The sequence below is a fragment of the Actinokineospora auranticolor genome (assembly GCF_002934265.1).
Classification (GTDB): domain Bacteria; phylum Actinomycetota; class Actinomycetes; order Mycobacteriales; family Pseudonocardiaceae; genus Actinokineospora; species Actinokineospora auranticolor.
Genome location: NZ_PTIX01000002.1, coordinates 453,649 through 510,933 on the forward strand (window position 1 = coordinate 453,649; position 57,285 = coordinate 510,933).

Genomic DNA, 57,285 nt, shown 5'->3' on the forward strand with positions numbered 1-57,285 from the left:
CTGCGGTTCGGGGGCCTCGTCCCCGTCCGCGTCCTCGACCGGGGCGGCTACCGGCTCGGTGACCTGGGTCTCCTCGCCGGTGTGCGCGGGTTCGGGCTCGGTGTCCTCGTCGTCCAGCGTGTGGCCGTTGGTGACCGGCGGGGTGGACCCGGTGTCACCGGCCTCGAACCACTGGGAGAGCACGGCCTCGTAGATCGGCAGCCGCTCGGTCGGGGCGTCGACGCCCCGGTCGGGTCGCGGCTGCTCGTCGCGCGGGGTCACCGGGTTGTAGGTGCCCGCGTCGTCGTGGTCGGCGTCCGGCGCGGTCTCGGGCAGCGGGAGCCCGAACAGCGAGCCGGTGATCTGGTCGTCGACCAGGTGCCCGTTGAGCCGGGCGCTGATCTCCTCCGGGGACGCGGGCGGACCCCAGCCGCCGGTGTCCTCGGGGTTGCCGTTGGCGCCGAAGGCGGTCGGGTCGAAGGCCGGGTAGCCCGCGACCTGCTCGGCCGGGCGGTCGACCTGGGACTCCGCGAGCAGGCCCGCGCCCTCGGTGCGCGACCGCGGCGTGCCGCCGCTGAACGCGCCCGCGATGCCGCTGGCCTTGACCGCGGTGTCGCCCAGGCTCGGGGTCTGCGCCACGATGCTGGTCGGCTGGGCCGACCCGGAGGTCTGCACCAGGTTGGACGGGACGGTGATCCGGGCGATCAGACCGCCCTCGATGTCCTCGTTGTCGCGCAGCCGGACCTTGACCTCGTGCCGCTTGGCCAGCCGGGCGACCACGTACAGACCCATTCGCCTGGTCACCGAGACGTCGAGGTCGGGCGGGTCGGCCAGGCGCGCGTTGGCGGCCTCGATCTCGTCGTCGCTCATGCCGACGCCGGAGTCGGTGATCTGGATGGCCAGTTCCTTCTTGCGGGTCACGGCCATCCGCACGTAGACCTTCTTCTCCGGCTCGGAGAACGAGGTCGCGTTGTCCAGCAGCTCCGCGATCAGGTGGACCAGGTCGGAGACCGCGCGGCCCTGCACCGCCACCTCGGGGGCGGAGAGCACCTCGATGCGGGCGTACTGCTCGACCTCGGAGACCGCCGCGCCGACGACCTCGGCGGCGGGCACCGGCCGGGACAGCTGGCGGCTCAGGCCGGAGCCGGAGAGCACCAGCAGCGACTCGGAGTTGCGCCGCATGCGGGTCGCCAGGTGGTCGAGCTCGAAGAGGCTGGCCAGCTGGTCGGGGTCCTGCTCGTCCTGCTCCAGCCGGTCGATCAGCGACAGCTGGCGCTCGACCAGGGTCTGCGACCGGCGGGACAGGTTGACGAAGATCGAGTTGATGTTGTCGCGGAGCAGCGCCTGCTCGGTCGCCATCCGGACCGCCTGGTCGTGCACCGCGTCGAAGGAGCGGGCCAGCTGGCCGGTCTCCTCCCTGGTGAACACCGGCACCGGCTCCACGGCGTTCTTCGCCGCCTCCACCGGGTCGGGGTCGGCGAGGATCCGGCCGACCGTCTCCGGCAGCCGCCGGTTCGCCACGTCCAGCACGTCGCGGCGCAGCACGCGCAGCGGCACCAGCAGCGAGCGGGCGACGATGAAGGTGACGACCAGGGCGGCGAGGATCGCGAAGAACACGATCAGCGAGTCGCGCCAGGCGCTGGTCTTGGCGTCGTCGGCGGACTGCGCGGCCAGGTTGCGCAGCTTGGCCAGCAGCGTGACCTCGACCTTCTTCAGCGAGGCCGCGGTGGCGGTGGCGTCGGAGGAGAGCCGGGTGACCGGCACGTCCACGGTGGTGCCCTTGTCGGCGTGCACGAACGCGGTCTGCTTGAGCCGCTCGCGGTCGTCGACCTCGGCACCGGAGAAGGTGTCGGAGAAGAACTGGGCCTCGCTGTTGTCCGCGTTGGCGCGGAAGGTCGCGATGGAGGCGTTGTAGCTGGCCTCCGCGGCGCGGGCCTGGTTGAGCAGACCGGCCGGGAAGGCACCGCGCGCGGCGGCGATCATCAGGATGGCGTTCTGGCGGCCGAGGAACTCCTTGGCCTCCACGATCGCCAGCGAGGCGGCGGCCAGCCGGGAGATCTCGGGCTGGGCCAGCGACGCGGTGAACTCGGAGCCCGCGGCCAGCACGTTCTCCAGCAGCGCGGTGTAGGACTGGTAGACCGCGACGTCGGGGTACTGGCTGTTCTGCGCGGCGTCGCGGATGGCCTCGACCGCGCCGAGCCTGCTGCTCAGCGAGGTGAGCAGGTCGCCGTTGGTGGTCGAGGTCTTGGAGACGGTCTGGCTGAGCTTGGTCAGCGACGCGTTGGTCCGCTGGATCTGGCCCTGCACGTTGCCGGAGTCGCCCTTGCGGCCGCCCGCGACGTACAAGACCATCAGGTTGCGCTCGGTCTGCATCTCGTGCACCAGCGCGATGACGTCCAGGGTCGCGGTGACGCTGGCGGCGGCCTGCTCGAAGGTGTCGGCTCGCTTGAGGTCCTCGGTCGCGCGCAGCACACCCAGCGCGACCGCGGTGATGACGGGCACCATGAGGACGGCGACCAGCTTCGTGCGCAGGCGCCAGTTGCGGAGCTTCCAGCGCGAGCCGCCCTCCACGGTCTTGCGACCGGTGGGGCGGGCGTTCGCGATGACCGCCTCGCTGTCTACGTCTGCCACGGCGGCACCACCGTCTTTCCCTGGGCCTGAGACCACCCCAGTGGTGTGATCGGGCACTGCCAGCACACTCCCTGCATCCGAGCCAGTAGCCCGTCGCTCAGCAGGCCTGCTCCAACGGACAACTACCCCAGTGGAGGTACCGACCCTCGCGGGCCACTCGGGGCAGTAGCGGCCGCCGCAAGATGTCGGACCGGGACGGCCCAACGTTACTCGCGAGCACGACGACCGCTCCCCTCGCCACCACTAAGAGGTGAGTGCCTGCACTGTGGGCACAGAAGGTAGCGAACTCACGGTCACGATGTAACCCTTCCAGGGCATCATCACAGCCAGTGTCCGTTAGTTAGGCCCGACAACATTTTCTCGGCGTGATGTAGTGGTGGATTTCTCCATGCCTACCTTCGCCCATATGGATGACCAATCACTATCAGCCTAGACGCCCCACTACGGAACGTAACCCCTGGTCAGGGGCACGGCAAGGTTCGCCCGGTTGGGTCAACGGCGTTACCCGATTCAGTGAGAGAGTTCACCGCATGGCATCTTGCGCACACTCATTGTGACACGCACCCGACTGTCTCTAGAGTGCGTCCGGCGTGTGCCGCAGGGCTACAGCTAGCACCTCGACAAAACCCACCTCCTACGAGGAGAGTCAGCTAATGCTTCGAAGCGTTGCCACCAGACGGATCGCCCGGCTCCGTCTGCCGATCGCCCTGCTCACCGCGTCCCTGCTCGCCTCGCTGAGCGGATGCGGGCTGCTCGGCGGCGACGACGCGGGCTCCACCGGCACGCAGAACACCGGTGGCGCTGTGGAGAAGTCGAAGATCCGGGTCGGCGTCCTTCCGGTCGTCGATGTCGCACCGTTCTACTACGCCCTGGAGCAGGGCTACTTCGCCAAGGAGGGGCTCGAGGTCGAGCCCGTCGTGGTCGCCAGCGGCAAGGCGTCGATCGACGGCGCCACCGGCGGCGACATCGACATCGCGTTCGCCTCGTACCCGGCGCCGCTGCTCGCGCAGAGCACCAAGACCGTTGATTTCAAGATCGTCGCGGACGCGCTCACCGCGAAGCAGGGCCACATCGTCGTGGTCGCGCTGCCGGACTCGCCGCTGAAGAAGGCGACCGACGCGCCCGGCAAGAAGATCGCCATCACCCAGCGCAACACCATGACCGACCTCGCGCCGATGTCGATCCTCAAGACCGAGGGCGTGGACTACTCGCAGGTGCAGTTCGTGCCGATGAGCTTCCCCGACATGATCCCGGCGATGCAGAACCACACCGTCGACGGCGCCGTGGTCGTCGAGCCGTGGGTGACCACCGCGATGAAGAAGGTCGGCGCCGTGCCGGTCTTCGACGGCGCGTCCGGCCCCACCGCCGAGATGCCGATGTCGGGCTACGTCGCGGTGAGCAAGTTCACCAACGCCAACCCGAAGACCATCGCCGCCTTCCAGCGCGCGCTGACCAAGGCGCAGTCCGAGGCCACCGACCGGTCGAAGATCGAGCCCATGTTCGTCAAGTACGCCAAGGTCGACCAGGAGACCGCGAAGCTGGTCACCGTGGCCACCTACTCGACCTCGCTGGAGGCCAACCGCATCCAGCGCGTGGCGAACCTGATGCAGGAGTTCGACGTGATCAAGGGCAAGCTCGACGTGTCCGCCATGATCCTGAGCCCGGCCACCAACAAGTAGGTCTGGAGGCGGGCTCCCGGGGCCGCCCCGGGAGCCGTACAAGACTGTGAGCGCAGCTCCTCGACGAGCCGCGGTGAGCCTGATCGGTCTGGCCTGCTTCTTCGCCGTGTGGGAAGTCGCCAGCCGGACCGATCTGGTTCCGGGCTACTACCTGCGTCCACCGAGCGCCGTGCTGCCCAGGGTGGTCACCCTGCTCGGTGAGACCGGATTCCAACGGGCGCTGGTGGCCACCGTCCTGGCCACCCTGATCGCCCTCGGCATCGCGATCGCGGTCGCGGTGCCCGCCGGGCTGGTGCTCGGCAGCGTGCCGCCGGTGCGGCACGCGGTCATGACCCTGGTCGAGTTCCTCCGGCCGATCCCGTCGGTGGCGCTGATCCCGCTGGCCGTGGTGACCATCGGCACCGGCCCGGACACCAAGATCGTGCTGGCGGTGTTCGGCGCGCTGTGGCCGATCCTGTTCAACACCATGTACGCCCTCGACGAGATCGATCCGCTGCACACCGAGACCGCGCGGGCCTTCGGGACCGGCGGGTTCGGGGTGCTGCGGCGGGTGGCGCTGCCCAGCGCGGCGCCCTTCGTGTTCACCGGCGTGCGGCTCTCGTTCGCCATCGCGCTGGCGGTGGTGGTCAGCACGGAGCTGTTCTCCGGCGGCACCGTCGGCATCGGGCAGTTCGTGCTGGAGGCCAGCGCGGGCGGGCTCAACATGGACGACGTGCTCGCGGGCACGGTCATCGCGGGCCTGGTCGGCCTCGGTGCCAACTTCGGTCTGGAGTGGCTGCACCGCAGGCTGTTCGCCTGGAGCCTGCCGCGGGGTGGTGAGCGGTGAACCGCCTGCTGCGCTTCGCCCACCGGTGGATCGTCTTCGCCGTCGCGGTCGTGGTCTGGGAACTGCTGACCCGGGCCGCGGCGCACCCGTACTTCTCGCCGCCGTCGACCATCGCCGAGGCCGCGGTGCGGCTGTGGTCCTCCGACAGCCTCACCGAGGACATCGTCCCCGGGATCGGCAGGTTGCTGCTGGGCTGGGCGGTCGCGGCGGTGATCGGGGTCGTGCTGGGTGTCCTGCTCGGCCGGTCGAACACCGCCCGGCTGGCGCTGGGTCCGGTGTTCAACTTCCTGCGCTCGATCCCGCCGCCGCTGCTGGTGCCGTTCTTCGCCGCCACCGTGGGGATCACCCGGATGCAGCTGCCGGTGATCATCTTCGGCGCGGTGTGGCCGGTGCTGCTCAACACGGTCGACGGCGCGCGCGGGGTGGACTCGACCAAGGTGGACACCGCCCGGGTGTTCAAGCTGTCGCGGGCGCAGTGGCTCCTCGGGGTCGTGCTGCCGTCCGCGCTGCCCAAGGTGTTCGCGGGTCTGCGGCTGAGCCTGTCGATGTCGCTGATCCTGATGGTCATCTCCGAGCTGGTCGGCTCGCTCAACGGCATCGGCTACCAGCTCGCACTGGCCAAGGACAACTACGACGCACCCGGCATGTGGGCCTGGATCGTGCTGCTCGGCGTGCTGGGCTACCTGTTCAACTCCCTGCTCCTGCTGCTGGAGCGGCGTGCGCTGGCGTGGCAGCCGCGGCACTCGCTCGAGGCGCGGGCACTGGCCACCGGAGGCTAGCGATGAAGATGTTGGAGGTGCGCGGCCTCGGCCACACCTACCGCGGCAAGGACGGCACGCACACCGCGATCGACGGGCTCGAGTTCACCGTGGACCCGGGCGAGCTGGTGTGCGTAGTGGGACCGTCGGGCTGCGGTAAGTCGACGCTGCTGCGCACCATCTCGGGGCTCATCAAGCCCACCCGCGGGTCGGTGAGCCTGCACGGCAACCCGGTCGACGGGGTGCCGTCGGACCTGTCCGTGGTGTTCCAGGACTACAGCCGCTCGTTGTTCCCGTGGTTGTCGGTGACCAAGAACGTGGAGTTCCCGCTGCGGAAGCTGACGCGCAGAAACCGCACTACGCGTGCGGCGGAGGCGTTGGCGGCGGTGGGTCTCGACGGGGCGGGTCGCAAGTACCCGTGGCAGCTCTCGGGCGGTATGCAGCAGCGGGTGGCGATTGCGCGCGCGCTGGCCTACCGGCCGTCGCTGCTGCTGATGGACGAGCCGTTCGCGTCGGTGGACGCGCAGACCAGGTTCGAGTTGGAGGACCTGCTGCTGCGTGTGCGCCGTGAGCAGGACACGACGGTGCTGCTGGTCACCCACGACATCGACGAGAGCGTGTACCTGGGTGACCGGGTGCTCGTGCTGTCGAAGTCGCCCGCGACCGTAGTGGCGGACTTGGACGTCCCGTTGGGACAGCACCGGGACCAGATCACCACGCGGTCCAGCGACGCCTTCGTGGACCTGCGGGCCAGGGTGGCCGGTCTGCTGACGAGCGCACCCGCCCGCGTCCGATAAGGACGGAAATGTCCGATTGACACGTAGAGGAACGATCGAGGGGCCCACCGGAATCCGGTGGGCCCCTCGATCGTCAGATCACGCCTTGGCGTGGAAGCACATCGTCAAGGGGGGCTCGGAGAAGTTCTGCTCGGCCACCGCGTCGTCTTCGGGGAGGGTGGCGGCACAGGTGCCCGCCGCGCTCTTGCCCTGCACGACCTCGACGACCTCGGCCTCGTGGGCCGCGGTGCAGGCGACCTTGTGCGGCTTGGTCTTCAGGTCCGTCAAGCAGTCGCCCTTGGCGGCGTTGTAGTAGACGCAGACCTTGTAGCCGCTGCTGCCGGACTTGTAGAACTCGTCGTAGTCACCCTCGGGACACTTGGCACCGCTGCCATCGAGCTTCTTGCCGACCTTGTAGGAGGCATCCGGACTGCCGCAGTCGATCTTGTCGAGATCGACGTTGTTGGACGAGTCCATGCTCTTGAGCTGGATGCAGTCCCCGGCCTCCGCGGTGTCCACGTCGTCCATCGCGCGGTAGGCGGCGAAGCCGATACCCGCGAGGGCGACCACGATGGCGACGATGATGCGGACCAGCTTGCCGCCGCCGCGTTTGGCGGGCGGCGGGGGGACAGCGCCGGGGGCGGGCGGGAAACCCTGCGGCGGGGTGCCACCGGCCTGCGGCTGGTACGGCGGCGGCACCGGGGCGCCCTGCGGCGGGGGAAGGGGAGCGCCCTGCGGGCCACCCTGGGGCGCGTTGAACTGACCCGGCTGCTGCGGGTTGGACATGCTGACACCTCTTGCTGGTTCTTACCGGAAGTAGTGCGACACCGGCCCCCAGTGCGAACCTCGAGCGGTGTGGCGGACGCACAGTAGCGGTTCACTCGAACGGCGGACCAGCGTTTTGACCAGATAGTTCCCATCACGGTGTGTGAGAACTATGACCGAACCGGACTAGCGTCCGGCGATCGGAGTCGAGACGCACACCGCCGTCGGTGGCTCCGGGTAGCCGAGCCCGTTGCCCTCGGGGCAGACGGCGGAGGCATCGGAGGTGCCCTCGACAACCTTGACGATGCGGATGGCCAGGGCGTCCTCGCACCGACCGACCCGGAACGCCTGGTTCGGGTCGTCGGGCACGTAGCAGTTGCCCGCGACGAAGTTGGGCACCAGGCAGAGCAGCTCGTCGGGGCGGGGGATCTCCCGGTAGGCACCCTCGGGGCAGCCCGGGGTGTTCGCGGGCTTGCGGGTGGCGACCTGGAAGGTGGCGTTGTCGTCGTCGCAGTCGACGAACTCGACCTTGGCCGCGTCGCCCACCCCGGTGACCGACGCGCAGGCCTCGGAGGAGGAGCCGTTGAAGACGTACCGGAACAGCACGAACGAGCCCGCCACGATGAGCACCGCCGTCAGCGCGACGGCCCACAACGGCATCAGACCGCGCTTCTTGGGCTCCTCGGTGTCCACCGCCTGCACAGGGTCTTCGGCCTTACCGGTGGCCTCTACCGGCTCGGCGTCCACTACGGGAGTGGCCTCGGGTTCGTCTGGCTGGCTCATGCGCTACCCCGGGTCGACGGCTGGCGTGTGGGCCCGTGGACGGTAGCGGGCCGGTAGGCGCCGATGGCCGTCGGTTACCGAACTGTGCCCGCGCACGCCTCTTACCGAATTTGCGACAATTGCGAGTCAAGCCGAGCGCAGGAGCGAGGGACAAGTGACCGACGGCCCGCTGATCGTGCAGTCCGACAAGACCCTGTTGCTGGAGGTCGACCACCCCAGCTCGGCCGCCGCGCGCACCGCCATCGCGCCGTTCGCCGAGCTGGAGCGGGCCCCCGAGCACGTGCACACCTACCGGGTGACCCCGCTGGCGCTGTGGAACGCGCGGGCCGCCGGGCACGACGCCGAGCAGGTCGTGGACGCCCTGTCGACCTACTCGCGCTACCCGGTGCCGCAGCCGCTGCTGATCGACATCGTGGACACCATGGGCCGGTTCGGGCGGCTCACGCTGCAGAACCACCCGGCGCACGGCCTGGTGATGACCTCCATCGACCGCGCGGTGCTGGAGGAGGTGCTGCGGCACAAGAAGATCACCCCGATGCTGGGCGCGCGGATCGACGCCGACACCGTGGTGGTGCACCCGAGCGAGCGCGGGCGGCTCAAGCAGGTGCTGCTCAAGGTGGGCTGGCCCGCGGAGGACCTGGCGGGCTACGTCGACGGCGAGGCGCACCCGATCACCCTGGTCGAGGACGGCTGGCAGCTGCGCGACTACCAGCGGCTGGCCGCCGAGTCGTTCTGGGCGGGCGGCTCGGGGGTGGTCGTGCTGCCCTGCGGGGCGGGCAAGACCCTGGTCGGCGCGGCCGCGATGGCGCACGCGCAGGCCACGACGCTGATCCTGGTCACCAACACCGTGGCGGGCAGGCAGTGGAAGCGGGAGCTGATCGCCAGGACGTCGCTGACGGAGGAGGAGATCGGCGAGTACTCCGGTGAGCGCAAGGAGGTCCGCCCGGTCACCATCGCGACCTACCAGGTGATCACCCGCAAGTCCAAGGGCGAGTACCGGCACCTGGAGCTGTTCGACTCCCGCGACTGGGGCCTGGTGGTCTACGACGAGGTGCACCTGCTGCCCGCCCCGGTGTTCCGGATGACGGCCGACCTGCAGTCCCGCCGCAGGCTTGGCCTCACCGCGACCCTGGTGCGCGAGGACGGCCGGGAGGGCGACGTGTTCTCCCTGATCGGGCCGAAGCGCTACGACGTGCCGTGGCGCGACATCGAGCAGCAGGGCTGGATCGCGCCCGCGGAGTGCACCGAGGTGCGGGTGACGCTCACCGAGAACGAGCGGCTCCAGTACGCGACCGCCGAGGCGGACGTGCGCTACAAGCTGTGCTCCACCGCGCACACCAAGATCCCGGTGGTGCGGTCCATCCTCGACCGGCACCCGGACGAGCCCGCGCTGGTCATCGGCGCGTACCTGGACCAGTTGGAGGAGTTGGGCGCCGAGCTGGACGCGCCGGTCGTGCAGGGGTCGACGAAGAACAAGGAGCGCGAGGAGCTGTTCGACGCGTTCCGCCGGGGCGAGCTGCGCACGCTGGTGGTCTCGAAGGTCGCGAACTTCTCGATCGACCTGCCCGAGGCGTCGGTGGCGGTGCAGGTGTCGGGCACGTTCGGGTCGCGGCAGGAGGAGGCCCAGCGGCTCGGGCGGCTGCTGCGGCCGAAGGCGGACGGTCGGCAGGCGCATTTCTACTCGGTGGTCGCCCGCGACACACTGGACACGGAATACGCCGCGCACCGTCAGCGGTTTTTGGCCGAACAGGGGTACGCGTACCGCATCTGCGACGCCGATGACCTTTTGGGGCCACAAATCCCGGGTTGAGGTTTGATTCGGTCGCGGCGGGGGAAGGTACGCCGTCATGACACTACCGCTGCCGATTCCGGAACAGAAGTCGACTCAGGACGCGATGGCCCGCGTGCGTCAGGCGATCATCGAGGCGCGCAGAGCCGCTTACGAGTTCGAGCACTACCACTCAGAGGACATGTTCATACACCGTGCTGAACCGATAATCAGCGCACTGAACAGCTAGTACAGCGCCTCACCGGCCACCAGGGACACTCCAGTCCCTGGTGCCACTAAAATGCGCCTTGCTCACGTTTTAAAATCGACGAACAAGGGCGGAAACCCGCCCGAGTCGGGACAGCCAAAGATCCCGGGTGTCGTCGTCCGCTTCGCGCAAGGTGTCCGGCGCGGGCGCTTCGCGCAGAACGGGAATCCATCCGTCGATAGCGCGCAAAGGGCGCGAAACGGCATCGGAGGTCAACAGGGACAAAGTCGCCAAACCGCAGGCGTAATCCAATTCCGGCAGGGCGGCGGCCAATGCCACGCCCGCGGCCAAACCGACGCTGGTCTCCAGCGCCGACGACACCACGCACGGCAGCCCGCAGGCCTCCGCCACCGCCAGCGCCCGGCGCACCCCGCCCAGCGGCGCGACCTTCAGCACGGCGATGTCGGCGGCCCCGGCGACCGCGACCCGCATCGGGTCCTCGGCCCGCCGGATCGACTCGTCGGCGGCGATGGGCACGTCGACCCGCCTGCGCACGGCGGCGAGTTCCTCGATCGTGCGGCAGGGCTGCTCGACGTACTCCAGACCGTTCGCCGCCTTGTCGAGGTCGCGGATGGCCCGCACCGCGGTGTCGACGTCCCACGCGCCGTTCGCGTCGACCCGCACCTTGCCGCCGGGCCCGAGCGCGTCCCGCACGGCGGCCACCCGGTCGACGTCGTCGGCCAGGTCGGCCCCGGGATCGGCGACCTTGACCTTGGCCGTGGCGCACCCGGAGGCGGCCGCGATCTCCCCGGCGCGCCGCGGGTCGACGACGGGGATGGTGGCGTTCACCGGCACCCGGTCGCGCACCGGCTCGGGCCACCCGTGCTCAGCGGCCTCCCGCGCACTGGCCAACCACGGCACGGCCTCGGCATCGGAGTAGTCGTGGAACGGGCAGAACTCACCCCACCCGGCGTCCCCCCGGAGCAGCAGTCCCTCGCGGACGGTGATACCCCGGAACCGGGTGCGCATGGGGATCGCGTAGACCCGCGACTGCTCGGCGAACACACCGAGCATCGTGGCAGACCGACCCTCTCATAGGGTCGGGGCATGCAGGGTCTGGACTTGGTGGGGCGGTGGCCCGTCGACGCGGCGGCGGCCGCGGTGGTGACGGCGGACGGCGTGGTGGTGGGCAGCGTCGGCGACCAGGGGCGGGAGTTCCCCTTGGCGTCGGTGACGAAGCTGCTGACGGCCTACGCGGTGCTGGTGGCGGTGGAGGAGGGGGCGGTGGAGTGGGACCAGCAGGCCGGTCCCGCGACCGTCCGGCACCTCATCGCCCACACCGCGGGCCTCGCCTTCGACACGCGGACCCAGCAGGCGGAGCCGGGTACCCGTCGGATCTACTCGAACGCGGGTTTCGAGGTCCTGGCCGAGACGATCACCGAGGCCACGTCCATCCCGTTCGCCACGTACCTGACCGAAGCCGTCTTCGACCCGCTCGGCATGGTCACGTCGTCCCTACCGGGCTCAGCAGGCGCGGGCGGCGTCTCCACCTGCGCCGACCTGACCCGCTTCGCCGCGGAGTTGCAGCGCCCGACCCTGGTGTCCCCGGAGACGCTGGCGGCGGCGACCACCGTCGCCTTCCCGGGCCTCAACGGCGTGCTGCCGGGCTACGGCATGCAGAAACCGAACGACTGGGGCCTGGGCTTCGAGATCCGCGACCACAAGAGTCCACACTGGACAGGAAAAACCAGCTCGCCGGAAACCTACGGCCACTTCGGCCAATCAGGCACCTTCCTCTGGGTGGACCCGACCGCAAAAGCCGCCTGCGTCACCCTGACAACCCGCCCCTTCGGCGACTGGGCGATAGCGGCGTGGCCCCCCTTCACAGACGCGATCCTGCACGACCTCGCCACGCGCTGATCGAGGCCCGGCCGGCTATCCACATAGCCGCTACCTGTCCACAGACCACCAGCCCGCTGAGGCGCGATCCCAGTGCACCGCAAGCGTATTGGCGCACCGCGTCCCTGGCCGGTTATCCACATGACCCCGACTTGTCCACCAACAAACACCAAGGTATTCCCCGCTGACCAACGAGGAAGGTAGCGTTGAAATCGGGGGATCCTCCGACCTGTCCCGATCACTAGACGCTTGTCTCGTCGAGTTGTCCACATGCGCCCGAGTTGTCCACAGCGCGCCGCCAACGGTTCCTCTTGCTTGACGGCGGGCGGTAGCGTTGACAACGGGGGACCCTTGACCTCAAGAGGTCGTCGCGCCACCGTGTTTGACCAGCAGTTCGTTCAGCTTCTCGACGGGTTTGTACCCAATCCAGGGCCTGTCGAGGGCGACCGTTGAACTCGCGATCCGGTCCGCGGACCGGTCGTGCGGGACCCGGAACAGCATCACGAACCGCGTCAGCCGTTCCACCAGGGTCAGGATCTGGGATTCGCAAGCGGATCCAAGGACGAGGTCGCCCTCCCAGAAGCCAGGCACGGCACGGTCGCCGGCCTCTTTCAGGCGCTCGCCGATGTTGACCACGCCCACGATCAGGTCGCGCCTGGGCCGCTTCGCCGACGGAGACACCTATTTCGCCCGGCCCGACCGCAGGGCCTTGCACATCATGGCCCGCAGCGCAACCACACGATCTCCGATCACTCATCCACGAAGATCATCCCATGCCCGGCGCATCGACCCCTTGAGGTCAAGCCCTTCCGGCTTTTCCCGGTCACCGGACGCTCGTCTCGTCGAGTTGTCCACATGCGCCCGAGCCATCCACAGCGCGCCGCCAAGGGATTCTCTTGGTTGGTGGCGCGCGGTAGCGTTGAAAACGGGGGATTCCGGCGGGGTTGATCTTGTTCGGCTTAGGTGGGGCGGGTCAGGCCTGCTTCGCCTGCCTTGCGGCTGAGGACGACGTCGTCGGTTCGTTCGAGGGCGGCTGCTTTTCGGATGGGGTCGACGGTTGTGTCGTGGGTCAGGTCGCGGAGGCGGATGGGTGGGCCGAGGTCCACGAGGGTGGGGAGGTACTCGGCGCGGTCGACGGTCCAGCCGGCGGGGGACTTGGTGAACCGGAAGCGGGCCAGGGCGCCTTCCTCGGTGTCGCCCTTGGGTTCTTCGTGCCGGGCGACGAGGTTCCCGAGGCCGTAGGTGACCCACTTGCCGTTGATCTTCTCGAAGGGCTGCACGACGTGCGCGTGGTGGCCGATGATCAGGTCGATCGACGGGTCGTTCAGCAGCTGCTTGGCGATGCGCTGCTGGTCGGTGCTGGGGTTGTGCTGGCCCTCGATGCCCCAGTGCAGGCTCGCGACGACGACTTCCGCGCCCGCCTGCTTCGCCTTGCGCGCCGCCGCGAGCACGGCGTCGGGGGCGAGGAGGTTGGCCAGCCACGGGGTGGCGGCCGGGCGGGTGGTGCCCTGGTTGAAGCCGAAGCTGTAGGACAGGAAACCGACCTTGACCCCGGCCACGTCGCGGATCAGGGGCGTGGCGGCCTCCTGCTGGCTGCGCGCCGAGCCGGTGTGGGTGATCTTCGCGGCGTCGAGTGCGTCGAGGGTGTTGGTGACGCCGGTCGGCCCCTGGTCGAGGGTGTGGTTGGAGGCGGTGGAGCAGGTGTCGAACCCGGTCGTGGCCAGCGCGGGCGCCAGCTCCGGCGGCGCGCTGAACTGCGGGTACCCCTTGAACGGCCCGCTCTTGTCGGCGATCGGCACCTCGAGGTGGCAGACGGCCACGTCGACGGCGTCCAGCGCGGGCTTGATCCCGGCGAGCAGCGGGCCGTAGTCCCGCGAACCGCCGCCGTCCTTGGTGGCCTGTTCGGTGAGGGCGGGGTGGATGAGGACGTCGCCGCCCGCGATGAGGGTGAATGTACCGGGCTTGGCGGTAGGCGTCGACGGCTGCACCGAACCGCCGGTGGCGGCTGTGGTGCCGGTCGGCTCGTCGGGCACCTGCCCGACGGTGGGGTCCCCGGTGCAGGCGGAGAGGAACGCGGCGGCGGTCGCGAGGCAGGCGGCGAACCGCGCGGCCGGTCGAACAGCGGCGATCTCAGTGGCGGGCTTGGTCATTGGGCATCGAAGAGCGCGCTGACGGATTCGCCGTTGTGGATGCGGCGGACGGCTTCGGCCAGTGCGGGGGCGATGGAGAGGACGGTGAGCTTGTCGGAGCGCTCGTGCAGGGGGACCGTGTTGGTGCAGACGATCTCCAGGACCTCCGGGTGCGCGCCGATGCGGGTGAGGGCCCCGGCGGCGAAGAGGCCGTGCGTGCACGCGACGCGGACGGAGCGGACGTTGTGTTCGCGCAGGCGGGCCAAGAGTTCGATGACGGTGCTGCCCTTGGCGATCTCGTCGTCGAGGACGATGATGTCGCGGCCGTCGATCTCGCCGATCACCGACGAGATGGCGACCCGGTCGTCGGCGTAGCGCTGCTTGGCCCCGGCCGCGACGGGGACGCCGAGCAGGCGGGCGAAGCGGGCGGCTTCCTTGACGTTGCCGAGGTCGGGCGAGACGACGGTGGTGTTGGACAGGTCGAGCTTGCGGAAGTGCCCGGCCAGCTCGCTCAGCGCGTGCAGGTGGTCGACGGGCACGCTGAAGAACCCGTGCACCTGCGGCGAGTGCAGGGTCATCGCCAGCACCCGGTTCGCACCGGCGGCGACCATCAGGTCGGCCACCAGCCGGGCCCCGATGGAGATCCGCGGCGCGTCCTTCTTGTCCGACCGCGCGTAGGCGTAGTGGGGCAGCACGACCGTCGTCCGGGCCGCCGAGGCGCCGCGGGCGGCGTCGAGCATCAGCAGCAGCTCGACCAGGTTCTCCTGCACCGGCTGCACCAGCGGCTGGATGAGGAAGACGTCGCGCTCGCGGCAGTTCGCCTGCAACTGCACCTCGATGCAGTCGTTGGCGAACCGCTCCACCTTCACCGGGCGCAGCGGCACCCCCAGCTGCGCCGAGATCTCCGCGGCGAGCTCCGGGTGGGCACTACCGCCGAACAACGCGATCTCGCGCACGAGCACTCCCTGATTCGAACCGAACTCCGGGCCGTGACATCGCAGCATCGCTGCGACCCAACCCTAGTGGCCAGCCGAATCAGGGCTTCACCGACCGTGTGACCTCACCTCCGCCGACGCCAGAAGAGGACGAGGAGCGCCACAGCGACGGCGACCACCACCGGCAGCAACCGCCGACCGACCGGGGCACCCGCGTATTCAAGGAGGTCGATGGGTTCGGCCTCCGGGGTGACCGCGCGCAGCGGTGGCGCCTTGGTGGCGGACTCCCCCGTGGCCTGACCGGGCTGCCCGGCAGCCGGGGTGCTGTCGTCCGCCGCACTCGGCTGTGGCTGATCGTCGGCAGAAGCCGGCGGCCCCTCGGTCTCCGCCGCGGGGTGGTCGGGCTCGGCAGCGGCCGGGGTGTGCTCGTCCCGTTCGCCCGCGGGCGGTGGGCCGTCGCCCGGGGTGGAGCTGGTCGGTATGTCCTCCTTGTCGTTGGCTGGGGCTTCGGGTTGCTGATCGGGTAAGGGAGTGGCAGCCGGTTCCGGGGTGGTGAGGGTGTCGGCGAGGTTGGTGGCGAAGGTGTCGAGGAGTCGGGCGCCGACCTCGGAGATCAGTCCCCTGCCGAGTTGGGCGGGTTTGCCGGTGATGGTGAGGTCCGTGGCGACGTTTCCCGTGGTGGAGTCCGGGCCGTCGGCGGTGAGGGTCAGGGTGACGGTGGCGGCGGCGGTGCCGTTGCCCTTGGCGTCCTTTCCGGATGCCTTGATCACCAGGCGGTAGCTGCCGTCGTCGCGGTCGGTGAACTCGCCGGTGCCGCGGTAGAGGAGGGAGATCGGGCCCAGTTTGACCTTGACGGTGCCGGTGAACCTGGGGCCGTCGACGCCGGTGAGGGTGGTGCCCGGCAGGCAGGGGGCGACGCGTTCGGGGTCGAGGAGTGCGGTCCAGACGGTGTCGATGTCGGCGGGGACGGCGAAGCGGTGTTCGAGTTCCACGGTTCCCCCTACGCGCCGACGGCGGCGGTCAGGGCGCGCGAGGTGAGGACGCGGGCCAGGTGTTGGCGGTAGGTGCTGTCGGCGTTGGTGTCGCTGGTCGGGCGGGTTCCCTCGGCGGCGTGGGCGGCGGCGGAGGTGATGGCCCCGGGGCTGGCCGGGCCGCCGATCAGGGCGGCTTCGACGGCGTGGGCGCGGACCGGGATCGAGGACATGTTGGTCAGCGCGACGCGGGCGTCGGTGATGACGCCGTTCTCCGCGCGGACGGTCGCGGCGACGGCAACGATCGACCAGGCCTGGGCGACGCGGTTGAACTTCTCGTAGTGGGCGCCCCAGCCGGTGTGCTTGGGGATGCGCACCTCGACCAGGATCTCCTCCGGGCGCAGGGCGGTGGTGAAGTAGTCGACGAAGAAGTCCTTGGCGGCCACCGACCGGCGACCGTCCATGCCGCACACCACCAGTTCCGCGTCGAGCGCCAGGACCGGGGCGAGCAGGTCGCCCGCCGGATCGGCGTGGACGACGGCGCCACCGAGCGTGCCCTGGTGCCGCACCTGCGGATCGGCAACGGTGTCGGTGGCGAGTCGTAGTAGCGAGGCGTGATCGTGCACGAGGGGATCTCGCTGGACGTCGTAGTGGGTCGTCATCGCGCCGATGACGATGGCGTCGCCGTCGTCGCGGATGCCGCGCAACTCCGGGATGCGGCCCAGGTCGATGAGCTTGCCCGGGTCGGCCAGCCGCAGCCGCAGCACCGGGATCAGGCTCTGCCCACCCGCGATGATCTTGGCCTCCTCGCCCGCGTCGGCCAGCAGCCGGACCGCTTCGTCCACAGTGGAGGGTACGAGGTAGTCGAACGCCGCGGGGATCACGCCGCACCTCCGGTGGATTCGATGGTGTGACGGGAGCCAAGCCCTCCCCATGGGAGCGATGCGCTCGCGACCGCGTCGAGCACAGCGCCACCGGCGGCCAGCAGTGGGAGTTCGGCCGGGGCGATGGAGAGGGTGGGGTGGACGAACGCCGAGGGGATCGTGCCCAAGCGGGAGGTGACGGCGAGCGGTGGGAGTTCGGTTGGGACGTTGGACGGGGTGAGCCGGGCGAGCGCTGTGGGGGTCATGCCGTACCTCCGGTGGGCTCGGTCGGGGTGACGGAACCCAGGCCGCCGCCGGGGGCCGGTGTGGTGGATGGGGTGCTTGGGTTGGCGCCGTTGATGGCGGCCCAGACTCGGTATGGGGTGCAAGGCATTTCCACGTCGTTGACGCCCAGGTGGCGGACCGCGTCGACGATCGCGTTGACCACGGCTGGGGTGGAGGCGATCGTGCCTGCTTCGCCGACGCCCTTGGCGCCCAGTTGGTTTGTGGTGGAGGGGGTTTCGGTGCGGTCGGTGTCGAAGTGCGGGAGGTCGGCGGCGGAGGGGACCAGGTAGTCGGCCAGGGTTCCCGTGGTCAGGGTTCCGCTTTCGTCGTGGATGGCTTCCTCGTACAGCGCTTGGGCGATGCCCTGCGCCAGGCCACCGTGGACCTGGCCCTCGACGATGATCGGGTTGACCACCTTGCCCACGTCGTCGACGCAGGCGTACTTGCGGATTCGGGTGAAGCCGGTCTCCGTGTCGACCTCGACCGCGCACAGGTGGGTGCCGTGCGGGAAGGAGAAGTTGTCCGGGTCGAAGGTGGCCTCGGAGTCGAGGGTGGGTTCGACGCCGTCCGGCAGGTCGTGGGCGGCGAACACGGCCAGCGCCACGTCGGTGATGCCGGTCGACCGCTCGGTGCCCCGGACGGTGAACCGCCCGCCCGCGAACTCCAGGTCGTCCTCGGCGCACTCCATCAGGTGCGCGGCGACCCGCCGGGCCTTCTTGATGACCTTCTCCCCCGCCTTGAGCACCGCCATGCCCCCGACGGTCAGCGAGCGCGACCCGTACGTGTCCAGCCCGCGCGGTGAGATCTGCGTGTCGCCGTGCAGTACCTCGACGTCCTCGAACGGCACGCCCAGTTGGTCGGCGACGATCTGGCTCCACGCCGTCTCGTGGCCCTGGCCGTGCGCGGACGAGCCGGTGACCACCTCGACCTTGCCGCTGGGCAGCATCCGGATCTGTGCGTGCTCCCAACCGCCCGCGCCGTAGGACAGCGCGCCGAGCACGCGGGACGGTGCCAGCCCGCACATCTCGGTGAACGTCGACGTGCCGATGCCGAGCTGGACGACGTCGCCCCGGGCACGCCGTTCGCGTTGCTCGGCCCGCAGCGCGTCGTAACCCAGGAGTTCCTTGGCGCGGGCGGTGGCGGCCTCGTAGTTGCCGCTGTCGTACTCCAGCCCGGCGACCGTGGTGAACGGGAACTCGTCGTGCTTGATCCAGTTCTGCTCGCGCACCTCGATCGGGTCGCGACCGAGTTCGACCGCGAGTTCGTCCATCAGCCGCTCGATGGCGTACGTCGCCTCCGGCCTGCCCGCACCACGGTAGGCATCTGTCGGGACCTTGGTGGTGAACACGTTCGTGCACTCGAACCGGTACGCCGGGAACTTGTAGATGGCGTTGAACATGAAGGCACCCAGGATCGGCACGCCGGGGGTGACCAGCCGCAGGTACGCGCCCATGTCGGCGAGCAGCTCCACCTTGAGCCCGGTGACCGTGCCGTCGCGCCGGGCGGCCAGGGTGAGCTTCTGCAGCTGGTCGCGGCCGTGGTGGGCGGAGAGCAGGGACTCCGACCGCGTCTCGGTCCACTTCACCGGTTTGCCGATCCGCTGGGCGACGACCATGGCCACCACCTCCTCCGGGGTGACCTGGAGCTTGCCGCCGAAGCCGCCGCCGACGTCCGGGGCGATGACGCGGACCTTGTGCTCCGGTGTGCCGGTGGTGAGGGCGAGCATGAGCCGCAGGATGTGCGGGATCTGGGTGGCCGACCACATGGTCAGCTGCTCGCCGGTCGGGTCGACCACGACCGACCGGGGTTCCATGAAGGCCGGGATGAGCCGCTGCTGGCGGTACGTGCGCTCGATCAGCACCTCGGCCGCGCCGATGGCCGCGTCCACGTCGCCGCCCGTGCCCGCCTCGGCGGAGTCGAACACCCAGCGCGCGGACCGGTTCGTGCCCAGGTCGGGGTGGACGAGGTCGCTGTCGGCCGCGGCGCTCGCCAGGTCGAGCACGACGGGCAGGTCGGCGTAGGTGACGTCGATGCCGACCAGCGCGTCCTGGGCCTGCGCCGCCCCGCGCGCGACGACCACCGCTACCGCCTCACCGGCGAAGTTGACCTGGTCGACGGCCAGCGGCGGCGCGGGCGGCGCCTTCTGGTCGGGGGTGATCGGCCACGCGCACGGCAGGCTGCCCTGGGCCGCGGCCAGGTCGCGGCCGGTGAACACCGCGATGACCCCCGGCATCCGCCGGGCCTCCTCGGTGTCGACGGCGGTGATCCGCGCGTGCGCGACCGGGCTGCGCAGGAACGCCAGGTGCAGCAGGCCGGGCAGGGTGAGGTTGTCGGTCCAGCGGGTGCGGCCGGTGACCAGCCGCGCGTCCTCCTTGCGCAGCCGGGCGCGGCCGACCTCGGGTTCGGCGGTCGTGGTCATCACTCACCACCCACCATCTGGCCCGCCACCCGCTCGGCCTCCGGACCCGCGCCGGGGCGCATCCGGTGGGCCGCGTCGCGGACCGCGCGGACGATGTTCTGGTAGCCCGTGCACCGGCAGAGGTTGCCCTCGAGCCCGTGCCGCACGGCCCGCTCGTCCGGGTCGGGGTCGTCGGCCAGCAGATCGATCGCCTGCATGATCATCCCCGGGGTGCAGAACCCGCACTGCAGCGCGTGGTTGTCGTGGAACGCCCGCTGGACCGGGTGCAGCTCCCCGTCCCTGGCCAGCCCCTCGACCGTGGTGACCTCGCGGCCGTCGGCCTGCACGGCCAGCACCGAGCAGGACTTCACGCTGCGCCCGTCGAGGTGGACGGTGCACGACCCGCAGTTGCTCGTGTCGCACCCGACGACGGTGCCCGTCTTGCCGACGACCTCGCGCAGGTAGTGCACGAGCAGCAGGCGTGGTTCGACGTCGTCGGTGTAGGCCGTTCCATCGACCGTGACGGTGATCCGCATCGGGCCTCCAGACTGGGTGGGAGCGGGGTGATCGGGCTCACAGACGAGCCTGCCCCTGGTCGGCGCATCCGCACAAGCCCCCACCCCGGCGCCTGTGGACAACTCGCGATCTTGAACCCACCACTACCCCGCTGAGCTGCGAGATCAGCCGTGGATCCGTCCGGAGAGGACGGAGAGCGGGCGCCCGCCACCACCCCACCGGGTGGCGATGATCTCGGCGGCGATCGACACGGCGGTCTCCTCCGGCGTGCGCGCTCCCAGGTCGAGGCCGATGGGCGAGGCGAGCCGGGCCAGTTCCACCGGGCCGACGCCCGCCGCGCGCAACCGGGCCAGCCGGTCCTCGTGCGTGCGCCGGGACCCCATCGCGCCGATGTAGCCGAGATCGCTGCGTAGCGCGATCTCCAGCACGGGGATGTCGAACTTGGGGTCGTGGGTCAGCACGGTCACGACGGTGCGCTCGTCCACGCGCCCTGCCACCAGTTCCGCCGCGAGGTAGCGGTGGGGCCAGTCGACGACGACCTCGTGCGCGCTGGGGAAGCGGCTCGCGGTCGCGAAGATCGGTCGGGCGTCGCAGACCGTGACCCGGTAACCCAGGAAGGCGCCCATACGCGCCATGGCGGCGGCGAAGTCGATGGCGCCGAAGACCAGCATCCGGGGCGGCGGCTCGAAGGTGCTCACGAACACCGTCATGCCCTCACCGCGCCGCTCGCCGTCCGGGCCGTAGGTGACTGTCCCACTGCGCCCGGAAGCCAGCAGCCCACGCGCGTCGTCGATGATCGCCGCGTCGACGCGGTCGGACCCCGTGCTGCCAAGCGTTCGGTCAGGCCAAACCACGACCCTCTTACCCAACCTGGCCTCATCGGGGTGGGAGACGACGGTGGCCAGTGCGACCGGTTCCTCGTCCCGGACCGACGTGGCCAGCGCGCTCAGCTCGGGGAACGCCTCCCGGGTGACCCGCTCGACGTAGATGTCGATGATCCCGCCGCAGGTCAGGCCCACCGCGAAGGCGTCGTCGTCGCTGACACCGTAGCGCTGGAGCACCGGCCGACCGGTGTCGAGCACGTCGCGTCCCACCTCGTAGACCGCGCCTTCGACACACCCGCCGGACACACTGCCCGCGACGGTCCCATCGGCCGCGACCACCATCGCCGCGCCTGGCGCGCGGGGTGCGGAGGAGAAGGTCGCCACGACGGTGGCCAGCGCAGCGGGTTCCCCGGTGTCGTAGTGGCGCAGGAGTCCATCGAGTACGTCACGCACGGCGCACCTCTTGCAGCAGGAGATCGAGCGTGGCCACGCTGTGGCCCGCGAGCAACCGGTCTACGTGCGGTAGCGCCACCGCGATACCGGACTGCACGGGCTCGTACGTCGGTGAACCCGCGTGCGGATTGACCCAGAACACGCGGTGGGCCAACCGCGCCAGTCTGGCCATCTGGTCGCCCAACAACGTCACGTCGCCGCGCTCCCACCCGTCGGAGAACACCACCACTACGGCGCGTCGGGCGACCCCGCGCTGTCCCCAGCGGTCGAGGAACGCCCGCACGCTCTCGCCCAACCGGGTACCACCCGCGAAGTCGGGTACCGCGCGCGCAGCGGCGGTCAAGGCGAGTTCGGGGTCGCGCTGCCGCAGTTGGCGAGTGAGCCTGGTCAGCCTGGTGCCCAGGGTGAAGACCTCGGCAGGCGCGCGGCGGGCCACCGCATGCGCGAACCGCAGCAGCGCGTCGGCGTAGGGGCGCATGGACCCGGAGACGTCGATGAGCAGCACCACCCGCCGTGGCCTGGGACGACGGCGCTTGTGGACCAGCCGGGCGGGCTCGCCGCCGCTGGCCCGCATGATCCGCAGCACGCGCCGGTCGTCCACCCGCCCGCGCCTGTCCGGCCGCCAACGCGGGCCGGTCCGCTGGGGCGGCTCCGGGCGCAGCAGGGCGATCATCTCCCTGAGGTGGGCGCGCTCGGCCTCGGTCAGTTCGGCGATGTCGCGGTGCCGTAGTACCTCGGTGGAGCTGGCCAGACGGTCCACCTGCTTGGCCTCACCCGCACCAGCGCCGTTGGACGCAAGAGCGGCCAGATGTGCCCTCTTGCGCCGATTAGGCCCACCGGGGCGCGGTTGGCGCGGGATCTCACCGGCGAACCACGCGCGGAAGGCCGCGTCGTACTTCGGCAGGTCGTCGGGCTCGGCGCACAACGCCACGCGGCCCGCCCAGTACACCTGTCCGACCTCGGCGACGTCAAGCAGCTCGAGCGCCGAGAGATACGCGTGGACCCGCTCCGGGCCGCAAGCCACCCCCGCCGCGCGCACCGCGGCGGCGAACCCGACCAGCCCGGGCAGGGGATCCTCCAAGCCGCACCTCACGCCATGTCTTCGGCCAGTTCGGCGAGGACCGCACGACAGTCCGCCAACACCTTCTTACCTCGTTTGGTCGTCCGGTACCGGCGCACACGTCGGCCGTCCACCACCTCCGTGCGCGACTTGAGCAATCCAGCCTCTTGCAGGCGGTGCAGCAGCGGGTAGAGCGTGCCGGGCGACACGCGGTGCCCACGCGCGGCCAGGTCCTCGGCGAGCAAGGCGCCGTGGACCTCGGCGACAGCGGCGTAGCGGAGCACCCGCAGCCGCAGCGCCCCGTTGGCGAACTCTCGGACCACATCCATCGCTCCACGATATCGCACACCGATATCGACTGCCGATAAGTAGTCATAACTGCTGTATATAGCCGGTAAACAGACTAAATATCGGATCACGATATCGAGATCCGATAGGAAAACCGTTGCGCCACAAGGATGTGAATCACGACACGTCGGTAATGGATCGATGCGACAGGTCGATGGAAAGGCCGGTAACGTGCTCGTTCCGACGCGCCCGCCCAGCCCGGGACGGTCGCGGACCAGTCGAAGGACACCACCGAAAAGGTGAGAAATGCGTCAGACGCGATGACGATGATCGATCACTCGCCGTCTCTGCTCGACTCCGCCGACCCGCTCGCCGAGGCCGCCGCCCGAGGCCTCGCCGTCTTCCGCGCGGGCCCCGAGAGCGCCCCGCGCACCCTCGTCGACGTCCTGACCGAGACCGCCGTCCGCAACCCGGACGCGGACGCGATCGACGACGGCACGACCGTCCTGACCTACCGCGCCCTGCGCGACGAGGTCGACACCCTCACCACCCGGTTGGTCCAGGCGGGCGTCGGCCGCGGCGACCGCGTGGGCATCCGCGTGCCGTCCGGCACCGCCGACCTCTACATCGGCATCCTCGCGGTCCTGACCGCGGGCGCCGCCTACGTCCCCGTCGACTTCGACGACCCCGACGAGCGCGCCGACCTGGTCTTCGACGAGGCAAACGCTTGCGTCGTCATCGGACCGAACCGCGCCATCACCCCGCGCGTGACCCCCACCGGCGTCCCCGGCTCCCCCACGGCCGACGACGACGCGTGGATCATCTTCACCTCGGGGTCCACCGGCAAGCCCAAGGGCGTCGCGGTGAGCCACCGCAGCGCCGCCGCGTTCGTCGACGCCGAGGCCGACCTCTTCCTCGCCGACGAGCCCATCACCGCCGACGACCGCGTCCTCGCGGGCCTCTCGGTTGCCTTCGACGCCTCCTGCGAGGAGATGTGGCTGGCCTGGCGCAACGGCGCCTGCCTGGTCGCCGCCCCGCGCGCCCTCGTGCGCACCGGCGTCGACCTGGGCCCGTGGCTGGTCGAGCGGGGCGTGACCGTGGTCTCCACCGTGCCGACGCTGGCCGCGCTGTGGCCGGGCGAGGCGCTGGACGCGGTCCGGCTGCTGATCTTCGGCGGCGAGGCGTGCCCGCCCGAGCTGGCCGAGCGCCTCGCGGTGCCCGGTCGCGAAGTGTGGAACACCTACGGCCCCACCGAGGCGACCGTGGTGGCCTGCGCCGCCCCGCTGACCGGCGAGGGCCCCGTCCGCATCGGCCTCCCGCTCGACGGTTGGGAGCTGGCCGTGGTCGACGAGGCGGGTGAGCTGCTGCCGATGGGCGAGACCGGCCAGTTGGTCATCGGCGGCGCGGGCCTGGCCCGCTACCTCGACCTGGAGAAGGACGCCGAGAAGTTCGCCCCGCTGCCCGCGCTGGCCTGGGACCGCGCGTACCGCAGCGGCGACATGGTCAAGGCCGAGCCCGAGGGCCTGCTGTTCCTCGGTCGCGCCGACGAGCAGGTCAAGCTCGGCGGCAGGCGGATCGAGCTGGGCGAGGTCGACGCCGCGCTGCAGGCGCTGCCGAACGTGGCGGGCGCCGCGGCGGCCGTGCGGCAGACCGGCGCGGGCAACCAGCTGCTGGTCGGCTACGTGGTCGCCCAGCCCGGGTTCGACGCGGACGCCGCCGTGGAGCGGCTGCGGGCCGCGCTGCCCGCCGCGCTGGTCCCGCTGATCGCCGAGGTCGAGACGCTGCCGACGCGCACCTCCGGCAAGGTCGACCGCAACGCCCTGCCGTGGCCGCTGGACCTGGACACCTCCGAGGTGGACACGGCCGCGCTCACCGACACCGAGCGGTGGCTGGCCGGGTTGTGGCGCGACCTGCTCGGGGTGGCCGTGAGCCGCCCGGGTGCCGACTTCTTCGCCAACGGCGGCGGCAGCCTCGGCGCTGCGCAGTTGGTCTCCCGCATCCGCGAGCAGCACCCCGGCATCGCGGTCGCCGACCTGTACCAGAACCCGACGCTGGGCAAGCTCGCCGCGCACATCGACGCTGCTGCTGCGAGCGCCCAGACCGACCGGGTAGTGCTACCCACGCCGCGACGGGCACAGATCGCGCAGACGCTCCTCACGCTGCCGATGCTGACCGTCGTCGGTGCGCGGTGGGCTGTCGCGTTGGCCGCGGTGAACAACCTCGTCGGTCTGCCGTGGGCACCGAAGGTGTCGTGGTGGCTCGTGTTCGCGGGTTGGTTGGTCTTCCTGAGCCCGTGGGGTCGGTTGGCGCTGGCCGCCGGTACCGCCCGTCTGCTGCTGCGTAACGTCAAACCGGGCTCTTACCCGCGCGGCGGCAGTGTGCACCTGCGTATCTGGGCCGCTGAGCGCGTAGTGGACCTCACCGGCGCCGCGGGCCTGCAAGGCGCCCCCTGGATGACCCACTACGCACGCGTCCTCGGCGCGCGCATCTCCCCCGACGTCGACCTGCACTCCCTCCCGCCGGTGACCGGCATGCTGCGGCTGGGCCGCGGCGCGGCGGTGGAGCCCGAGGTGGACCTGTCCGGGCACTGGTTGGACGGTGACGTCCTGCACGTCGGCCGGATCCGGATCGACGCGCACGCCACGGTCGGCGCGCGCAGCACGCTGTTCCCCGGCGCGCACGTCGGCAAGCGCGCCGAGGTGGCCCCCGGTTCGGGCGTCCAGGGCACGGTTCCCCCTGGTCAGCGCTGGTCCGGCGCGCCCGCGTCGCGCAGCGGCAAGGCGAACGGCAAGGGTAGGCGCCCCGCCCGCCGCAAGCGCTGGGTGGCGATCTACGCGGCGACCTCGTTCGCGCTGAGCCTGCTGCCGATCGTGGCCGCCGTGCCCGCGCTGTGGATCCTGATGACCTTCCTGACCGGCACGGCCACCCTCGGCGCCGCGACCACGCAGGCGCTCATCGCGGTCCCGCTGGTCACCCTGGTCTGGATGGCGACCTACGCGCTGCTGATCCTGGTCTCCGTGCGCCTGCTCTCCCTCGGCCTGCGTCCCGGTCAGCACGCCGTGCACAGCCGGGTGGCGTGGCAGGCGTGGGCGACCGAGCGGCTGATGGGCCTGGCCCGCACCGGCCTGTTCCCGATGTACGCGAGCCTGCTCACCCCGGTGTGGCTGCGCGCGCTCGGCATGAAGGTCGGCAAGGGCGTCGAGGCCTCCACGGTCCTCGCCCTGCCCAGCCTGACCCAGGTCGGCGACGGCGCGTTCCTGGCCGACGACACCATGATCGGCTCCTACGAGCTGGGCGGCGGCTGGCTGCGCATCGACAACGCGCGGGTCGGCAAGCGCGCCTTCCTCGGCAACTCCGGCATGACGGCCCCCGGTCGCGCGGTGCCCAAGCGCGGTCTGGTCGGCGTGCTGTCCTCGACCCCGAAGAAGGCCAAGGCGGGCTCCTCCTACCTCGGCATGCCCCCGATGAAGCTGCCGCGCACGGTGGAGACCGGCGACGAGAGCACCACCTTCAACCCGCCCCGGCGGCTGGTGGTCGCCCGCGCGCTGGTCGAGCTGTGCCGGGTCGTGCCGGTCATGGCCTCGGCGGCGCTGGCGGTGCTCGTGGCCGCCGCGCTGACCGGCCTGGGCTTCTGGCTCGGCCTGACGCTGGGCGGGGTGCTGCTGCTCGGCGCCGGTGTGCTGGCCTGCGTGGTCGCGGCGCTGGCCAAGTGGGCCCTGGTGGGGCGGTTCAGCACCGTCAACCATCCACTGTGGAGTTCGTTCGTCTGGCGCAACGAGCTGGCGGACACCTTCGTGGAGATGCTCGGGGTGCCGTGGTTCGCCGCCTGGTCGCACGGCACGCCGCTGCTCAACACCTGGCTGCGCGGCCTCGGCGCGCGCATCGGCCGGGGTGCCTGGGTGGAGACCTACTGGCTGCCCGAGGCCGACCTGGTCCGGCTGGGCGACGGCGCGACGGTCAACCGGGGCTGCGTGCTGCAGACCCACCTGTTCCACGACCGGATCATGAGCATGGACACCGTCACCATCGGCGCGGGCGGCACGCTGGGCCCGCACGGCATCGTGCTGCCGGGCGCGTCCATCGGCGACCGCACCACGGTCGGCCCCGCCTCGCTGGTCATGCGCGGCGAGTCCGTGCCGGAGGGCACCCGCTGGCTCGGTAACCCCATCTCCGCGTGGACGACCAAGCGCTGACGCGTGGAGATCAGCCCTAGCGTGATGTTGAATAGTCCTATGAGCGCCAAGGCTGACCCGGCTCGCGCCGGGCAGCCCGGCGCGGGCACCTCCGGTGACCCCTACCTGCCCGAGAACGGCAACGGTGGCTACCGCACGCTGCACTACGACATCGACCTGAACTACCGCGTGGGTCCGGGCAGGCTGGACGGTCGCGCCCGGATCACCGCGGTGGCCACCCAGGCGTTGTCGAGGTTCAGTGTGGACCTGTCCGGCCTACGGGCGGGCAAGGTCACCGTCGACGGCAAGGCCGTCCGGCACGCGCAGCGGGGCCGCAAGCTCGTCATCACCCCGCAGCGGCCCCTGGCCGACGGCGCGCGGTTCACCGTCGACATCCGCTACACCGGCTCCCCGGCCCCTGTGCCGAGCCGGTGGGGTGAGATCGGGTGGGACTACCTCGACGACGGGGTGATCGTGGCCAGCCAGCCGGTGGGGGCGCCGTCGTGGTTCCCGTGCAACGACCACCCCTCGGACAAGGCCACCTACCGGATCTCGGTGACCACCGCGACCCCGTACCAGGTGATCGCGACCGGGGTGCTGGAGGCCAAGCAGTCCGCGGCCAGCACCACGACCTGGCAGTTCCGGCTCTCCCAGCCGACCCCGACCTACCTGGTCAGCGTCCAAATCGGACGGTACGCGGAGTACTCGTTCGCCACCGTGCCGATGATGCACGCGGCCATCCCGGCCCGGTTGGCGGGCCGGTTCGCGCACGACTTCGGCCGCCAGCCGCAGATGCTGGTGGAGTTCGAGAGGATGTTCGGCCCCTACCCGTTCGAGCAGTACGGCGTAGTGGTGGTGGACGCGGAGTTGGACGCGCCGATCGAGGCGCAGTCCGTGTCCGTCTTCGGCACCAACCACCTCGACGGTAAGAGGGGCAGCGAGCGGTTGGTAGCCCATGAGTTGGCGCACCAGTGGTTCGGCAACAGCCTGACCGTGGCGCAGTGGCGCCATATCTGGCTCAACGAGGGTTTCGCCAACTACGCCGAATGGCTCTGGTCGGAGGTGTCCGGCGGCGAGCCCGCGGAGGCGCACGCACATCGCGCGTGGCAGCGGGTGGCGGCGATGCCGCAGGACCTGAAGCTGTCCGACCCGGGTGTGCGCCGCCTCTTCGACGACCGCGTCTATCTGCGCGGTGCGCTGACCCTGCACGCACTACGGCGTCGGATGGGCGAGACGGCGTTCTTCGCGCTGGTGAAGGTGTGGACCTCGGCCAACCGGCACGGCTCGGTGACCACCGACGGCTTCGTGACGCTCGCCCAGCGGCACACACCATGGCCGCTGGACGAGCTGTTCACCGCGTGGTTGCACAACCCGGCCTTACCCCGTTTGCCGCACTGAGGAACGGTTTGCGCGGTGCGGACCCGGGTCACGCCGGGTCCGCACCGCACCGCCCCCCGCCGCCACTCGGCAGTCCTGCCGGGCGCGGGGCGCGCCAGGTGAGCACGTGGGAACACCGGAGTGGTCCACAATGGACCGCGTTCCGCGCGCGACGCCGCCACAACGTCGCGTAGGCGAACCGCCCACCGCAACGCGGTGACCTCCGGCTTTCGGTTTTCCCACAACAATGATGCGCCGCGGGCCACGACGCTCGCGACCCATTTTCCGCGGCGCGGGAATCAGCCCGCCACGACCGCTTCCAGGCCCGCCGCGGTCACCCGGTCGGCGTCCTCCCGGTACTTCAGCACCGCCCCCAAGGTGACCGCCGCGGTCCGCGCGTCCAATTCCGTGCGCCCCAGCGCCAGCAGCGCCGCCGCCCAATCGATCGCCTCCGCCACGCCGGGCGGCTTCAGCAGTTCCGCCGCCCGCAGCCTGCGCACCGCGCCCACCACCTGGGCCGCGAGCCGCTCGGACACCCCGGGCACCCGGCGGCGCAGGATGGCCAGCTCCCGCTCCAGGTCGGGGTGGTCCAGCCAGTGGTAGAGGCAGCGGCGCTTGAGCGCGTCGTGCACCTCGCGGGTCCGGTTGGAGGTCAGCACGACCAGTGGCGGTTCGGCCGCCCGGATTTCGCCCAGCTCGGGAATCGTGACGGCGTGCTCGCTGACCACCTCGAGCAGAAACGCCTCGAACTCGTCGTCGGCGCGGTCGATCTCATCGATCAGCAATACGCACGGCGCCGATTCCAACGCGCGCAGCAACGGACGGGCCAAGAGGAACCGGCGCGTATAGATGTCCTCTTCGCGCCCCGGACCGTCCGTTGCCCGAAGGTGCAGAAGTTGCCGGGGGAAGTCCCAGTCATAGAGGGCCTGGGTGGCGTCTATGCCCTCATGGCACTGCAACCGCACAAGGTCGACATTCAACGCACGGGCCAAAGCGGACGCCAACGCCGTCTTACCCGTTCCGGGCTCACCCTCGCAGAACAGCGGTCTCCCCAGTTTCGACGCGAGGAAAGCCGCGGTGGCCAGGCCCTCGTCGGCCAGGTAGCCGACCCGGTCCAGCGCCTCGGCAAGCTCACCCGGGGTCCGCATACGGGCCACCCTAACCCGACCCCAGGGTGGACCCCCAGTCCGGTTTCCGGGACGATCCCCGATGGCAAGAGCCCGCTGACCAGCGATTCTTGTGCCATGACGAACACGATGTACACCGAAGCCCAGACCGCGGTCCGCAAGCTCCGCCGTTCCCGCACCGACCGCAAGGTCGCGGGGGTGTGCGGTGGCATCGCCAAGACCCTCGGCCTCGACGCCGCCCTGGTGCGGATCCTGCTGGTGGTCGCCACCCTGCTCGGATTCGGCACGGGCGCCATAATCTACCTGGCCTGCTGGCTGATCATGCCGGAAGATGACTGACCCGTCGGTCGTACCACGGGGGACGAACCGATCGTCACAATCCGGCCACGTCTCAAACCTGACAGATCCTGGACGTATCCACGACCGACTTCGCCGCTCTTCTCCGGTGTCTGAGTAAAACTACTCGCCCCACGGAGAGCGCCATGGACCACGGCCCGCAGCGGCAGCGGCCGCACGCGTCGTGCGGCGCCCGGGGGTGCTCCGACTCCGTGCCAGGGCCTGTGGGGACAGGCCTGCCTGAGGGCGCGTCCGGTCGCGTTGACCGGACGTCGGCGTGAAGGCGCGGACCACTGGCGGCTGGACGGGTGCAGGGGACCCGTCCAGCCGCCGTACCGCGTCCTGGGCCACGGGGTTCGAGGTCGGGCCGGGAGAAGGAGCGGGGCATGGCGTTGGTGCACCTGGGGGTAGGCGACGCCGACGGGCCAACCGAGTTGCACCGGGGGGATACCGTCGAGTTACGGCTCCCGGAGTCCACGGCCACCGGCTACCGGTGGCGCTGGTGGCTGCCGGAGGCACTGCGCCTGATCGCCGACGAGCACGTCCCGGCGGCGGTGGGCGCGGGTGCCCCCGGTGCCGCCGGGGTGCGACGACTGGCGTTCGACGTGACGACGACCGGACTGCACGAACTCCGGGCCGAGCTGGCCGAGCCGTGGGAACCGCTGCCGCGGCAGGCGCTGACCTTCGTCCTGCACGCGGTCTGAGGGCACTGGTGGCGGACAGCCGCCCCCGCGCGTGTGAGGATGGCTGTGCCTGGTCGCACGGCCGCACCGTCGGGCGAGGCGAGCAGGGCGAGCGGAATGCACGACCCCGGCAGACGGAGAATGGGGTGGGAGCGGTGACCGAGCTCCACACGGCAAGGACCAACCCGCCGTGGGACGGCCTGGAAGGGGCGGAGCGCCACGCCGCGTGCGTCCTGGCGGCGCGCGCGGGCGACAAGGCCGCGCTGGACGTCCTGGTGGCCGAGCTGACGCCGCTGGTGTGGCACATCGCCAGAGGCGGCGGGCTCGACCGGGCCGCGGCCGAGGACGTCGTGCAGACCGTGTGGCTGGCGCTGCTGCGCCACGTGGAGTCCATCACCGAACCCAAGGCCCTGGTCGGGTGGCTGATCACCACCGCCCGCCGGGAGGCGAGCCGGACCCGGCAGCGCGGCAGCGCCCAGGTCGAGCTGTCCCCCGAGGTGGCCGAGCACGTGCTGAGCACCGAGCCGATGCCGGAGGCCGAGGCACTGCGCACCGAACGCGACCGGCAGTTGTGGTCGGCGTTCCACAAGCTCGACCAGCGCTGCCAGGAGCTGCTGCGCCTGACCGTGCTGGCCGGTCGTGCCGAGTACCGCGTCGTGGCCGAACAGCTGCGGATGCCGCACGGCAGCATCGGGCCGACGCGGGGGCGGTGCATCAACACCCTGCGCGCGCTGTACCACGATGGGGATGGTGGCAGATGAGGACCATGGACGACTACGAGATGGAACCCGCCGAGCAGGAGTACTGGCTGTCGCAGGTCGCCAGGCTGGTCGACGAGCTCGACCCGGTGCCACCAGGTCTCGTGGCGCGGGCCCAGTTCGCCATCGCCATCGAGGACATCGATGCCGAGGTCGAGCTGGAGGCCGCGCGGTGGGCCGAGTCGCACTCGCTGGTCGGTGTGCGCGGTGGCGCCCCGGGCACCATCACGTTCTTCGTCGGCGACCTGACGGTCATGGTCAACGTCACCCGAACCGGTGAAAAGCAGCGCATCGACGGCTGGCTGGTGCCCGCGGGTGAGCACGGCGTCGAGGTGCGCGTCGCGGACCACGGCTCCTCCGCCACTACGGCGGACGAAGGCGGTCGGTTTGTGCTGACCGAGGTCCCCCGTGGCACTACGCAGATCCTGGTGCGCATGAACGGTGGCCCCAAACCCCGCACCGTCGTCACCCCCACCGTCGAGCTGTAAGACCCCCTCTTTCCCCACCCGGCACCGTTCCCGACTTGGTGTGCTCGGCCGGCGGTAGCGGAAAAGTGCGGTGGAGGCGCTGACGCGCTAGACCGCACGCTCCACGAGGTTCGCCAGCGCAGCGGGCAGTTCGGCCGCGTGCACGACCCCGACCCACTGGGTCGACCTGGTCAGCGCCACGTACAGGTCGTTGCGGCCGCGCTCGGACCCGGCGACCACGGCGGCGGGTTCCACGACGAGCACGGCGTCGAACTCCAACCCCTTCGACTGGGCCACGGTGAGCACCACCACCCGGCTCTCCAGCTCCGGCCGGTCCCCCAACCCCGCGTCCGGCACGCGCCCGAGCACCGCGCGACCGACCTCGTCCACCAGCGCCGACGGCGCGATCACGGCCAACGTGCCGGCTCCCTGGTCCGCGGCCAGCCCGGCCACGGTGTCGGCCAGCTCCGCCGGGTCCACCCGCAGGCGCCACGGTTCGACACCGGTCTCGCGCACCGAGCGCGGCGCCGCCAGGCCGGTCCCGAGTTCGGCCAGCACGTCCGCGGCGACCGCCATGACCTCGGCGGGCGTGCGGTAGTTGACGGTCAGCTCGGTCAGCCGCCAGCGGTCAGCCACGTACGGCGCCAGGGTGCCCGCCCAGGTGTCGGTGCCCGCCAGGTCGCCGGTCTGCGCGACGTCGCCGACCAGGGTCATCGAGCGCGACGGGCAGCGGCGCATCAGCACCCGCCAGGCCATCGCAGACAGCTCTTGGGCCTCGTCGACGATGACGTGGCCGAAGGTCCAGCTCCGGTCGGCGGCGGCGCGCTCGGCGGCGGTGCGGTGGTCCTCGTCGTCGTGGCGCTCGGCGAGCCTGCCCGCGTCGATGAGGTCGTAGGCGGTGAGGATGTCGGGGTCGGCGTCGTCCTCCATCTGCAGGATGTCGAGGACGCCCTGGGCGTAGTCCTGCTCGTCGCGGCGGCGGCGGGCCTCGGCGGCGCGCTCGGCCCGGTCGTCGACGCCGAGCAGTTCGGCGGCCTCGTCGAGCAGCGGCGCGTCGGCGGCGGTCCAGCCGAGTCGGGGTGAGCGCAGCAGGAGCGCGCGGTCGGCCTCGTCGAGGTCGGGGAGGGCGGAGGCCAGGCGGTCCGCGGCGGCGTAGAGGTCGGTGAGCAGCCGCTGCGGGGTCAGCTGCGGCCACAGGGTCTCGATGGCGTCCTGCACGACCGGGTCGGCGGCCATCTCGCGGCGGATGTCGGCGAGGTCGCCCGCGTCGAGGAACTCCGCGCCCAGCCGCTCGGCCTCCTGGCGGGTGAGGGCGGCGACGATCTCCTCGGCGAAGAGCGGCCGGGCCTCGTTGTGCGGCTTGCGCGAGCGTCTGGCGCGGGTGCGGGCGGCCTTCACCGTGGGGGCGTCGAGCGTCAGCTCCTCCCGCTCGACGATGAGCGTCATCGGCTCATCGGGCAGCTCTTGGCGGTCGTGCACGGCCTTGCGCAGCGCGTCGACCATGTCGATCCGGCCCTTGATCTCGGCGGCCCGGGCGGGTTCGGGGCGGGTGCCGCGCACCCCGGGGTACAGATCGCCGACGGTCTGCAGGAGGACGCCGGTCTCGCCGAGGGACGGCAGGACCTGGCCGATGTACTTGAGGAACGTCGCGTTCGGGCCGACGATCAGCACGCCGCGCCGGGAGAGCTGCTGGCGGTAGGTGTAGAGCAGGTACGCGGCCCGGTGCAGCGCCACGGCGGTCTTGCCGGTGCCCGGCCCGCCCTGGACGACCAGGACGCCGTTGAGGCCGGAGCGGATGATCTCGTCCTGCTCGGCCTGGATGGTCTCGACGATGTCGGACATCCGGCCGGTGCGCGCGGCGTTGAGCGCGGAGAGCAACGCGGCCTCGCCGGTGACGCCGTCGTGCGCGTCGCGGCCGCCCGCGCCGAGGTCGAGCACCTCGTCGTCGACGGCGGTGACCTTGCGCTGCGACGTGCGGATGTGGCGGCGCCTGCGCACCCCGTCGGGGGACGCGGCGGTGGCCAGGTAGAAGGGCCGCGCGGCGGGCGCGCGCCAATCCATCAACAGCGGTTCGTAGTCGCCTTCGGTGTCGAACAGGCCGATGCGGCCGATGTAACTACGGACGCCGTCGGTGAAATCCAGCCTGCCGAAGCACAGCCCGTTCTCCACGGCGCCGTATTGGGCGAGCAGTTCGCTGTAGTGCGCGGTGGCCGCGTCCCGGTGGGTCATCGCCGTGGGGCTGCTGCTGCTCTCGCGCAGGGTCGTGGCCAGCCTGGAGTCGGTGTCGGCCCGGAGCCCGTCGAGGTGCGCGTAGAGCATGGTGACGTATTCCTGCTCCACGTCGAGCTCGGTTGACACTCGTCCTCCAATTGCCTTATAATCTCCGCATAGCCACTTTCCCACATGGGAACGGGGCTATTTTTTATGGCGATTCCTCAATCTAGCGCACCCGGCCGGGCGCGCGGCAAGACTTCCCGCCGGGTGAATCAGCGAAACGTGAAAAGGCAGGGCCCGGTCCGCGTCGCGGACCGGGCCCTGCCGGTGGAGCTGTGGTGGCGGGACTCGCTTAGAAGTCCATGCCGCCGGTCGGGTCGCCCGCGGGAGCCGCGCCTGCCTTCTCCGGCTTGTCGGCCACGACGGCCTCGGTGGTGAGGAACAGCGCGGCGATCGACGCGGCGTTCTGCAGCGCCGAGCGGGTCACCTTGGTCGGGTCCGGCACGCCCGCGGCGAGCAGGTCCTCGTAGACGCCGGTGGCGGCGTTGAGGCCGTGGCCCTGCGGGAGGCCCTTGACCTTCTCCACCACGACGCCACCCTCGAGACCGGCGTTGACCGCGATCTGCTTGAGCGGGGCCTCGACGGCGACCTTGACGATGTTGGCGCCGGTGGCCTCGTCGCCCTCCAGCTTCAGGCCGGAGAACGCGGCCTCGGCGGCCTGCAGCAGGGCCACGCCGCCACCGGCGACGATGCCCTCCTCCACGGCGGCCTTGGCGTTGCGCACCGCGTCCTCGATGCGGTGCTTGCGCTCCTTGAGCTCGACCTCGGTGGCGGCACCGGCCTTGATGACGGCCACGCCGCCCGCGAGCTTCGCCAGGCGCTCCTGGAGCTTCTCGCGGTCGTAGTCGGAGTCCGACTTCTCGATCTCGGCGCGGATCTGGTTGACGCGGCCCTGGATCTGCTCGGCGTCACCGGCGCCCTCGACCACGGTGGTCTCGTCCTTGGTGACGACGACCTTGCGGGCCTTGCCCAGCAGCGCGATGTCGGCGTTCTCGAGCTTGAGGCCGACGTCCTCGCTGATGACCTGGCCACCGGTGAGGGTGGCGATGTCCTGCAGGATCGCCTTGCGGCGGTCGCCGAAGCCGGGGGCCTTGACGGCGACCGACTTGAAGGTGCCGCGGATCTTGTTGACGACCAGGGTCGCCAGCGCCTCGCCCTCGACGTCCTCGGAGATGATCAGCAGCGGCTTGCCCGCCTGCATGACCTTCTCCAGCAGCGGGAGCAGGTCCTTGACCGAGGAGATCTTGGAGCCGAACAGCAGGATGTACGGGTCCTCGAGGACCGCTTCCTGGCGCTCGGGGTCGGTGACGAAGTACGCCGACAGGTAGCCCTTGTCGAAGCGCATGCCCTCGGTGAGCTCCAGCTCCATGCCGAGCGCGTTGCTCTCCTCGACGGTGATGACGCCTTCCTTGCCCACCTTGTCGAGGGCCTCGGCGATCAGCTCGCCGATGGTGGTGTCGCCCGCGGAGATGGACGCGGTGGCCGCGATCTGCTCCTTGGTCTCGACCTCCTTGGCGGACTTGTGCAGCTGCTCGATGACGGCCTCGACGGCCTGCTCGATGCCGCGCTTGAGCGACAGCGGGTCGGCACCGGCGGCGACGTTGCGCAGACCCTCGCGCACCAGCGCCTGGGCGAGCACGGTCGCGGTGGTCGTACCGTCACCGGCGACGTCGTCGGTCTTCTTCGCGACCTCCTTGACCAGCTCGGCCCCGATCTTCTCCCACGGGTCCTCGAGCTCGATCTCCTTGGCAATCGAGACGCCGTCGTTGGTGATGGTCGGCGCGCCCCACTTCTTCTCGAGCACGACGTTGCGGCCCCTCGGGCCGAGCGTCACCTTGACGGCGTCGGCGAGGGTGTTCAGTCCGCGCTCGAGACCGCGACGCGCTTCCTCGTCAAACGCGATCAACTTGGCCATTGCGGTGTGGTCCTCCATCGGATGGATTCACGTAGCGCGGCCAGGCTCGGTGCCCGCGACGGACGACCTGGCGGACTGCGCCGCCGGCCTCACCGTCCCGACCTTCTGGCACTCGGGGACCCCGAGTGCCAGTTCCGGTTTTAGCACTCTCACCCCCGGAGTGCAAGGAACCTGCCTCAGGGGGGTGGCACGATCGTGATCGGCGGGAGGGTCCGGCGGGTGGTCGGCCGGGACGGGGTCGTGCTGGTCGGACGGCTCGGCCGGGTGGTCGGGCGGTCCGAGGTCCCCTCTGGACCGACCTTGATCGGCGGCGTCGGTGTGGTGCTGGTCTCGGGCGAATCGCCACCCGAACCACCCCCACCCGCGAACAGGATCACAGCGGTCACGACGGCCGCGACCGCGACGGCCCCGGCGATCACAGGGGCCAACCACCTCTTCTTGCCCTTCTTGCGCGTGATGACCGCGTCGAAGGGGTCGTAGGTGTTCGTGCCGACCGGTGTGGGCGGTCGCAGCCGCATGGGCTCCGGTTGGATCGGCTGCGGCCCCGACGGCGGGAAGTGCGGTCGTTCGACAAGAGTCGCGTTCGGGTTCCGCTGCTGCTGCGGTCGCTGCTGTGCCCCCGCGAGCGCTCGACGAGCGGCTGCCACCAGTTCGCGACAGCTGCTGTAGCGCTGCGCTTGGCTCTTGGCCATGCCGCGACGCACTACGTCGTTGATCGCGGGCGGTAGCGCCACGAAGTCGGTGAGGGTGGGTGGCTCCCGGTTGAGGTGTCCCTGGATGACCTCCGCGACCTGTCCTTGGAAGGGAGGTCGACCGGCCAGGCAGGCGAAAAGGACGCAGGCGAGCGAATAGGCGTCGGTACGGCCGTCCACGGGCTCACCGCGCAGGTGCTCCGGTGCGGCGTAGGTGGGGGAACCGAGGAAGTCCCCGCCACGGGTGCGGTGACCGGTCGCGCCGCGCCGGGTCAGGCCGAAGTCGGCGACGTAGATGTGCTCGGTGGCCGACTCGCGGGTCGTGACCAGGACGTTGGCCGGCTTGACGTCGAGGTGGACCAGACCGCGCTCGTGCAGGTTGTCGAGCGCCTCGGCGACCTGGCCGAGCAGGTTCAGCGCGCGCTGCGGGGCTAACGGGCCGTCCTTGATCAGGCTGGCCATGTCCGAGCCGTCGACCAGCCGCATCGCGATGTAGAGCAGCCCGTCGGTCTCGCCGAAGTCGTAGAGCGGCACGACGTTGGCGTGGTCGATCGCGGAGGTGTTGCGGGCCTCGTCGACGAACCGCTCGCGGAACTCGGGGTCCTCGGTGAGGTGCTCGGCGATGACCTTGAGGGCCACCTTGCGGCCGAGTCTGATGTCGGTGGCCCGGTACATGACGCTCATCCCGCCCTTACCGAGCACACCGTCGATGCGGTAATGCCCTAGGCGACGCCCGGTGAGGTCCTCCGACACGCCCGCGAGCCTAACGTCCGCTCCCCGGCGTCCGCGTCCGGTTCCGGCATACCCGCCGGTCGGACGGGCAAGATGGCCCCGTGACCGTAGCGAGGCGCGGGCTGACCCCGCGCGAGTACCGGCAGGAGATCGTCGACCTGGTGCCGCGGCTGCCCGTGGCGCCGCGACCGCTGGGGAGGTGCGTCGGCCTGGTGCTCGCCGAGGACGTGGTGTCGGGCGTGTCGCTGCCGCCGTTCGACAACTCCGCCATGGACGGGTACGCGGTTCGCGCGTCCGATGTGGCCGGTGCGAGCGCGGACCAACCGGTCCGGCTCCCGGTCGCCGACGACATCCCGGCGGGGCGGGTCGATGTGCGGCCGTTGGCGCCGGGAACCACGCAGCGGATCATGACCGGTGCGCCGATGCCCGCCGGTGCGGACGCCGTAGTGCAGGTGGAGCACACAGACGGCGGTACGGACGTCGTACGTATCGATGTGTCGGTAACCGAACGGACCCATGTGCGGTTCAGCGGTGAAGACGTCGCGGTAGGCACTGTCGTGCTGCGGGCGGGCACTGTTCTGCACGCACCCCAACTGGGCCTCGCAGCGGCGATCGGGGTGGGCGAACTGCCCGTGCGTCGTCCGCCGAGGGTTCTCGTCTTGTCGACGGGCTCGGAGTTGGTCGCCCCTGGGGAGCCGTTGCCGCCGGGGCACATCTACGAGTCCAACAGCGTCTTCTTGGCCGCGGCCGTGCAAGAGATCGGCGGTGAGGCCACCGTGCTGCGGTTCGTCCCGGACGACGTGGACGCCTTCCGGTCGACGATCGCCGCTCACGCCGCCGAGGCGGACCTGCTCATCACGTCCGGCGGGGTGAGCGCGGGCGCCTACGAGGTCGTCAAGGACGCCTTGGACGGTCATGGCGTGGAGTTCGTCCGGGTCGCGGTACAGCCGGGCGGGCCGCAGGGGCGTGGGGTGTTCGAGGGGCTTCCGGTCGTCACGTTGCCGGGCAATCCGGTAAGCGCCGCCCTGTCGTTCGAGTTGTTCGTGCGCCCGGCGCTGTTGACCGCGCTCGGGCACACCGGGGTCGACCGAGCGCGTACCCGCGCCAAGACAACCGTCGCGATGTCCTCGCCCTCGGGGCGCGTGCAGTACCGACGAGGCTGCCACGACGCGGGTCAGGTGGAGGTCGTCCCGGTGGGTGGGCCGGGATCCCACCTGCTGGCCTCCTTCGCGGCTTCCAACTGCCTCATCGAGATACCGGCGGGCGTGGACCGCGTCGAGGTCGGCGACGAGGTTGACCTGGTACTTCTTGATTGAAAGTCGGCAACAGGTTTGTGGTTCGGATGGTCATTTCCCCACGGAGACCGTTGATCCCCAAGTCCTGCCCGGTTAGACTGGGTGCGCTCCGTACGGGGCGCTCGATCTTGAGGCACCCGATCTCGCGTGTCCGCCGTCGGGGGGCGCGCACGCGGATATCGGGTGCCTCAAGCTTTCCCAGGCGGTGGCTACCTTCCTGGGCAGGTGCCCGGTTGGCGTAGCGTGTGCGGAAATCCGGCCGACTCGCGAGGAACCAGCGACCAGATGACCGCTCAGCAGCCCCAGAAGGCAGGCGCGCTCCAGCACGCCGTCGAGTTGACCAAGAGCATCATCCCGCCGGTGCACCCCGGTGGCAGGCCCTTCATCCTGGGCGCGATCGCGGCGACGCTGGCGGTGCGCCGGGCGTCGCGGCGGGCGGGTGTGCTCAGCGCGGTGTTCACGGCCTGGCTGGCGTGGTTCTTCCGCGAGCCCAAGCGCGTCACGCCGCGTCGTCCGGGGATCGCGGTGGCGCCCGCCGACGGCACGGTGTCGCACGTCGTCGAGGCGGTGCCGCCCGCCGAGCTGGAGCTGGGCTCGGCGCCGATGCTGCGGGTCAGCGTGTTCCTGTCGGTGTTCGACGTGCACGTCCAGCGCGTGCCCGCCTCCGGCGAAGTGGTGCGCGCGGTGCACAAGTCCGGCCAGTTCCTCTCCGCCGACCTCGACGAGGCCAGCGAGGTCAACGAGCGCAACAGCCTGCACCTGCGCACCGAGGACGGCCAGGACCTGGCCGTCGTGCAGATCGCGGGGCTGGTGGCGCGGCGGATCATCTGTCAGGTCTCCGACGGTGACAAGGTGCTCGCGGGCGCCACGTACGGCCTGATCCGCTTCGGGTCGCGTGTGGACCTCTACGTGCCCGTGGGCAGCCGTGTGCTCGTAGAGCCCGGACAGCGCACTATCGGTGGGGAGACCATCTTGGCCGAGTTGCCGTCGGGGGCCTGACCATGGCCCCGACAGCGCCCGGCGTCCGGCTGCTGCCGAACGCGCTGACCGTGCTCGCCATGTGCGCCGGTCTGTCGGCGGTGCAGTTCACGCTCAACCGCCAGTACAGCGCCGCCATCGCGGCCATCGCCATCGCCGCGGTGCTCGACAGCCTCGACGGCCGCATCGCCCGGCTGCTCGACGCGACCAGCAAGATGGGCGCAGAGCTGGACTCGCTGGCCGACGCGATCTCGTTCGGCGTCGCGCCCGCGCTGATGATCTACATCTGGCGGTTCGGCGGCGACCGGGTCGGCTGGGTCGTGGCGTTGGTATTCGCCGTCTGCATGATCCTGCGCTTGGCGCGGTTCAACACGCTGCTGGACGACTCCGAGCAGCCGCTGTACGCCAAGGAGTTCTTCGTCGGCGTCCCCGCGCCCGCGGGCGGGCTGCTGGCGCTGGTGCCGCTGATCCTGACCAACGAGTTCGGCGACCACGGGCACTGGTGGCAGTCGAAGGCCGCGGTGATGGTGTGGACGGTCGCCATCGCGGCCCTGCTGATCAGCCGCATCCCGACGCTGTCGGTGAAGACCATCAAGGTCTCCCCGCGCGCGGTGGCGCCGCTGCTGGTCGGCGTGGGCCTGCTGGCCGCCGCGGTGATCACCTACCCGCAGATCTCCCTGTGCCTGATCCTGGCGCTGTACCTGCTGCACATCCCCTACGCGGTGCGCCGCAAGCAGTGGCTCGCCAAGCACCCCGAGGCCTGGGCCGTGCCGCCGAGCGAGCGCCGCGCGATCCGCCGGGCGCACGGCTCCAGCCGCCGCCTCGGCCTGCGCCCGCCGCTGCGCCGGGTCGCGGGCGCCGCCCGCCGGGCCGTCATGCGGCCGATCCGCAACGGCGACCAGCACCAGATCGCGCTGCCCAAGGACCCGCGCCCGGTCCCGCGCACCCGCGGCTGGCGCCGCACCGGCCTGCGCAAACACCAGCGCCCCGGCGAGTCCAAGACCCGCTGACGCAATCACTCGCAGGAGTGACATCGGGGCCTGTGGACAACTTTCTCTGCGATCGGCGCGAACCCTCTAGTCTCGACGTCGTGGGATCACCGTTCTCTGCTCAGATCACGCTGACGGCGCGCCTTTCGCCGTCGGCCCTCGACACCCGCCGCGGTGTCGTCCGCCTGCACCCCGAGGTGTTCGGCGCGCTCGGGTTGCGCCAGTGGGACGCCGTGCGGCTCACCGGCGCCCGGATCAGCGCCGCCCTGGCCGCCGAGGGCGACCACGCGGGCGCCACGGGTGTCGTGCTGCTCGACGACGTCACCATGTCCAACCTCGGGGTCACCGAGGGCGCGGAGGTGGTGGTGTCCCCTGTGGAGGTCACCGCCGCGCGGTCGGTCACGGTCGCAGGGTCGCGCCTGGCGTCGGTGTCGCTCACACCGGAGACGGTCCGCCTGGCGCTGCTGGGCAAGGTGTTGACGATCGGCGACGCGGTGTCGCTGCTGCCGCAGGACCTCGCGCCGCCGCCGGGCGCGGACGTGCCGGGGGTGCGGGGTCAGCTCTCGCGCGCCATCGGGATGACGTGGACGACCGAGCTGCTCACCATCACCGCGGTCGAGCCGTCGGGCGCGGTCACGGTCCACCCGTCCACTGTGGTCGGTTGGCGCGACGGGGTGCGCACGGGCGAGCGCGGGCAGGCCCCCGCGGTCGGTCAGGCCGGGGCGGGTCAGGTGACGGCGGCCGTGGTCGAGTCGGCCGAGCCGGTCGACCTGGCGGACGAGGTGGTCGAGGCGCCGGAGCCGGTGCCGGTGCCGCTGGCCGACCTGGTGGGCTCGACGGACGCGGCGCGCAAGCTGGGCGAGTGGTTCGAGCTGGCGTTCACCCGGCCGGAGCTGCTGGCGAAGCTGGGCGCGGCGCCCCGGCTCGGCGTGCTGATCACCGGGCCGGAGGGCGTGGGCAAGGCGACGGTGGTGCGGTCGGTGGCGCACTCGATCGACGCCGAGGTGGTCGAGCTGGTCGGGCCGACGGTGGCGGTGCTGGAGGCGAACGCGGCGGCGAGCCGGGTCAACGCGGCGATCCGCGCGGTCCGCGAGCACTCGGCGGCCGGGCGCGCGGCCATCCTGATGATCAACGACGTCGACGCGCTGCTACCCGCCACTTCCCCACCGCCCCTGGCCACGGTCGTGCTGGAGGCACTGCGCTCGGCAATCGGCACCCCCCGCGTCGCGCTGGTGGCCACCACGGCCCACCCCGAGGCGGTCGACCCCCGACTGCGCGGCGTCGAACTGGTGGACCGCGAACTACGCCTCCCCCTGCCGGACGGCAAGAACCGCACCGAGCTACTACGCGTCCTATTCCGCGATCTCCCCGTCGAGTCCGGTGTGGACTTCCCGGCGCTGGCCGAGCGCACCCCGGGCTTCGTCGCGGCGGACCTCATCGCCCTGCGCCGTGAAGCCGCTATCCGCGCCGCGCTGCGCCACAGTGGCGACGGCGACCCCCGCATCGCCACCGAAGACGTCTTCGGCGCCCTGGAAACCGTCCGCCCCACCTCGGTCAGCACCTCGGACACCGTGCGCGCGGGCGACATCCAGCTCGACGACGTCGGCGACATGGTCGAGACCAAGCAGGCGCTGACCGAGTCGGTCCTCTGGCCGCTGCGCTACCCGGATTCCTTCGCCCGCCTGGGCGTGGCCCCACCGCGCGGCGTGCTCCTCTACGGCCCACCCGGCGGCGGCAAGACCTTCCTCGTCCGCGCGCTCGCGGGCACCGGCCAACTCAACGTCATCGCGGTCAAGGGCGCCGAACTCATGGACAAATGGGTGGGCGAGTCCGAACGAGCCGTCCGCGAACTGTTCCGCCGCGCCAGCGAAGCCGCCCCCGCCCTCATCTTCCTGGACGAGGTCGACGCCCTCGCCCCCCGCCGCGGCCAGTCCTCCGACTCGGGCGTCGCCGACCGCGTCGTGGCCGCCCTGCTCACCGAACTCGACGGCGTCGAACCCCTCCGCGACGTGGTCGTGGTCGGCGCGACCAACCGCCCCGAACTGGTCGACCCGGCCCTGCTCCGCCCCGGCCGCCTGGAACGCCTCATCTACGTCCCCCCACCCGACGCCGAGGCCCGGTCCGCAATCCTCCGCGCCACCAGCCGCAACACCCCCCTCGCCGACGACGTCGACCTGGACACCTACGCCCAATCCCTCGACGGCTACTCCGCCGCAGACTGCTCCGCCCTAATCCGCGAAGCCGCCCTCACCGCCATGCGGGAATCCCTCGACGCCACCGTGGTCACCACCGCCCACCTCACCAAGGCCAGGACCAACGTCCGCCCCTCCCTCGACCCCGCCCAACTCGCCTCCCTCGAGGCCTACGCCAACTCGCGCACCCCTTAGCCCTCGATCCCCCCCCCCCGCCTCACTCCACCCCTTTCACTCCACCCACCCGCTCCACTCACCCCACGCCTCCTGCCCACCCACGCCCCCGCCACACCCCGACGACCCCAATCCCCAACCTCACCCAGCCCGACCCACCCCGGCGGGCCGCTTCACCGCGCCCACATTCCTCGCCCCTCGCCAACTCCCGCACCCCCTAGCCACCCATGCCCCACCCCCGCCGCACTCCACCCCTGCTCGCCCACATGCCACTCCACTCGCCCCGTCCATCCCCTTGCCCGCCCTGCCCCACAGCCCACCCCGCCTGCCAGACCCTGACGGCCTCAACCCCACCCAGCCCTGCTCGGCCCTGCCCTACCCAGCGCGGCCCAGCCCAGCTCTGCCCGGCCCTGCCCTGCCCAGCCCAGCGCGGCCCAGCCCAGCGCGGCCCCGCCCCGCGCGGCCCCGCCCCGCGCGGCCCCGCCCCGCTCGGCCCAGCCCCGCTCGGCCTGGCCCGCTCGGCCTGGCCCGCTCGGCCTGGCCCGCTCGGCCTGGCCTGGCCTGGCCCAACGATCATCGGGCCGCTTCACCGCGCCCTCGCCCGCCCCTGCTCCCCTAGCCACCCGTCCAACCCGCTCCACCTCTTCTCACCCGCCACCCACTTCACTCACTCCGTGCCCCTGCGCGGCCACCCTGCCCGCCAATCACGACGCACCGGACCTCACTCGCCCGCCCCAACCACCCCCAAGGTCGCCGCTGCCTGCGGCCACCATCTCGACCGCAGCCGGGTAGCTGCCCACCGACAACTCGCCGCGCCGGGTTCACGGAGGTGGTTCGAGGCAGCTCGAGCAGGCCCATGGTCACCGGCGCGCCGAGCGGACCATCGAAGACCTCGGCGCGGGACGCGTGCTCGTGCCCGCGCAGCCTGACGAGGCCATCGACAGGGTGCGAGTATCGATCAGGTCGACCGTGGGCACCCACCTGCCGCACCTGCCCTCAGCCGGGTCCTCGGCACAACACAGCCAGCTCCGCGGCCAATTTGGCCGCACCCACACCGGCCGCGCCATGCCAAACTCGACCACCGATCGGGGCTGTCCACGGCACACGGCCGCGACGTGGACCAAGGCACCGCATCGGCTATCGACGCCGTCCGGAGTTTCGTCTTGGCACTACCCGACATCCGGGTCGGCCACTCGCCGATCTCCCGGTATGACCGGCGTACGAGACATCATGTCCGCAGTCCGCTCCAATCGGACGGTGTCTCGTGAGCGGCGGACGGCGGGTGGTCGGAGAAGGATGGTGGTCCGCCGGTGGACGGTTTCCGAAGTCCGCAGTGGACCTCAGCTCAGCCGCAGATGTGGTGCAGGGCGTGGGCCGTGCGGGCTACTCGGTCGCGGTGCCTGGGGAGCAGCACCCGGTCGAGTCGGTGGGCCCAGTCGGTGGTCACGTGGGCCGGGATGTCGCAGTCCGCGGGCATCAGGACCGCCAGAGTCTGGGCTCCGATGAGCATCGCCGTGATGCCCATGGCCTCCTCCGTCGTATTCACCGTCGGTCGCACTTCTCCCACGAGCACGGCCTCATCCAGCAGGTCCCGCGCAACCGCAACCAGGCCGAGGAAGTGGGCTCCCGCCACCAGGTCGAACAACTCCGCCGTGATCACCAGCCGCACGGCTACGCGGACAAGTGGGGTGGTTCGGGCGGATTCGGTGAGTTCCGTGGTGGCGTCCACCAGGGCCAGCACCGGGTCGCGGGTCGCTGCCCAGGCCCGGCCCCGGACCTGGTGGGCGTGGGCCAGGTAGTCCTCCACGACCGCCACCGCCAGCGCCTGCTTCGACGGGAAGTGCCTGTACAGCGCCCCTTTCGTCAACTCCACCCTCCTGCACACCGCGTCCAGGGACGTCTCCTCGTAGCCGTCGCGGTCGAACAGGTCGATCGCGGCGGTGACCAGGCGGGCCCGGGTTCGGGGGCCTTGTGCGCGTTCAACCACGACACTGCACCTCCGTCGACTGTCAGGTCCGGCCGATGTCGCGCGGTGGACCCCACCGCAGCCGCAGCAGGGCTTCGGGGCGGGCCAGGGCGGTCAGCCACGTGCGCAGCGCGCGGGTGACGCCGACGGCCGGTTCGTCCTCAGTGGTCAGTGCGAGCCCCATCCGCTCCACTCCTACCAGTGCGGTGACGATGGCGCCCGCCGCCCGGTTCAGGTCGACGGCCGCGCGCAGTTCGCCCCGGTATTGGGCTTCCTGCAACAGGTCGTGGACCGCACGTGTCCAGCGCCGGGTTTGGGACCTGGCGCGGGTCTGGTAGCCGGGCATCTGGAACAGCAGTTTCGCCGTCACCTGTTGGCGGGCGTGCACGTGCACGAGGTCGACCAACACCTGTAGCGGCGCGCGGTGCCGCCCGTGCAGCGCGGCGCGGGCGGTCATCAGCGCGCGCTCCTCGTGGTCGAGCACGGCGAGTGCGAGGTCGCGCTTGGAGGCGAAACAACCGTACAGCGCACCCTTCGTGACCCCGGCGATGGTGCAGACCTCGTCAACAGTGGCTCTGCGGTAGCCCATGCGGTCGAACACGACCACCGCCGCACCCAGAAGTGCTTGCCTCGTCGCAGACACTCCTCCGAGTCTGCCGAGCGCGCGGGAACCCGTCTAGGGGCCTTCTGTCAGGGAATCGCTGCGCCGCAAGGCGGATCGGTGAATTCCCCGGTATCCGTGGGAGAACACCCGATCTCGACCGGGACGGGGGATGCGCGGCCCGCGCGGTCGGTGGATCATCGAGGCAATGGCGGAGGGTGATCTGCGGCCGGTCGACGTCGAGGTCTACCGGGCGCTGCTGGACCAATCCGGCACCACGACCGAACTGGGCGCGCGGCTCGGCATGGATGTCGGCAGGCTCGGCTCGGTGCTGCGCGGGCTGGTGGCGAAGGAACTGGTGAGCCGGTCCAGCGGCAGGCCCGCGCGGTTCACCGCGGTGGCCCCCGAGGTGGGGCTGGGCGGGCTGGTGCTGCGCCGGGAACGGGAACTGGAGCGGGTCCGCGCGTTGCAGGCGGAGCTGCGGGAGTGGCAGCGGCGCAAGGTGCGCGACGTCGACCCGGCCGAGCTGCTGGAGGTCGTGCGCGGCGGCGAGGAGATCAGCAAGCGGGCCGCGCAGCTCATGCGGTCGGCGGTCGACGAGGTCCGGTTCGTGGACAAGCCGCCGTACGCGCAGCCGCCGTCGGTGTTGCACCCGGTCGAGCGCGAGTTGCTCGGTCGGGGCGTGCGGTTCCGCGGCGTCTACGACCGGTCGGCGGTCGAGCTGCACCACCTGGAGGCCGACCTGGAGGCGGGGGTAGCGCTGGGCGAGCAGGCCCGGGTGGTGGCGGACGCGCCGCTGAAGATGATCCTGGTGGACGGGGTGCGCTGCATCCTGCCGCTCGACTCGACCGCGCCCGACCTCGGCACGGCGCTGGTGGTGCGGCCGTGCACGCTGCTCGACGCGCTGGGCGAGCTGTTCGAGAGCCTGTGGAAGCACGCCATGCCGTTCGCCGTGCACACCACGCCCGAACTGTCCGTTGTGGACTCGCGGATGTTGACCCTGCTCACCGCCGGGCTGCCGGACCGCAGCATCGCCAAGCAACTCGGCCTGAGCTACCGGACCTTCCAGCGCAGGCTGCGCGACCTGATGGACGCGCTCGGCGCGCAAACCCGCTTCCAGGCGGGTTTGCGCGCCGCGGAACAGGGCTGGGTGCCCGTGGACCTGCCGCCCGCGCGGTGAGGCGGGCCGCGCCCGGAAGCCACCCCGGGCGCGGCCCCATCCACCTCATCCCGCGCGGTAGGCCTTCTGCACGGTCTGCACAACGGTGTTGCCGAGGCTGTCCCGGGCCTCGGTGCGCAGCCACACGTCACCGGTGGTCCGCGGTGCCGTAACGGTCCAGACACCGCCGCCAGACGGCTTGACCTGCGCGTCCTGCCAGGTCTTCCCGTCGGTCGACGTGGCCACCCGGACCCAGGCCACCGAGCCCGCGTTGCGCGCGCCGAGCGGTTGCGCGGCGGCCACGTCGAAGGTGCGCGCGGTCAGCGTGTTGTCCGGGGACAGGCCCAGCCGGTAGTCGAGCTGGATGAGCGGCTGGAACGCGCACTTCGTGCCGTGCAGGCAGGAGTAGCCGGACGGGGGTTCGACCGTCGACGGCGCCGAGGTGAACGTCCACGACGTGTCCGTCCTGGTCGCGTGCGCGAGCAACGGCGTGCTCGGCGCCCCGTTCTGACCGGGCCCCGCGAGCGCGTCTGTGACATCGAGCCGGTAAACCGCACTCTGGGGCAGCAACGGGAACCTGGGGAACAGCGCCATGTCCTCCGGCAGCGGCTTGATCTCCTCGGTGCCGCGGAAGAGCCGGGCCGTGGTAGTGGTGAAGTACTTCGCGTTCTCGTACGGACCCACGTACCCGGTGCCGTCTGTCCACTGTAGAGCCGGGGTGAACAGGTCGCCCTCCCGGCAGTTCGAGCACAGCACCCGCCACCGGCCTTCCGCGGCCGGGTACCGCGCCGGGTGGTCCGGACCGAGCTGCGCGGCGGTGGCGCGCAGCGGCGCGGCGAACCAGTGCTCGTCCGGCCGGGTCCGTTCGGTCGGCTGGTAGGTGTTGAGCTGGTTCATCGACAGCGCGGCGCGGTTCGCCATCTCGGTCACCACCCGCTTCCACACCACCCCCGGGTCACCCGGGCCGGTGTACTCGGTCCAGCTACCCGGCACCGGGATGCGCACGGCCTGGTTGAACTGCGTCTTCCACAGGCCGTTGGGGAAGGCGTAGTAGGTCTTCTGCGCGGTCACGCCGGGCTGGTCGGCGTGGTAGGTGGTCCGGGTCGCGACGAGCTGGTCCGGCCGCAGTGTGCGCGAGTGCTGCTTGGGCACCCCGTTGCGGTCGAGCACGTCGAGGTTGAACATCGCGTCCGGCGCGGGCCGCACGGTGATCGTCAGCGGCCCGGTCGCGGCCCGCAACCGTTCCCCCTCGGCGTTGCCCAGGGCGAACACCGGCAGCGGCGGCGCGGTGAGCGCCACCGGGAGCGCGCCCGGCGCGTCGACGTAGGTGACCAGCGCCGCCGCCCCCGCCTTGGCCGCGGCCTGGGCGGCGGCCGAAGTCGCCTGGTTGACCGCGGCGACCGGGTCGGGCGCGTTCGGCGGCACGGCGATCTTGGCCAGCACCGCCTTGCCCTTGGCGTCGGCGGCACCCGGCGCGACGACCGGGACCTCGTGGCCACCCGGCCAGGTCGAGGTCACCGTGGGGACGTCGTAGGTCGGCGTGTACCGCTGTCCCGCCACCACCATGTCAACCGCGGCCGTGCCGAGCGTCGCGTGGTCTTGGAGGCTGATCGCCCCGACCTTGGCCGGAGCCGACGGCGTCACGCGGACCTCGGTACCGCTCGGCCCGGCACTGGTGCCGACCTCGGTGATGTAGCCATCGCGACCGGCCATCGCGGGCAGCACGCGGCGCAGGGCCACCGTGCGGTCCCGCTGGTCGGTGGGCACCGTGGTACCGATCTCCACGGGCACGGCGGACCGCGCGTCGAGGGTGATGGTGGTGGCCTTGTCGACCCGCACTTCCGGCGCGCTCAGCCCGGTCCAGCGCCGCACCGCGACGCCGCGCTCGGTCACCGAGCCCAGCGCGGAGTACGTGCCGAACGGCAACTGCACGCTGCCCTCGCCGTCGACGAGGTCCACGGCGTAGGTGAGGTCGGCCAGGAACGGGTCGTTGGGCCGGGACGTGCCGAGGGCGTCGTCGATGAGCTGGACCACCGTCTGCTGGGCGGGCCGACCGGCCGAGTCCAGCACGCGCACCGAGACCGGGAACAGGTCCGGGGCGTTGTACGTGCTCACCGGGGTCCGGACGGACTCCCCGTCGCTCGTGGTGGCCACGACCGTGCCGCCGTAGACACCGTCCGGGCCCACCTCGGGGTTGACCGTGACGGTCACCGGCACCGTGGAGCGCGGCGCGACCGCGACCGCCTTGGCACCCAGGACCATCTCGTTCTTCGGCATCGGCTTGCCGTCCCACGACTGCACACCGAGGTCGAGCGCGAGCGTCTTCGCCGTCGAACCGTTGTTGGTGAAGGTCATCGTGCGGCTGGTCGAGTCGCCACCGTCGACCTTGCCGAAGCTCGCCGACGCCAGCCCGGTCGCCGACTGCCGCACGGCGCGCGCCACGTCGAGTCTGCCCGCGCCCTGCTCGTACCACTTCGCGCCCACGTCGGCCGCGGTGGAGACCAGCGCGTTCTTGATGGTCTGCCCCGTCCAGTCCGGGTGCTGCTGGGCCAGCAGCAGGGCCGCGCCCGCGACGTGCGGCGTGGCCATGGAGGTGCCCTCGGCCGCGGTGTAGGAGTCGTCGACGGGGTCGCCCATCGACGTGCCCGCCGCGCGCGCCGCCACGATGCCCACGCCCGGTGCCACGATCTCGGGTTTGACCAAGGCGTCCCGCAGGCGGGGGCCGCGGCTGCTGAACCAGGCCAGCTTGTCCTCGCGGTCGACCGCGCCGACGGTGAGCGCCGACGCGGCGGCACCGGGGGTGCTGATCGCGCGGTCCGCCGAGCCGTAGTTGCCCGCGGCGACCACGAACAGCGTGCCGGTCTCCGCCGAGAGGCGGTCGACGAGTTCGCTGAGCGGGTCGGTGCCGTCGGTGATCCCGGCGCCGAGGCTCATGTTGACGACCTTGACCTTCTGCGCCACGGCCCACTCCACGCCCGCCATGACCTGCGACATGTCGCCGGTCCCGGTGCCGTCGAACACCTTCGCCGAGACCAGGGTCGCGCCGGGGGCCATGCCGCGGTAGCGGCCGTCGGACGCCTTGCCGGTGCCCGCGAGGATCGAGGCGACGTGCGTGCCGTGACCGTAGTGGTCCTCACCATCGCCGTCGGGGCTGAAGTCCGCCTTGGCCGCTACCCGACCCTCGAGGTCGGGGTGCGTCTCGTCGATGCCGGTGTCCACGACCGCGACCCTGGTCCCGGTGCCGTCGAACCCGAGGTCCCAGGCGGCGGGCGCGCCGACCTGGCGGGTGCTGCGGTCGAGCGCGACCTCGACCTTGCGGTCGAGGGAGACCTCCGCGACGCCGAGGGTGTCGGTGGTCAGCGACCGCCAGAACTGCGGCGCGCGGGTCTTGTCGACCTTCACGGCCAGCGCGTGCGCGAGCCGGACGCTGGGCACCAGCGAGGTCGGGCGGCCGTCGGGGCGGGCGATCACCGGGATGGCGCCGGTGGCGGTGTCCTGCCTGCCGTCGTGCAGCAGGGTGCGGACGTTGAACAGCTCGGGGTCCAGTTTGTGGGAAGTCACCAACCCGACCGCGTCCGACGGGTAGACGAACACACCGTCCGATGTGGACATCGTGGTGAACGTCGGGCTGGTGCCGTCGGCGCGGGTCGCGGGCTCCACCCGGACCGTGCCGTCCGACTCCCGGTAGTCGACGACGTCACCGGTGATCAGCGTGATCCGCGTGCCCGCCGCGGCGGCGGGCCGATCAGGTGGGGCTGCTTGGGCGGGTGCGGCGCCGTAGTAGGTGACCGCGGTGGCGACAAGGGCGACCGCGGTACCGAGACGCAAGAAGGGGGGCATGTGGCCTCCTCGAACAGGGTTTGTCCGAGGATGAGCCGACGTGCGCAGTTGGTAAACGGTTCACCACGGCGGCAAGTCGCCGTCGGCGACAAGCCGCCACGGGCCCCGACCGCGATCGCGGTCGGGGCCCGTGGCGTCCGGTGCGGGGGTCGCCCACCGGACGCGCCGGACGGACTCGACGTCAGTTCAGGGCGCCGGGCGTCCGCACGTGCCTGCTGAAGTTGAGCTGGTTGTTGTCGGTGTCGGAGCTGACCACGTCACGGCCGTTGGCCGCGGCCAGCTGGTCGTCCACGGTGACCTGCGACAGCGCCGCGGCACCTTCGCGAGCGTTGTTCGCGCCCGCGGAGAAGGCCACTCCGTCCACCTTCGCGCCACCGACGGAGTAGATCGCCACGCCGCCGTTGTCGGGGATGCCGACGAGGCCGGGGATGGCGTACGGCAGCGTCTGGCCGTCGGCGGTGCCGGAGAAGTTCGGGCCGAGCAGCGTCACGAACTCACCGGGGTTGCTCCGGGGCGCCAGCTGGATCCCCATGAGCGGGATGGTGTCGACCAGCACGTTCGTGGAGCTGTAGACGCGCAGCACGTAGTTGGACAGGTCGATGTAGTTGAGGCTGACGTTGCGGATCTCGACGAACTCGTCCTGCGCCCCGTTCGGCCCGCGGGTCGCGACCTCGTTGACCAGCACGGTCGACGACACCAGGGGGGCGCTGTCCGGTGCCGCGGTGGCGACCGAGGAGAGGGCCACGGCGGCGCCGCTTGCCAGGGTGGCGGTGATCACGGCGGCGGTCAGGAATCGACGCATGGGAAAACCTTTCGAATGGTTGTTGGATTCTCGGAACCGGGATCGACAGTTCCCAGTGACACCAACAATGCCGCAGTTGCGAGCCCCGGAGTAAGGGGCCAATTCCGCATTACCGGCCGGACAATCCGACGAGACCACGATGGTCGGCGTGCCTGTCCCGGCGCGCCGACGCCGCGGCCAGGTCGAGGTCGGGGCGCGGCACCTCCAGCACCTGCCCCAGCCAGTCCCGCCAGTACGGGCCAGGTATCCGCTTCCCCCGCTCCCACCGGGATACGGCCTCTCGGGTGATGGCCTCGTTCCCGGACACCTCCAGCAGCCTGGTCGCCAGGTCGTCCTGGGTCAGGCCCTGCTCGCGCCGCAGCCGCGGCAACACCTCGCTGATCGGCGCCAGTCTTCGCTCCCGGGACGCGTCCTGTGGTTCTCGACGCACAGCTCCGCCTTTCTCATCGGGATGTGACACGGCGATACTGCCGGCACTCACCGTGCTTTCAGACAAAGCATCACGGTGATACCCGGGGAATATGGCGGGCATTCCGACCGGCGAATGCCGCGTCCAGCAATCGGGTGTCGAGGTAGAGCCGGAACTGCCTGATCAGGTCGCCGTCGACGGCGATGGAGAGCACGAAGTCGTGGTCGACCAGCGGTCCACCGGCGGGGACCCTGGCCCGCATTCGGCCCATGAACACCGCCGCCGATCGGTCCACCACCAGGCCGCGCGCGGTGATGCGGACCGGTTCGACGGCGGCGGTGACGGCGATGAAGAAGGACTCCACTTCGCGCGGGTTGGCCGCGGCGCGGGGCCACGGGGCGCGCGGGATCGGCGAGACCCACAGGTCGACGGTGTCGGCGAAGAGCCTGCTGGCGCCGAGCGCGTCGCGCACCGCCCAACGGGACACCAGCCGCTGCATGGCCAGCATGACGGTGTCCCGGGAGCCGCTCACGGGTTCACCCGGCTCGTCGGGCCGCGGACGGTCCACGTGCTCGGAGTGGACCGTCACCCCAGTGGCAGTGCGCAGGCGAAGTCACGCCGGTTGTTGTCCGTGTCGGTGCTCGTGGCGTCGCGGCTCAGCGCCCAGCCGCCGCAGTCCGGCGCGTGCTCGGCCTCGCGGCACGGCGACTGCGGTGACACCGCGACCCGGTCGACCACCGAGCCGTCGGCGGCCAAGAGCCGGTAGCCGTCGCCCGCGACCTCGCCGACGTACAGGTCGGCGGTGCCCCCGAAGTCGAGGCCCGCGATGACGTAGTGCGCGCCGGGTTCGAGTCGGGTGCTGTCGGGCAGCACGGCCAGGTCCGTGATCTGCCTCCCCGCGCAGGACTGCACCGTCCAGCCGCTCAGGTCGAGTTCGCGCGACGACGTGTTGTGCAGGTCGGCGTAGCCCGCGGGACCCGCGGGCCGGGTGCCGTGCAGCTTCACCGGGATGGCCCCGGGCCCGACGAGCAACGATCCCAGGACGGTGACGACGGCGGCCTCGCGGCTCAGGGCGAACATGCGAACAGTCTCGCGCGGCGCGGTCGCCGGGGTCAGGGGCCAATAACCCGTCCGGATACCGCCCAACGGCGCTCCCGGACCGGGACTACTTGTTGTTGTCCCGGGTGGTTCCGTAGTCCTTGGTGACGATGAGGATCAGGCCGGGGCTGGCGTCCTTGATGCCGTCGAAGCGCGGCTCCACCTGGAAGCCGTACTCGTCGCCCAGCTTGTGCGCGGCGGCTTCCTGGCTCGTGCCGGGCTCGTAGAACACCGTCGTGTGGGGGATGAGACCGCGGTAGGCGCCGACCTGGGTGATCTGCCAGCCCTTGGCGGCCAGATCGTTGGCGGCGCGGTGGGCCAGGCCCTCGATGGTGCTGTTGTTGTAGACGCGCAACGGCTCGGTCGGGGCGCCGGGCTGCTGGCCCGGCTGCGTCGGCTGCTGGGTGGGGGTGCCCGCCGGGGGGTTCGTCGTGGGGTTGGCCGGTGCCGAGGTCGTGGTGGGCGCCGTGGTCGCGGGCTTCGACGGGGTGGGCACCGAGGTGGTCAGGTCGCCGCTCGGCGGGATGGGCAGGGCGGTGGTCGTGGTCACCGCGGGCGGGGTGGTGGCCGCCTGGCCGCCGCCGGTGTCGTCGCCGTCGAGCAGGGTGATCACACCGATCACCGCCGAGGCCGCGGCGACCGCGAGGAGGGTCAGGCCAACGACCCGACCGGTGCGGGCCGAGCCTCCGGGGTCAGTCGTCATCGCGCGGTTCCTCGTGTCGCAAGGGGACGGGGTTCACCTGGGGTCGATCCCGAGGCGGCGGGCGGAGCGGGCGCGCTGGCGGGTGGCGCGCATCCGGCGCAGGCGCTTGACCAGCATCGGGTCGGCCGCCAGGGCCTCGGTCTTCTCGATCAGCTCGTTGAGCACCTGGTAGTAGCGCGTGCTCGACATCTCGAACAGCTCCCGGATCGCCTGGTCCTTGGCGCCCGCGTACTTCCACCACTGCCGTTCGAAGGCCAGGATCGCCCGCTCGCGCTCGCTGAGCCCGGCGCCGGGCGGCTGCTCGGGCCCGGAGGGCATCTCAGCGGCGTCCATCTAGTCTTCCTCGCCTCACGGTCGGCTCCGCGCTCGTCCGGACGAAGATCACCTGAGTCGGTGACCCGCCCGCGCCATTACACCACGTCACCACCGGATGTGATCGTCACGTCGGCGGCGCGTCCCGGCGCTGTCCTAACTACCCTGGACCCATGACAGTTCACCCGATCCGGATCGTCGGCGACCCGGTGCTGCACCACCCCACCAAGCCGGTCGAGCGGTTCGACGACGAGCTCAAGGTGCTGGTCGAGGACATGTTCGAGACCATGGCCGCGGCCCACGGTGTCGGCCTGGCCGCCAACCAGATCGGCGTGGACCTGCGGCTGTTCGTCTACGACTGCCCCGACGACGAGGGCGTGGTGCACCGGGGGCTGGTGGTGAACCCGGTGCTGACCACCTCGGAGATCCCCGAGGGCATGCCCGACCCGGACGACGACTTCGAGGGCTGCCTGTCGGTCCCGGGCGAGACCTTCCCGACCGGCCGCGCGGCGTGGGCGAAGGTGGTCGGGCAGGACATCGAGGGGAACGCGATCGAGGTGGAGGGCACTGGCTTCTTCGCCCGCTGCCTCCAACACGAGACCGACCACCTCGACGGCTACCTCTACCTGGACCGCCTGACCGGCCGCCACACCAAAGAAGCGAAGCGGATGATCAAGGCGAACAAGTGGGGCGTACCGGGCAACGAATGGGACCCGGCCAACAGCGAGGACCCCTTCGCCTCCTGACCTCTGCCTTCTCCGGCCGCGAAGATCAGCGCTTTGGTCTAGACCCGTTGTCCACATGGGCTTGGGTTGTCCACAGGGTTTCGCGCGCCCCTTCCCGCTGGTCCAACGCCGATAGACTGGAAGCGCTATTCACAGGGTTGATCTCCGCTGAAAAGGACAACGGCCCCAGCCGGTAGAATTGGGTTCCTCTCGCAGAATCCGACCTACAGGTGGGGCCGTTGCGGTATCAGTCTGCTACGGGGCTTGATCGAGGTCGGATCGTGGAGTTGGTCTCCCGTGCACATCAGATCATCGGCGCCGATTCGGCGCGTGGTCGACGCCCACTCCTGGGCGTGTTCAGGTCGGTGGTACTCACGTTGACATCGGCCCGCCAGAACATGAGCCACACGGTCGCGGCCGACCTCGTCGGCGTGAACCAATCCACCGTCTCGCGCGTCTTCCGCCGGTTCCTTCCACTGATCGACCAAGCGTCATGCCTTCACGTCCCGCCCTTTCCCGGCGTGCTGACCGGCCGCGTAGGGATCATCGACGGCACCCCACTCCCCACCGGCGACCGCGCTGGTCACCGGGACGACCACTCCGACACAGGGCGCCGATCCGGACCGAACGTCCAGGTCATGTCCGACCTCGACGGACAACTCCTGGCCATCTCGACGCCGACCAAGGGATCCACCCACGATCGGCGAGCGGCCAGACGAGCCACGGTCGAACGATGCATCGCCCACGTCAAACACTGGAAAATGGTCTCACCCGATATAGAGGGCCATATCGAGAGTTCCCCGCGATCATTCGGATCATCACAACACTCGAGTTCTACCGACTCGTCCGGTAGGACATATGAATAGCACTCTGGAGCAGAGCTACCCCCGGAGGAGGGCGGGGCTGCGGATGCCCGAGCGGACGGCTGGTGAGAGTCGTCGAGCTTGCGGTTGGTTGGTGGCGGGGTGGGGGTCACCGGGGCGGGGGAAATCCGATGGCCGGTTCGGGCTGGTGGGCGCATCATCTGCGGGTATGACCTGGTCCGGCTTCCTCGCGTTCCTGTTGGCCTCCCTGATCCTCGCCATGGTCCCCGGCGTGGGTACGGCGATGCTGCTGCGACAGTCGATCCGCGGCGGCCGTCGGGGAGCGCTCGCCACGGTGGCGGGGATGGAGGTCGGCGTCGCTGTCTGGGCCGTCGCCGCGGCGTTGGGGTTGTCGGTGTTGTTGGTGGCTTCCGAGGTGGCCTACCAGGGGCTTCGGGTCGTTGGTGTGGCCGTGCTCGTCTGGTTCGGGGTGAAGGCGCTCTTCGGGAGGCATGAGCCGGATGAGCCCGAGGTGCCGACCAGTGGCTCCGGGTTCCGGGCCGGGCTGCTGGTCAACCTGGCCAACCCCAAGCTCGCCGTGTTCGCGATCTCGTTCCTGCCGCAGTTCGTCGAGCCCGGTGCGGGCCGGGGCGCGCTGATCACCCTCGCCGCGCTCTGGGTGGTGATCGACACCGGCTGGTACCTGCTGATCATCGCCCTGCTCAACCGCGTCATGGGGTGGCTGCGCAGGCACCGCGTTCGGCTTGAGCGGACGTCCGGGGCCGTGTTGATCGGGCTCGGGGTGAAGCTGGCCGTGACCAGTTAGGCCGAGCGCCACGGGAGGGGGGTCAGGGTCGACATCTCGGCCAGGCTGCCTGCTTCGGCCAGGTCCTCACCCAGGCCCGCGAGCAGGTGGACTCGGATCCGGCTCGCCTCCACCGGCGTCGGGACCTCACCTACCAGCAGGAACGGCAGGGTGAGCCGCCAGTACGCCAGGATGTTGTCCCGGTGGTGGTCGGCCCCGCGCAGGGCCGCCACCGCGAGGCGCAGGGTGTGCTCGTTCGCCGTTATCGCGCCCGCCGGGGCCGTGTGGTCCCACACCCAGCGCGCCTGGTCGGACTTCGCGCAGTGCACGCAGGACGGGCCGGTGCCCAGTTCGGACCGGCAGGCCGGGCAGGGCAGCAGCCGCATGGCCCAGTCGGTGCAGGTCCAGGGGTGGGTGCCGGGGGTGGCGCGGAGGACGGTGGTGGCCAGGTCTCGTTCGTCGGCGTCGGGGCCGGTGGCGGCGAGCAGCGCCACCCAGTCCGCCTGCCAGTGCGCGTCGACCTTGTCCGCGCAGGTCAGGCAGGTCGGGTAGCCGCGTCCCAGGGGCGCTCGGCAGGCCGGGCACGGCTCCACCGCGGGCGGTCGGGCCAGGGCCCTGGCTCCGGGCGGGTACGGCAGCGGCATGGTGGAACCATAGTGGCTCACCGGCTAGGGTCAGCCGGGACAACCGAATACCGAAACCGCGGGAGCTCGCGCCATGGCGGGCTGAGAGGGCGGCTGGTGTCCAGTCACACGGACCCGGTGCCGCCGACCGATGAACCTGACCGGGTAATGCCGGCGTAGGGAGGATCTTTCGTGACCGCTCTTGACGACCGTTCCGTGCGGCCCACCGTCACCACCGGGCCGATCTCCGGATCCCACAAGGTCTACCGGGACACCGCGGACGGCCTGCGCGTCCCCGCCCGCCGGGTCGAGCTGACCAACGGCGAACACCTCGACATCTACGACACCTCCGGCCCGTACACCGACCCGACCGCCACCATCGACGTCCACAGTGGACTCGACAAGCTCCGGCAGCCCTGGGTCGACGAGCGGGAACCGGTGAACGGCGCGGTGACTCAGCTGGCCTACGCCAAAGCGGGGATCA

General features: G+C 71.0%; 50 protein-coding genes and 1 pseudogene (2 of these 51 cut by a window edge). 22 read left to right on the forward strand and 29 right to left on the reverse strand.

Features of this window, described 5'->3' with window-relative positions; all coding sequences use genetic code 11:
* Window positions 1-2,610, reverse strand: the 5' portion of a protein-coding gene (locus tag CLV40_RS05510) for a sensor histidine kinase (RefSeq protein ID WP_104477558.1). Its footprint begins 366 nt before the window's first position; the window shows 2,610 of its 2,976 coding nt (coding positions 1-2,610); it begins with the start codon at window positions 2,608-2,610; the stop codon falls past the left edge of the window.
* A 653-nt stretch (window positions 2,611-3,263) separates the two neighbouring features.
* On the opposite strand from CLV40_RS05510, the gene CLV40_RS05515 reads away from it, so the two are divergent.
* The 4 genes from CLV40_RS05515 to CLV40_RS05530 all read left to right on the forward strand — a co-directional run bounded on the left by CLV40_RS05515 (window position 3,264) and on the right by CLV40_RS05530 (window position 6,670).
* Window positions 3,264-4,289, forward strand: a complete 1,026-nt coding sequence (locus tag CLV40_RS05515; RefSeq protein WP_104477560.1) for an ABC transporter substrate-binding protein — start codon at window positions 3,264-3,266, stop codon at window positions 4,287-4,289.
* A 79-nt stretch (window positions 4,290-4,368) separates the two neighbouring features.
* On the forward strand, window positions 4,369-5,115 hold the full coding sequence (locus tag CLV40_RS05520; protein WP_181043349.1) for an ABC transporter permease: 747 nt from the start codon (window positions 4,369-4,371) through the stop codon (window positions 5,113-5,115).
* Window positions 5,112-5,894 carry an ABC transporter permease gene (locus CLV40_RS05525; RefSeq protein WP_104477562.1) on the forward strand — a complete coding sequence of 261 codons (783 nt, stop codon included), beginning with the start codon at window positions 5,112-5,114 and terminating at the stop codon, window positions 5,892-5,894. The genes CLV40_RS05520 and CLV40_RS05525 overlap by 4 nt, the downstream gene beginning before the upstream one ends.
* Before the next feature lie 8 nt (window positions 5,895-5,902).
* Entirely contained in the window at window positions 5,903-6,670 is a 768-nt protein-coding gene (locus CLV40_RS05530; protein ID WP_104477836.1) for an ABC transporter ATP-binding protein, read from the forward strand.
* A gap of 78 nt (window positions 6,671-6,748) precedes the next feature.
* Here the strand turns inward: CLV40_RS05530 and CLV40_RS05535 are convergent, their stop codons facing one another.
* Window positions 6,749-7,435, reverse strand: a complete 687-nt coding sequence (locus tag CLV40_RS05535) for an LppU/SCO3897 family protein (protein WP_104477564.1) — start codon at window positions 7,433-7,435, stop codon at window positions 6,749-6,751.
* A gap of 165 nt (window positions 7,436-7,600) precedes the next feature.
* Complete coding sequence (locus CLV40_RS05540; RefSeq protein ID WP_146107938.1) at window positions 7,601-8,197, reverse strand: LppU/SCO3897 family protein; 597 nt, start codon at window positions 8,195-8,197, stop codon at window positions 7,601-7,603.
* Between the two features lie 154 nt (window positions 8,198-8,351).
* On the opposite strand from CLV40_RS05540, the gene CLV40_RS05545 reads away from it, so the two are divergent.
* Both CLV40_RS05545 and CLV40_RS37795 read left to right on the forward strand, forming a co-directional pair.
* Window positions 8,352-10,007 (forward strand): DNA repair helicase XPB, encoded by a 1,656-nt coding sequence (locus tag CLV40_RS05545; protein ID WP_104477568.1) that lies wholly within the window; start codon window positions 8,352-8,354, stop codon window positions 10,005-10,007.
* Between the two features lie 37 nt (window positions 10,008-10,044).
* Window positions 10,045-10,215 carry a hypothetical protein gene (locus CLV40_RS37795; RefSeq protein WP_181043341.1) on the forward strand — a complete coding sequence of 57 codons (171 nt, stop codon included), beginning with the start codon at window positions 10,045-10,047 and terminating at the stop codon, window positions 10,213-10,215.
* Window positions 10,216-10,284: 69 nt separating this feature from the next.
* Here CLV40_RS37795 and CLV40_RS05550 read toward each other — a convergent pair whose 3' ends face one another.
* Window positions 10,285-11,238, reverse strand: coding sequence for an o-succinylbenzoate synthase (locus CLV40_RS05550; RefSeq protein WP_425428223.1), 954 nt, complete (start codon window positions 11,236-11,238; stop codon window positions 10,285-10,287).
* A gap of 42 nt (window positions 11,239-11,280) precedes the next feature.
* Here CLV40_RS05550 and CLV40_RS05555 point away from each other — a divergent pair, with 42 nt between their 5' ends.
* On the forward strand, window positions 11,281-12,093 hold the full coding sequence (locus CLV40_RS05555) for a serine hydrolase domain-containing protein (RefSeq protein ID WP_104477572.1): 813 nt from the start codon (window positions 11,281-11,283) through the stop codon (window positions 12,091-12,093).
* A gap of 465 nt (window positions 12,094-12,558) precedes the next feature.
* On the opposite strand, the pseudogene CLV40_RS39330 reads toward CLV40_RS05555, so the two are convergent.
* The 11 genes and pseudogenes from CLV40_RS39330 to CLV40_RS05610 all read right to left on the reverse strand — a co-directional run.
* Window positions 12,559-12,717: pseudogene (locus CLV40_RS39330) on the reverse strand (IS30 family transposase); the annotation flags it as partial.
* Between the two features lie 314 nt (window positions 12,718-13,031).
* Window positions 13,032-14,222, reverse strand: a complete 1,191-nt coding sequence (locus CLV40_RS05565; RefSeq protein WP_104477576.1) for a CapA family protein — start codon at window positions 14,220-14,222, stop codon at window positions 13,032-13,034.
* Window positions 14,219-15,157: a ribose-phosphate diphosphokinase gene (locus tag CLV40_RS05570; protein ID WP_104477838.1), complete on the reverse strand. Its 939-nt coding sequence runs from the start codon at window positions 15,155-15,157 to the stop codon at window positions 14,219-14,221. Before CLV40_RS05570 ends, CLV40_RS05565 begins: the two co-directional genes overlap by 4 nt.
* 104 nt (window positions 15,158-15,261) lie before the next feature.
* On the reverse strand, window positions 15,262-16,128 hold the full coding sequence (locus tag CLV40_RS05575; protein ID WP_104477578.1) for an SRPBCC family protein: 867 nt from the start codon (window positions 16,126-16,128) through the stop codon (window positions 15,262-15,264).
* 8 nt (window positions 16,129-16,136) lie between these two features.
* Entirely contained in the window at window positions 16,137-16,991 is an 855-nt protein-coding gene (locus CLV40_RS05580; protein ID WP_104477580.1) for an FAD binding domain-containing protein, read from the reverse strand.
* Entirely contained in the window at window positions 16,988-17,236 is a 249-nt protein-coding gene (locus tag CLV40_RS05585) for a hypothetical protein (protein ID WP_104477582.1), read from the reverse strand. Before CLV40_RS05585 ends, CLV40_RS05580 begins: the two co-directional genes overlap by 4 nt.
* Window positions 17,233-19,674, reverse strand: coding sequence for a xanthine dehydrogenase family protein molybdopterin-binding subunit (locus CLV40_RS05590; RefSeq protein ID WP_104477584.1), 2,442 nt, complete (start codon window positions 19,672-19,674; stop codon window positions 17,233-17,235). Before CLV40_RS05590 ends, CLV40_RS05585 begins: the two co-directional genes overlap by 4 nt.
* Window positions 19,674-20,189 (reverse strand): (2Fe-2S)-binding protein, encoded by a 516-nt coding sequence (locus CLV40_RS05595; protein ID WP_104477586.1) that lies wholly within the window; start codon window positions 20,187-20,189, stop codon window positions 19,674-19,676. The genes CLV40_RS05590 and CLV40_RS05595 overlap by 1 nt, the downstream gene beginning before the upstream one ends.
* A 144-nt stretch (window positions 20,190-20,333) precedes the next feature.
* Entirely contained in the window at window positions 20,334-21,446 is a 1,113-nt protein-coding gene (locus CLV40_RS05600; RefSeq protein WP_104477588.1) for an XdhC family protein, read from the reverse strand.
* Window positions 21,439-22,527, reverse strand: coding sequence for a vWA domain-containing protein (locus CLV40_RS05605; RefSeq protein WP_104477590.1), 1,089 nt, complete (start codon window positions 22,525-22,527; stop codon window positions 21,439-21,441). Before CLV40_RS05605 ends, CLV40_RS05600 begins: the two co-directional genes overlap by 8 nt.
* Before the next feature lie 8 nt (window positions 22,528-22,535).
* Window positions 22,536-22,835 (reverse strand): PadR family transcriptional regulator, encoded by a 300-nt coding sequence (locus tag CLV40_RS05610; RefSeq protein ID WP_104477592.1) that lies wholly within the window; start codon window positions 22,833-22,835, stop codon window positions 22,536-22,538.
* Between the two features lie 279 nt (window positions 22,836-23,114).
* Here CLV40_RS05610 and CLV40_RS05615 point away from each other — a divergent pair, with 279 nt between their 5' ends.
* Window positions 23,115-26,987: a Pls/PosA family non-ribosomal peptide synthetase gene (locus CLV40_RS05615; protein WP_104477595.1), complete on the forward strand. Its 3,873-nt coding sequence runs from the start codon at window positions 23,115-23,117 to the stop codon at window positions 26,985-26,987.
* 39 nt (window positions 26,988-27,026) lie between these two features.
* A complete protein-coding gene (locus tag CLV40_RS05620; protein ID WP_104477597.1) occupies window positions 27,027-28,364 on the forward strand; it encodes a M1 family metallopeptidase in 1,338 nt (445 codons plus the stop codon).
* Window positions 28,365-28,642: 278 nt separating this feature from the next.
* On the opposite strand, the gene CLV40_RS05625 is transcribed toward CLV40_RS05620, so the two are convergent.
* Window positions 28,643-29,491, reverse strand: coding sequence for an AAA family ATPase (locus CLV40_RS05625; protein ID WP_104477599.1), 849 nt, complete (start codon window positions 29,489-29,491; stop codon window positions 28,643-28,645).
* Window positions 29,492-29,587: 96 nt separating this feature from the next.
* Between CLV40_RS05625 and CLV40_RS05630 the strand changes: the two genes are divergently transcribed.
* The 4 genes from CLV40_RS05630 (at window position 29,588) to CLV40_RS05645 (ending at window position 31,735) form a co-directional block, all read left to right on the forward strand.
* The gene (locus CLV40_RS05630) at window positions 29,588-29,809 is read left to right on the forward strand and encodes a PspC domain-containing protein (protein ID WP_104477601.1); all 222 of its coding nucleotides are present in this window, start codon (window positions 29,588-29,590) and stop codon (window positions 29,807-29,809) included.
* 383 nt (window positions 29,810-30,192) lie between these two features.
* On the forward strand, window positions 30,193-30,510 hold the full coding sequence (locus CLV40_RS05635; protein ID WP_104477603.1) for a protease inhibitor I42 family protein: 318 nt from the start codon (window positions 30,193-30,195) through the stop codon (window positions 30,508-30,510).
* Window positions 30,511-30,644: 134 nt separating this feature from the next.
* On the forward strand, window positions 30,645-31,250 hold the full coding sequence (locus CLV40_RS05640; protein ID WP_104477605.1) for an RNA polymerase sigma factor: 606 nt from the start codon (window positions 30,645-30,647) through the stop codon (window positions 31,248-31,250).
* A gap of 5 nt (window positions 31,251-31,255) precedes the next feature.
* Entirely contained in the window at window positions 31,256-31,735 is a 480-nt protein-coding gene (locus CLV40_RS05645) for a hypothetical protein (protein WP_104477606.1), read from the forward strand.
* 87 nt (window positions 31,736-31,822) lie between these two features.
* Here CLV40_RS05645 and CLV40_RS05650 read toward each other — a convergent pair whose 3' ends face one another.
* The 3 genes from CLV40_RS05650 to CLV40_RS05660 form a co-directional block, all read right to left on the reverse strand.
* Window positions 31,823-34,033, reverse strand: coding sequence for a HelD family protein (locus tag CLV40_RS05650; protein WP_104477840.1), 2,211 nt, complete (start codon window positions 34,031-34,033; stop codon window positions 31,823-31,825).
* A gap of 247 nt (window positions 34,034-34,280) precedes the next feature.
* Entirely contained in the window at window positions 34,281-35,903 is a 1,623-nt protein-coding gene (groL, locus tag CLV40_RS05655) for a chaperonin GroEL (RefSeq protein ID WP_104477608.1), read from the reverse strand.
* Between the two features lie 176 nt (window positions 35,904-36,079).
* Window positions 36,080-37,348, reverse strand: coding sequence for a serine/threonine-protein kinase (locus CLV40_RS05660; protein ID WP_104477610.1), 1,269 nt, complete (start codon window positions 37,346-37,348; stop codon window positions 36,080-36,082).
* 80 nt (window positions 37,349-37,428) lie between these two features.
* Between CLV40_RS05660 and moeA the strand changes: the two genes are divergently transcribed.
* From moeA to CLV40_RS05680, 4 genes are all read left to right on the forward strand, one after another.
* Window positions 37,429-38,643 carry a molybdopterin molybdotransferase MoeA gene (gene moeA / locus CLV40_RS05665; protein ID WP_374065253.1) on the forward strand — a complete coding sequence of 405 codons (1,215 nt, stop codon included), beginning with the start codon at window positions 37,429-37,431 and terminating at the stop codon, window positions 38,641-38,643.
* A 264-nt stretch (window positions 38,644-38,907) separates the two neighbouring features.
* Window positions 38,908-39,621, forward strand: a complete 714-nt coding sequence (locus tag CLV40_RS05670; protein WP_104477611.1) for a phosphatidylserine decarboxylase — start codon at window positions 38,908-38,910, stop codon at window positions 39,619-39,621.
* Between the two features lie 2 nt (window positions 39,622-39,623).
* The gene (gene pssA / locus CLV40_RS05675) at window positions 39,624-40,610 is read left to right on the forward strand and encodes a CDP-diacylglycerol--serine O-phosphatidyltransferase (RefSeq protein ID WP_104477613.1); all 987 of its coding nucleotides are present in this window, start codon (window positions 39,624-39,626) and stop codon (window positions 40,608-40,610) included.
* Between the two features lie 80 nt (window positions 40,611-40,690).
* Entirely contained in the window at window positions 40,691-42,976 is a 2,286-nt protein-coding gene (locus tag CLV40_RS05680) for an AAA family ATPase (RefSeq protein ID WP_104477615.1), read from the forward strand.
* A gap of 1,324 nt (window positions 42,977-44,300) precedes the next feature.
* Here CLV40_RS05680 and CLV40_RS05685 read toward each other — a convergent pair.
* A complete protein-coding gene (locus CLV40_RS05685; RefSeq protein ID WP_104477617.1) occupies window positions 44,301-44,942 on the reverse strand; it encodes a TetR/AcrR family transcriptional regulator in 642 nt (213 codons plus the stop codon).
* A 22-nt stretch (window positions 44,943-44,964) separates the two neighbouring features.
* Window positions 44,965-45,564: a TetR family transcriptional regulator gene (locus CLV40_RS05690; protein ID WP_281261643.1), complete on the reverse strand. Its 600-nt coding sequence runs from the start codon at window positions 45,562-45,564 to the stop codon at window positions 44,965-44,967.
* 166 nt (window positions 45,565-45,730) lie between these two features.
* Here CLV40_RS05690 and CLV40_RS05695 point away from each other — a divergent pair, with 166 nt between their 5' ends.
* Entirely contained in the window at window positions 45,731-46,702 is a 972-nt protein-coding gene (locus tag CLV40_RS05695; RefSeq protein ID WP_104477844.1) for a helix-turn-helix domain-containing protein, read from the forward strand.
* 45 nt (window positions 46,703-46,747) lie between these two features.
* Here the strand turns inward: CLV40_RS05695 and CLV40_RS05700 are convergent, their stop codons facing one another.
* The 7 genes from CLV40_RS05700 to CLV40_RS05730 all read right to left on the reverse strand — a co-directional run bounded on the left by CLV40_RS05700 (window position 46,748) and on the right by CLV40_RS05730 (window position 53,866).
* A complete protein-coding gene (locus CLV40_RS05700; RefSeq protein ID WP_104477621.1) occupies window positions 46,748-50,521 on the reverse strand; it encodes a S8 family peptidase in 3,774 nt (1,257 codons plus the stop codon).
* A gap of 181 nt (window positions 50,522-50,702) precedes the next feature.
* Window positions 50,703-51,323: a lamin tail domain-containing protein gene (locus CLV40_RS05705; protein WP_245931097.1), complete on the reverse strand. Its 621-nt coding sequence runs from the start codon at window positions 51,321-51,323 to the stop codon at window positions 50,703-50,705.
* A gap of 109 nt (window positions 51,324-51,432) precedes the next feature.
* Entirely contained in the window at window positions 51,433-51,753 is a 321-nt protein-coding gene (locus CLV40_RS05710; protein WP_245931099.1) for a helix-turn-helix transcriptional regulator, read from the reverse strand.
* Between the two features lie 70 nt (window positions 51,754-51,823).
* Window positions 51,824-52,264 (reverse strand): nuclear transport factor 2 family protein, encoded by a 441-nt coding sequence (locus CLV40_RS05715; protein WP_146107941.1) that lies wholly within the window; start codon window positions 52,262-52,264, stop codon window positions 51,824-51,826.
* 53 nt (window positions 52,265-52,317) lie between these two features.
* Window positions 52,318-52,812 carry a lamin tail domain-containing protein gene (locus CLV40_RS05720; protein ID WP_104477628.1) on the reverse strand — a complete coding sequence of 165 codons (495 nt, stop codon included), beginning with the start codon at window positions 52,810-52,812 and terminating at the stop codon, window positions 52,318-52,320.
* An 85-nt stretch (window positions 52,813-52,897) separates the two neighbouring features.
* Window positions 52,898-53,533, reverse strand: coding sequence for a LytR C-terminal domain-containing protein (locus tag CLV40_RS05725; RefSeq protein WP_104477630.1), 636 nt, complete (start codon window positions 53,531-53,533; stop codon window positions 52,898-52,900).
* A gap of 33 nt (window positions 53,534-53,566) precedes the next feature.
* Window positions 53,567-53,866 carry a DUF3263 domain-containing protein gene (locus CLV40_RS05730; RefSeq protein ID WP_104477632.1) on the reverse strand — a complete coding sequence of 100 codons (300 nt, stop codon included), beginning with the start codon at window positions 53,864-53,866 and terminating at the stop codon, window positions 53,567-53,569.
* A gap of 152 nt (window positions 53,867-54,018) precedes the next feature.
* Here CLV40_RS05730 and CLV40_RS05735 point away from each other — a divergent pair, with 152 nt between their 5' ends.
* The 3 genes from CLV40_RS05735 (at window position 54,019) to CLV40_RS05740 (ending at window position 56,199) form a co-directional block, all read left to right on the forward strand.
* Window positions 54,019-54,591, forward strand: a complete 573-nt coding sequence (locus CLV40_RS05735; protein ID WP_104477634.1) for a peptide deformylase — start codon at window positions 54,019-54,021, stop codon at window positions 54,589-54,591.
* 377 nt (window positions 54,592-54,968) lie between these two features.
* Window positions 54,969-55,436, forward strand: a complete 468-nt coding sequence (locus tag CLV40_RS40700) for a transposase (RefSeq protein ID WP_374066410.1) — start codon at window positions 54,969-54,971, stop codon at window positions 55,434-55,436.
* 166 nt (window positions 55,437-55,602) lie between these two features.
* Window positions 55,603-56,199, forward strand: coding sequence for a LysE family translocator (locus tag CLV40_RS05740; RefSeq protein ID WP_104477636.1), 597 nt, complete (start codon window positions 55,603-55,605; stop codon window positions 56,197-56,199).
* On the opposite strand, the gene CLV40_RS05745 is transcribed toward CLV40_RS05740, so the two are convergent.
* Window positions 56,196-56,822 (reverse strand): hypothetical protein, encoded by a 627-nt coding sequence (locus tag CLV40_RS05745; protein ID WP_104477638.1) that lies wholly within the window; start codon window positions 56,820-56,822, stop codon window positions 56,196-56,198. The two genes, CLV40_RS05740 and CLV40_RS05745, sit on opposite strands and share 4 nt — an antisense overlap.
* Before the next feature lie 171 nt (window positions 56,823-56,993).
* Between CLV40_RS05745 and thiC the strand changes: the two genes are divergently transcribed.
* A protein-coding gene (gene thiC, locus CLV40_RS05750; RefSeq protein ID WP_104477639.1) for a phosphomethylpyrimidine synthase ThiC crosses the window boundary here: on the forward strand, window positions 56,994-57,285 show its start. The gene runs 1,382 nt beyond the window's last position; only the first 292 of its 1,674 coding nucleotides appear in the window; its start codon is at window positions 56,994-56,996; its stop codon lies beyond the right edge, outside the window.

Coding starts and splice junctions, on each gene's coding strand:
- CLV40_RS05565 (WP_104477576.1), bottom strand. CDS start 14,222: ATGACCAAGCCCGCCACTGAGATCGCCGCTGTTCGACCGGCCGCGCGG.
- groL (WP_104477608.1), bottom strand. CDS start 35,903: ATGGCCAAGTTGATCGCGTTTGACGAGGAAGCGCGTCGCGGTCTCGAG.
- CLV40_RS05515 (WP_104477560.1), top strand. CDS start 3,264: ATGCTTCGAAGCGTTGCCACCAGACGGATCGCCCGGCTCCGTCTGCCG.
- CLV40_RS05555 (WP_104477572.1), top strand. CDS start 11,281: ATGCAGGGTCTGGACTTGGTGGGGCGGTGGCCCGTCGACGCGGCGGCG.
- CLV40_RS37795 (WP_181043341.1), top strand. CDS start 10,045: ATGACACTACCGCTGCCGATTCCGGAACAGAAGTCGACTCAGGACGCG.
- pssA (WP_104477613.1), top strand. CDS start 39,624: ATGGCCCCGACAGCGCCCGGCGTCCGGCTGCTGCCGAACGCGCTGACC.
- CLV40_RS05700 (WP_104477621.1), bottom strand. CDS start 50,521: ATGCCCCCCTTCTTGCGTCTCGGTACCGCGGTCGCCCTTGTCGCCACC.
- CLV40_RS05730 (WP_104477632.1), bottom strand. CDS start 53,866: ATGGACGCCGCTGAGATGCCCTCCGGGCCCGAGCAGCCGCCCGGCGCC.
- CLV40_RS05530 (WP_104477836.1), top strand. CDS start 5,903: ATGTTGGAGGTGCGCGGCCTCGGCCACACCTACCGCGGCAAGGACGGC.
- CLV40_RS05740 (WP_104477636.1), top strand. CDS start 55,603: ATGACCTGGTCCGGCTTCCTCGCGTTCCTGTTGGCCTCCCTGATCCTC.
- CLV40_RS05585 (WP_104477582.1), bottom strand. CDS start 17,236: ATGACCCCCACAGCGCTCGCCCGGCTCACCCCGTCCAACGTCCCAACC.
- CLV40_RS05650 (WP_104477840.1), bottom strand. CDS start 34,033: ATGCTCTACGCGCACCTCGACGGGCTCCGGGCCGACACCGACTCCAGG.
- CLV40_RS05705 (WP_245931097.1), bottom strand. CDS start 51,323: ATGCGTCGATTCCTGACCGCCGCCGTGATCACCGCCACCCTGGCAAGC.
- CLV40_RS05745 (WP_104477638.1), bottom strand. CDS start 56,822: ATGCCGCTGCCGTACCCGCCCGGAGCCAGGGCCCTGGCCCGACCGCCC.
- CLV40_RS05645 (WP_104477606.1), top strand. CDS start 31,256: ATGGACGACTACGAGATGGAACCCGCCGAGCAGGAGTACTGGCTGTCG.
- CLV40_RS05590 (WP_104477584.1), bottom strand. CDS start 19,674: ATGACCACGACCGCCGAACCCGAGGTCGGCCGCGCCCGGCTGCGCAAG.
- CLV40_RS05695 (WP_104477844.1), top strand. CDS start 45,731: ATGGCGGAGGGTGATCTGCGGCCGGTCGACGTCGAGGTCTACCGGGCG.
- CLV40_RS05535 (WP_104477564.1), bottom strand. CDS start 7,435: ATGTCCAACCCGCAGCAGCCGGGTCAGTTCAACGCGCCCCAGGGTGGC.
- CLV40_RS05735 (WP_104477634.1), top strand. CDS start 54,019: ATGACAGTTCACCCGATCCGGATCGTCGGCGACCCGGTGCTGCACCAC.
- CLV40_RS05620 (WP_104477597.1), top strand. CDS start 27,027: ATGAGCGCCAAGGCTGACCCGGCTCGCGCCGGGCAGCCCGGCGCGGGC.
- CLV40_RS05670 (WP_104477611.1), top strand. CDS start 38,908: ATGACCGCTCAGCAGCCCCAGAAGGCAGGCGCGCTCCAGCACGCCGTC.
- CLV40_RS05720 (WP_104477628.1), bottom strand. CDS start 52,812: ATGTTCGCCCTGAGCCGCGAGGCCGCCGTCGTCACCGTCCTGGGATCG.
- CLV40_RS05625 (WP_104477599.1), bottom strand. CDS start 29,491: ATGCGGACCCCGGGTGAGCTTGCCGAGGCGCTGGACCGGGTCGGCTAC.
- CLV40_RS40700 (WP_374066410.1), top strand. CDS start 54,969: ATGAGCCACACGGTCGCGGCCGACCTCGTCGGCGTGAACCAATCCACC.
- CLV40_RS05615 (WP_104477595.1), top strand. CDS start 23,115: ATGACGATGATCGATCACTCGCCGTCTCTGCTCGACTCCGCCGACCCG.
- CLV40_RS05540 (WP_146107938.1), bottom strand. CDS start 8,197: ATGAGCCAGCCAGACGAACCCGAGGCCACTCCCGTAGTGGACGCCGAG.
- CLV40_RS05630 (WP_104477601.1), top strand. CDS start 29,588: ATGACGAACACGATGTACACCGAAGCCCAGACCGCGGTCCGCAAGCTC.
- CLV40_RS05595 (WP_104477586.1), bottom strand. CDS start 20,189: ATGCGGATCACCGTCACGGTCGATGGAACGGCCTACACCGACGACGTC.
- CLV40_RS05725 (WP_104477630.1), bottom strand. CDS start 53,533: ATGACGACTGACCCCGGAGGCTCGGCCCGCACCGGTCGGGTCGTTGGC.
- CLV40_RS05610 (WP_104477592.1), bottom strand. CDS start 22,835: ATGGATGTGGTCCGAGAGTTCGCCAACGGGGCGCTGCGGCTGCGGGTG.
- CLV40_RS05635 (WP_104477603.1), top strand. CDS start 30,193: ATGGCGTTGGTGCACCTGGGGGTAGGCGACGCCGACGGGCCAACCGAG.